Raw genomic sequence first — 56,930 nt, 5'->3', positions numbered from 1 at the left:
GCCTTGGACCACAGGCTTTCGCCCGCGACATAGGCGCGCACGGCCGAGAGCGTATAAAGGCTGAGGCTGCCCAACGCCACCTGAAGGACCACGACGGCGATGAAAGGCCATGTGATGCCGAGCAACTTTGGCGCTTCGAGTGTGCGATTTCCCTTCATGGAGTCCCTGTCACAGAGCAGATAAGGCGTAAATCGACCCAGACAAGCACAGCGTAGGCCATTTGCCATCGCTGTGGCGGGGATTTTTATGACAAGGAATCGGGGATTTTTACAGCGTACGCGCTGGCCATTGTAGGAGCGGGTTTACCCGCGAAGAAGACACCGCGGTGGATGGCACGGGCTTCGCCCGTGTTCGCGGGCAAGCCCGCTCCCACAGGGTCGCACCAGCTTTTAGAAATTGAGCAAGACTGTTGCTCCCAAAAGCCCGGTGAAGGCAGCCAGATAATCAGCTCTGCTGCAGATGCCCATACAGCTTGGCGTATAACCCACCCTCGGCAATCAGCTGCTGATGGTCGCCGTCTTCGGCCACGTGCCCGCCATCGAACACCAGCACCCGGTCGGCCTGTTTCACCGCCGACAAGCGATGGGCGATGATCAGCGTGGTGCGGCCGCTGAGGAAGCACGCCAAGGCCTGATGCAGGTTGTACTCGGTGGCGGCATCCAGGGCTGAGGTGGCCTCGTCGAGGATCACCACCTTGGGCTCAGCCAGTACCATGCGGGCAATGGCCAGACGCTGGCGCTGGCCACCGGACAAGCGCACGCCTGAACGCCCTACCACACTGTCCAGGCCTTGCGGCAAGGCGGCGATGGTGGCATCCAACTGGGCGATGCGCAGCGCCTGCCAGCAGGCATCATCGCTACAGTCGCGACCCATGGTCAGGTTGGCACGCACGCTGTCGTTGAACAGCGACGGGTGCTGCAACACCACCGCGACGTTCTCGCGCAGGGTTTCCAAACCGATTTCCTGCAGGCTGGCCCCGCCAAAGCGGATGGTCCCGGCCTGCGCGCTGTAAAGGCCCAGCAGTAGCTGCACCAGCGTGCTCTTGCCGCCGCCGCTGGCACCGACAATCGCCACCTTCTCACCCGCAGCGATGGACAGGTCGAGGTGCTCGAGCACCGGCTCGTCGGCATAGGCAAAGCGCAGGTCGCGCACTTCAATGCCCACCGTTTCGCGCCCGGCGAACGGGTCGCTGGCGGCCGGGTATTGCGGCTCGTCGGCACGCGCCAGCAGCTCGTTGAGGCGGCTCAGCGCACCGCCTGCGGCGTAGTACGCATATTGCAGATTAAGCAGTTGCTCCACCGGACCGATCATGAACCACAGGTAGCTGAACACCGCCAGCATCTGGCCGATCGACAGGTCGGAAAACAGCACGGTCAGCATGGCCGCCGCGCGGAAGATGTCGATGCCGAACTGGAACAGCAGACCACTGGCACGGCCACTGGCATCGCTTTTCCATTGCGAGTCCACGGCGTAATCGCGCACCTCGCGGGCACGCAAACCCAGGCGGCCAAGGAAGTAGCCCTGGCGGTTGCCGGCGCGGATTTCCTGGATGGCATCCAGGGTTTCCGCCAGCGCCTGGGTAAAGCGCGCGGTGCTGTCGTTCTCGAGTTTTTTCAGGTGTTTGACCCGCTTGCCCAACTGCACGGTGAAGTAGATCACCAGCGGGTTGAACAGCAAGATCAGCAAGGCCAGCTGCCAATGCATCCAGATCAGGATGGCCGCCGTGCCGGTCAGTGTCAGCATGGCCACCAGGAAGCGGCTGAGGGTTTCGCCAACGAACTTGTCGAGGGTGTCCAGGTCGGTGACCAGGTGGGTGGTCACCGTGCCGCTGCCCAGGCTTTCGTACTCTTTCAGCGAAATACGCTTGAGGCGCTCGATCAGGCGGATGCGCAGGCGGTAGACGATGTCCTTGGCCAGCCCGGCGAACAGCTTGGACTGGATCACGTTGAAGGCCAGCGAAGCCAGGCGCAGGCATAGGGTGAGCGCCAGCATCAGGCCGATGTAGCCGGCTGCTACCTGCCAGTTGGACGGCAGCAGGTGGTTCATCCACTTCAGCGCGGCATCGCCATGGCCGAGCAGTACTTCGTCCACCAACAGCGGCAGCAGCAGCGGAATGGGCACACTGCAACACGCCGCCAATAACGCAACGAGGTTGGCGGACCAGAGGTTTTTCTTGTGATGCAGGGCCAGGCGGCGGATTTCCGCCCAGCTCAGTCGATCGCCCGCAGTGTATGGCTTGCCCGGTACCGGGTCGGGTGACCCTGGTACATCAAGCACAGGCGGCCTGCTGCAGCCAGCGGCCGAGCAAGGATTGCAGGCGCTCCAGCGGCTGGTAGCCGTTGGTCAGCAAGGCCAGTTGGCCATTGCGCTCGGCCAGCAAGGTCGGGAAACCGGCAATACCCAGATCCTGGGCCCAGGCGAAGTCGGCCGCGGTGGCGGCGCGGGTATCGGCACGGGCGAAGGTTTCGGCAAACGCGGCACGGTCGAAGCCACACTGGGAGGCCAGCTCGACCAGCTGCGGCGCGGTGGTTACATCGATGCCCTGTTCGTAGAACGAACGCTGGATCAACGCCAGCAGCGGCCAGACACGCTCGGCATCCAGCTCGCGGGCCGCGACCAGGGCGCGGCAGGCCGGCTCGGTGTCGTAGACGAAGCCGTCAGGCATGGCCCCCTCGAAGCGGAACGGCTGGCCGGTAGCATCAGCCACCGCCTGCCAGTGTTCCAGGATGTACTTGCGAGTGGAGCTGTCCAGGGCGCTGCCGCCAGTGCGCAGCCCGCCCGGTACCAAGTGGGCAGGCACGCCTGCCTCACGCGCCTGGGCGATCAGGGCCGCGGCCACTGGCGCAAAACCCCAGCACCAGGAGCACATCGGGTCCATCACATAGATCAGGCGTGCAGACATGCTTCAAGCCTCGGCTTTGTAGTTGTAACCGATCGGATGCGGCAGGTTGCGGGCCTTGGCCAGCTCGATCTGCTTCTGCCGGTCGATGGCACTGCGCCGGGTCTTCTCGCTCAGGCTGTCCCAGCAATGCGGGCAGCTGACACCTGGCGAATAGTGCTCGGACGCGCGCTCCTCTGCATTGATCGGATGGCGGCAGGCGTGGCACTGGTCGTACTCGCCCTCGCTCAGGTCATGACGCACCGTAACCCGGTTGTCGAAGACGAAGCAGTCGCCGTCCCACAGGCTTTCTTCCTGAGGCACTTCCTCGAAGTATTTCAGGATGCCGCCCTTAAGATGATAGACCGACTCGAAGCCTTCACCGAGCATGTAGCTGGAGGCTTTTTCACAACGGATGCCGCCGGTGCAGAACATCGCGACCTTCTTGTGCTTGCTCGGGTCGAAATTGGCCTTGATGTACTCCGGGAACTCACGGAAGGTTTCGGTCTTCGGATCGATGGCGCCCTTGAACGTACCGATGGCCACTTCGTAGTCGTTGCGGGTGTCGATCAGCAGCACTTCAGGGTCGCTGATCAGGGCGTTCCAGTCCTTGGGCTCGACATAGGTGCCAACGGCCTGGTTGGGGTCTACGCCCGGCACGCCGAGGGTGACGATCTCTTTCTTGAGCTTGACCTTGGTGCGGTAGAACGGCTGTTCGTCGCAGTACGACTCTTTATGGTCGATGTCGACCAGACGCGAGTCGCTGCGCAACCATGCCAGCAGGCCATCAATGCCTTCCCGGGTGCCCGAAACGGTGCCGTTGATGCCCTCGTGGGCCAGCAGCAGGGTGCCTTTGACGTTGTTGTCGAGCATGGTCTTGAGCAGCGGCTCGCGCAGCTCGACGTAATCTTCCAGGGTGACGAACTTGTACAGCGCCGCGACGACGATGGCTTGAGACATGTAACGGAATCTCCAGGTGGTTGCCCTCGTAAGGGGCGGACCGGGTTTGACAGGTATAGAAAAAGCATGGGGGCGCTTTGCGCCCCTTTCGCGACACAAGGCCGCTCCCACAGGGACCGCGTAACCCGATGGCTAGTGCGGTTCCTGTGGGAGCGGCCTTGTGTCGCGAAAGGGCCGCAAAGCGGCCCCCGGATCTTGCAGGATTCTACCAGAACAACAAAAAGGTTTCAGTGCCCGCCGCCTGCACACACGGGCGAGGCCGGTGCAACGCCGACCTTGGCCCACTCTTCGGCGGTGTAGGTGTGGATGGCCAGGGCATGGATCTCGCCCATCAGCTCACCCATGGTGGCGTAGACCTTCTGGTGGCGCTTGACGCTGTTCAACCCGGCAAACTGCTCGCTGACGATCACCGCCTTGTAGTGGGTCTCCTGACCACGACTGTGCATGTGACTTTCGTTGAGCACTTCCAGATGTTGCGGCGCCAGCGCGGCCAGTTGCTGTTCGATACGTTGTTGCATGGTCATTGCGGCGTACTCACTTCTTCGCTGGGGCGGCGGCCTTGCCTGCGTTCGGGTCCAGCTCTTTGGTCATGTCTTCCAGCAGCTTGTTCACCACCGGTACTGCTGGTTCCAGGCTCTGCTGGGTCAGCTGTGCCGACTGCTGAGTGACCTTGGGCATTTCACGCAGCACTTTCTTGCCCAGCGGCGATTCGTAGAACTTGACCAGGTCCTTCAGCTCCTGCTCGGTGAAGGTGCGGGTGTACAGGTCGACCATCTTCGGCTTCAGCTTGTTCCAGCCGATGGCGTTGTCCAGCGCGGCATTGGCCTTGGCCTGGTAGCTTTCCAGTACGGGCTGCTTGGCGGCCGGGGCCTTGGTCTGGCCGAAACGCTGGGCGAACATCTGCTGCACTTGCATGTACACCGGGGTGCCCAGCTTGTCGGCGTTGGCCAGGGTCAGGAATTTCTCGGCAGCAGCGTTGTGGCTGGCGGTGGCAGCGAGTACCTGGCCGCTGGCGCAAACCAGGGCAACGGCGGCACAAAGGACACGGAGACGGGTCATTGCATTTCCTTCAAAGAGAGGGAGGCGGGCACCTCAGAGTAGAGCATTCTGCGCCGTGGTGGCGATGTGCTCAAGTGGCACGACGAGCGACGGAACCGCTCGGTCGAATCAGGGCCTAAACTGCGATTTCGAACTACACAGGAGTGAGTACAGAATGAGCCGTATCGAGACAGACAGCCTGGGCCCGGTCGAAGTTCCGGAGGACGCCTACTGGGGTGCGCAGACCCAGCGTTCGCTGATCAACTTCGCCATTGGCAAGGAACGCATGCCCCTCGCGGTGCTGCACGCCCTGGCACTGATCAAGAAGGCCGCGGCGCGCGTCAACGACCGCAATGGCGACCTGCCGGCCGACATCGCCCGGCTGATCGAACAGGCCGCCGATGAAGTACTGGATGGCCAGCACGACGATCAGTTCCCGCTCGTCGTCTGGCAGACGGGCAGTGGCACCCAGAGCAACATGAACGTCAACGAGGTGATCGCCGGACGCGCCAACGAACTGGCCGGCAAAGGCCGTGGCGGCAAGGCGCCAGTACACCCCAATGACCACGTCAACCGCTCGCAGAGCTCCAACGACTGCTTCCCCACCGCCATGCACATTGCGGCAGCCCAGGCGGTGCATGAAAAGCTGCTGCCGGCCGTCACCGAACTGTCTTCGGGGCTGGCCGAGCTGTCGATGCGTCACCACAAGCTGGTAAAAACCGGCCGCACGCACATGATGGACGCCACGCCGATTACCTTCGGCCAGGAAGTGTCGGCCTTCGTCGCCCAGCTCGATTACGCCCAGCGCGCCATCCGCGCCACCCTGCCGGCGGTGTGCGAACTGGCCCAGGGCGGCACTGCCGTGGGTACCGGGCTCAACGCCCCGCAGGGTTTTGCCGAGGCCATCGCGGCCGAGCTGGCGGCGCTGTCCGGCCTGCCGTTCATCACTGCACCCAACAAGTTCGCCGCCCTCGCCGGCCACGAGCCGCTGACCAGCCTGGCGGGGGCCCTGAAGACCCTGGCCGTGGCCCTGATGAAAATCGCCAACGACCTGCGCCTGCTGGGGTCCGGCCCTCGCGCCGGGCTTGCCGAGGTGCGCCTGCCAGCCAACGAGCCGGGCAGCTCGATCATGCCGGGCAAGGTCAACCCTACCCAGTGCGAAGCGCTGTCGATGCTGGCCTGCCAGGTACTGGGCAACGACGCGGCCATCGGCTTTGCCGCCAGCCAGGGGCATTTGCAGTTGAATGTGTTCAAGCCGGTGATCATCCATAACCTGCTGCAATCCATCGAATTGCTGGCCGATGGTTGCCGCAACTTCCAGCAGCATTGCGTGGCGGGTATCGAGCCGGATGCGGAGCAGATGGCCGCGCACCTGGAGCGCGGGTTGATGCTGGTGACGGCGCTGAACCCGCATATCGGCTATGACAAGGCGGCAGAAATTGCCAAGAAGGCTTACAGCGAGGGCACGACCTTGCGCGAGGCGGCCTTGGCGTTGAAGTACCTGACCAATGAGCAGTTCGACCAGTGGGTGCGGCCAGAGAACATGCTGGCGCCGGGCGGCAAGGGTTGACTGCTCTGTAGCCTGTACCGGCCCTTTCGCGGGTAAACCCGCTCCTACACCGAGATGATCCATTGTAGGAGCGGGTTTACCCGCGAAAGGGCCGGTACAGGCAATCGACAGACCTAGGCCAACCGCGCCCTGCGGGCCCGCCAACCCGCCATCAGCGAGGGCCCCAGCGCCACCAGCGCCGAACCGAACACTACCGTGACCGCCCCCACATAGCCCAGGGCGTTGATGTCCTCGGCATGCACATACTCAGGCCAAACCAACGCCGCCAGCGCCACCGCAACGAAGGTCACCAGCGGGGTCAGCGCCAGCGTGGCACTAACCCGCGACGCCTCCCAGTGCGCCAGTGCTTCGGCAAACGCGCCGTATGCCACCAGGGTATTCAGGCAACAGGCCAGCAGCAGCCAGCCTTGCACCGGGGTCAGTTGCAAGGCCTCCAGCGGGTGCACCCAAGGTGTCAGCAGCGCAGCGCAGCTGAGGTAGATCACCATCATCACCTGCTGCGAGTGCCACACGGTCAGCAACTGCTTTTGGCTCAGGGCGTAGAACACCCAGATGCTGGTCGCCAGCAAGATGGTCAACACGCCGGTGGTGTAGGTACCCAGTGAAGTCAGCAGCTCTTCCAGGCGCTGGTTGAAGAACAGGCCAAACCCTGCCAGCAGCACCAACAGGCCCATGCCCTGCCCCACACTGAAGCGCTCGCGGAACACGAACACGCTGGCCACCAGCAACAGCACCGGGCCGATCTGTACCACCAGTTGTGCGGTGCCGGGGCTAAGCAGTTTGAGACCGATCAGGTAGAGCACGTAGTTGCCCATCAGGCCGAGCACCGCAACCAGCACCAGGCCCTTGCCCCTGGGCGCCAGCTTGCGTATGGACGGCAAACGCCGCTGAGCCGCCAACCAGGCGAACAGCAGGCCGCCGGAGACCAGCAGGCGGTACCAGGTGACAGTGATCGGGTCGACCACTTGCAGTACCTGCTTGAGCTTGATCGGCAGGATGCCCCAGAGCAGCGCTGTCAGAAGTGCCAGGAACAGTCCATAGCCCCAGCGGCCAGAAGTGGTGTGCATAGAATCCTCGATCAAGCCCGTGGTGGGGGTTGTTGAATTCTACGGGGTTGGAGGACGGAGACGGTGGAGAGTGCCGAGAAAAGAATTCATCAGGTCATTCTTTTGGGGCATGGCTGGGGGGAGGTGTTGCCTGTACTGACCTCTTCGCGGGTAAACCCGCTCCTACAGGAGCGTGAGCTGCGCCCCGGTGTTGGATTTTTTGTCCAACATCCGAGGCGCAGTTCAGCGGCGATCCGTCGTAGGAGCGGGTTTACCCGCGAAAGGGCCAGAACAGGCAACATCACCTTCGGCTATTTCTTGTGCTTGGCAAACGCCGCCTCAAGCGCCTGATTGATGGTGCGCACCACCTTCACCCGCGCCCAGCGCTTGTCATTGGCCTCCACCAGCGTCCAAGGGGCAATCTCGCTGCTGGTGCGGTCGACCATGTCGCCCACCGCCTGGGAATATTCGTCCCACTTGTCACGGTTGCGCCAGTCATCCTCGGTGATCTTGTAGCGTTTGAACGGAATTTGCTCACGCTCTTCGAAGCGCTCCAGTTGGGTCTGCTGGTCGATCGCCAGCCAGAACTTGACCACCACCACGCCGGCATCCACCAACTGCTCTTCAAAGTCGTTGATCTCGCTGTAGGCACGCATCCAGTCAGCGGGGCTGCAGAAGCCTTCCACCCGCTCCACCAGCACCCGGCCATACCAGGAACGGTCGAAGATGGTGAACTTGCCCCGTGCCGGGATGTGCCGCCAGAACCGCCACAGGTACGGCTGGGCGCGCTCTTCTTCGGTAGGCGCGGCAATCGGCACGATACGGTACTGTCGCGGGTCCAGCGCCGCCGCCACGCGGCGGATGGCGCCCCCCTTGCCAGCGGCGTCGTTGCCTTCGAACACCGCCACCAGGGCGTGCCGGCGCATGCGCTTGTCACGCAGCAGGCCGGCCAGACGGGCCTGTTCGGTGATCAACTGTTCCTGATAGTCGACCTTGTCCAGGCGCAAGGTCATGTCCAGGGCGCCAAGCAGGCTGCGGTCGTCGATGCTGCGGCCCAATGGAGCCACGTTGCCCTGGTGCTTGCCCTTGGGGTTGTTGGCCAGCGCGGCTTGCAGGCTTTCCAGCAGAATGCGCCCCACCGCCAGGCTACGGTAATTCGGGTCTACTCCTTCGATGATGTGCCATGGCGCGTAGTCGCGGCTGGTGCGGCGCAGCACGCGCTCGCCAAAGCGCACGAAGCGGTCGTAGGTTTGCGACTGCTGCCAATCCAGCGGGCTGATCTTCCAGCTGTGCAGCGGATCGTCCTTGAGCGATTTCAGCCGGGCCTTCATCTGCTTCTTGGACAGGTGGAACCAGAACTTGATGATCAGCGCACCTTCATCGCAAAGCATCTCTTCCAGGCGTTCGGCACCGGTAATGGCCTGATCGAGCACGGCATCCTTGAACACCCCATGCACCCGCCCCTGCAGCATCTGGCTGTACCAGTTGCCAAAGAACACACCCATTCGCCCCTTGGGTGGCAAGGCCCGCCAATAGCGCCAGGCGGGTGGGCGGGCCAGCTCTTCGTCGGTCTGCTGGTCGAAGGTGAGCACATCGATCATGCGCGGGTCCATCCACTCGTTGAGCAGTTTTACCGTCTCACCCTTGCCGGCGCCTTCAATGCCGTTGATCAGCACGATCACCGGAAAACGCGCCTGCTGCTTGAGTTCGTACTGGGCTTCGAGCAGGGCCTCGCGTAAAGCGGGTACCTCGGCGTCGTAAGCCTCCTTGTCGATGCTGTGGCCGATTTCGGCAGATTCGAACATGCACTGGCTCCTTCAATGGATAAGCAAGACTAGCGGATTTCATTTCGGCCTGTATTGACCTCTTCACCAATGAACGCGCTCCCACAGCTCAGCCGGATGGCATAAAATCCCGCCATCCGCTGCAACCGAGCCAACCATGCCCACCCTCCTCCAGCACGCCCAGATCGACTGGGACGACCAGGGCCGCCCCCATTCGCGGCACTATGACGACGTCTATTTCGCAGTCAACGAAGGCATCGAAGAAACCAAGCACGTGTTCCTCGGCCAGACCCGCCTGGCCGAGCGTTTTGCCAACCTGGCGCCGCACGCCTGCACGGTGATCGGCGAAACCGGTTTTGGCACCGGCATGAATTTTTTCTGCGCCTGGCAGCTGTTCGACCAGCACGCACACAGCGACGCGCGCCTGCACTTCGTCAGCGTCGAGAAGTACCCCCTCGACCACGCCGACATGGCCCGCGCAGTGCGCCTGTGGCCTGAACTGGCCGCCTATACCGAGCCGCTGCTGGAGCAATACGTGGCGGTGCACCCGGGCTTTCAACAGTTCACCTTCGCCGGTGGCAGGGTCACCCTGACCCTGTTGATCGGCGATGTGCTGGAACAACTGCCGCAACTCGATGCACAGATCGATGTGTGGTTCCTCGACGGCTTCGCCCCCGCCAAGAACCCCGACATGTGGACCCCGGAGCTGTTTGCGCAACTGGCGCGGCTATCGCATCCGGGCACGGTGCTGGGTACCTTCACCACCACCGGCTGGGTACGCCGCAGCCTGGTCGAAGCCGGCTTCGCCATGAAGAAGGTGCCAGGCATCGGCAAGAAGTGGGAGGTGATGAGCGGCGCCTACGTCGGCCCCCTGCCCGGCCCATGCGCGCCTTGGTACGCGCGCCCCGCTGTTACACAGGGGCCGCGCGAGGCGCTGGTGATCGGTGCCGGACTTGCCGGCAGCAGCAGCGCCGCCAGCCTGGCCCGGCGCGGCTGGCAGGTAACCGTGCTGGAGCGCCACGAAGCCCCCGCCCAGGAGGCGTCGGGCAACCCGCAAGGGGTGCTGTACCTCAAGCTGTCTGCCCACGGCACCGCGCTGTCGCAGATGATCCTGTCCGGGTTCGGCTACACCCGGCGCCAGCTGCAGCGCTTGCAGCGTGGCCGGGACTGGGATGCCTGCGGGGTGCTACAACTGGCTTTCGACAGCAAGGAGGCCGAACGCCAGGGCAAGCTGGCTGCCGCCTTCGACCATGGCTTGCTGCACTGCCTGGCCCGCGCCGAGGCCGAAGCCATCGCCGGCGTGGCGTTGCCTGGCGGCGGGTTGTTCTACCCCGAAGGTGGCTGGGTGCACCCGCCGGCGCTGTGCCAACAGCAGTTGCAGCACCCTGGTATTCGCGTGGTGACCCACCAGGAAGTACTCGAACTGCGCAAAGTGGATGAACAGTGGCAAGCCTGGGCTGGCGACCAGCTGTTAGCCCGCGCTCCAGTGGTGGTCCTGGCCGGCGCGGCGGATGTGCTGCGCTTCGAACCTTGCGCGCAGTTACCACTCAAGCGCATCCGCGGGCAGATCACCCGCTTGCCGGCCACCGCCAGCAGCCAGGCACTGCGCACCGTAGTGTGCGCCGAAGGCTATGTGGCACCGCCGCGCGAGGGTGAACATACACTGGGGGCCAGTTTTGACTTTCATAGCGAAGACCTTGCGCCGACGGTGGCCGAGCACCAGGGCAACCTGGCGCTGCTGGACGAAATTTCCGTCGATCTGGCGCAACGGCTGGCTGTGGCTGAGCGGGACCCCGAGCAATTGCAGGGACGTGCTGCGTTCCGTTGCACCAGCCCGGATTACCTGCCGATCGTCGGGCCCATCGCCGACGCGCAGGCGTTTGCCGAAGCCTACGCAGTGCTGGGCCGGGATGCGCGGCAAGTACCGGATGTGCCCTGCCCTTGGCTGGGCGGGTTGTATGTGAACAGCGGGCATGGCTCACGCGGGTTGATAACAGCGCCGTTGAGTGGCGAGCTGGTGGCGGCCTGGGTATGTGGGGAACCGCTGCCATTGCCGCGGGCAGTGGCGGAGGCTTGCCATCCGAACCGGTTTGGATTGCGCCGGTTGATCCGGGGGAAATGATTGCAGCGGGTTGCCTGCCCGGCCACATATAACCAAACATTCTAAAACTCTCGAAAAGCACATAGGTCAGTTCCTTAAGGTGCCCTAATCCGGGGCATCACCTCCCCAACGGAAAAACCGGTAAGGACTTATGTGCGGATTAGCAGGAGAGTTACGTTTCACCCCCATCGACCAAGCCCCTCGCCCAGCCGACCTGGCTGCGGTAGAGCGCATTACCCATCACCTGGCCCCGCGAGGCCCGGATGCCTGGGGCTTCCATAGCCAGGGCCCGATCGCCCTGGGCCACCGTCGCCTGAAGATCATGGACCTGTCCGACGGCTCGGCGCAGCCGATGGTCGACAATACGCTGGGCCTGTCACTGGCCTTCAACGGTGCCATCTACAACTTCCCCGAACTGCGCGAGGAATTGCAGGCGCTGGGCTACAGCTTCTGGTCCGACGGCGACACCGAGGTGCTGCTCAAGGGCTACCACGCCTGGGGCGCGGCGCTGCTGCCCAAGCTCAACGGCATGTTTGCCCTGGCCATCTGGGAGCGCGACAACCAGCGCCTGTTCCTGGCCCGCGACCGCCTGGGCGTCAAACCCCTGTACCTATCGCGCAACGGCGAGCGCCTGCGCTTTGCTTCGACCCTGCCGGCACTGCTCAAGGGCGGTGACATCGACCCGATGCTCGACCCGGTGGCCCTCAACCACTACCTGAACTTCCACGCCGTGGTACCGGCACCGCGCACTCTGCTGGCCAACGTGCAGAAGCTGGAGCCTGGCACCTGGATGCGCATCGACCGGCATGGCGAAGTGGAACGCCAGGTCTGGTGGCAACTGCACTACGGCCCCCACCCCGACGAGCGTGAACTGGACCTGGAAGGCTGGACCACCCGCGTGCTCGACGCCACCCGCGACGCCGTAGCAATCCGCCAACGGGCAGCCGTCGATGTGGGTGTGTTGCTGTCCGGCGGCGTCGACTCCAGCCTGCTGGTCGGCTTGCTGCGCGAAGTGGGCGTTGACGACCTGTCGACCTTCTCCATTGGCTTTGAAGATGCCGGCGGCGAGCGCGGCGACGAGTTCCAGTATTCGGACCTGATCGCCAAACACTACGGCACCCGTCACCACCAGTTGCGCATCGCCGAACACGAAATTATCGACCAACTGCCGGCCGCCTTCCGCGCCATGAGCGAACCGATGGTCAGCCACGACTGCATCGCCTTCTACCTGCTGTCGCGGGAAGTGGCCAAGCACTGCAAAGGCGTACAGAGCGGCCAGGGTGCCGATGAGCTGTTCGCCGGTTACCACTGGTACCCGCAGGTGGACGGCGCCGACGATGCCTATGCGGCCTACCGTGACGCCTTCTTCGACCGCAGCCACGCCGAATACCGCGACACCGTACAGGCCCCCTGGCTGCTGGAAACCGACGCTGCCGGCGACTTCGTGCGCGAACACTTCGCGCGCCCCGGCGCACCGGCTGCCGTGGACAAGGCCCTGCGCCTGGACAGCACCGTGATGCTGGTCGATGACCCGGTCAAGCGAGTGGACAACATGACCATGGCCTGGGGCCTGGAGGCACGTACGCCTTTCCTCGACTACCGCCTGGTGGAGCTGTCGGCGCGCATCCCGGCGCGCTTCAAGCTGCCCGATGGCGGCAAGCAGGTGCTCAAGCAGGCAGCGCGACGGGTGATCCCGCATGAGGTGATCGACCGCAAGAAGGGTTACTTCCCGGTACCGGGCCTGAAGCATCTGGAAGGTGCCACGTTGGGCTGGGTACGCGAACTGTTGACCGACTCCAGCCAGGACCGAGGGTTGTTCAACCCGGCCATGCTCGACCGCCTGCTGAGCAACCCACACGGCCAGCTGACGCCATTGCGCGGTTCCAAGCTATGGCAACTGGCGGCGCTTAACCTGTGGCTGAGCGAACAAGGAATCTGACCGATGAAAGCCCATGAAATCGCTTATGGTCAGCGCCTGCTGCGCGGCCAGGCGCCGTCCTACGAGCGCCTGCAAGCGCGCCTGGCCGGCGACGGCAGCCAGCCTCACGACCAACCGCGTGCCGTGCACTGCGGCTGGGGCCGGCTGCTGATAGGCCACACCTACCCCGACCCGGCTTCCCTGGCCGAGGATCTGCTGGACGAGCACCCGGGCGAACGCGATATCGCCCTGTACGTGGCCGCACCGCAGCAGGTGCTGGCCCAGGCCCCCCAGCAGCTGTTCCTCGACCCGTCCGACACCCTGCGCCTGTGGTTCACCGACTACCGCCCGGCGCAGCGGGTATTTCGCGGCTTCCGCGTGCGCCGGGCACAGAACCCCGCCGACTGGCAGGCGATCAACACGCTGTACCAGGCGCGCGGGATGCTCCCCGTCGACGCCGAGCTGCTTACCCCCCGGCACCTGGGTGGCCCGGTGTACTGGCTGGCGGAAGACGAAGACAGCGGCGCGATTATCGGCAGCGTCATGGGCCTGAACCACACCAAGGCGTTCGATGACCCCGAGCATGGCAGCAGCCTGTGGTGCCTGGCGGTGGACCCGCACTGCACACGCCCCGGCGTGGGTGAAGTGCTGGTGCGCCACCTGATCGAACACTTCATGAGCCGTGGCCTGGCCTACCTGGACCTGTCAGTGCTGCACGACAACCGCCAGGCCAAGCGCCTGTACCAGAAACTGGGTTTTCGCAACCTGCCCACCTTCGCAGTCAAGCGCAAGAACGGTATCAACGAGCAACTGTTCCTCGGGCCTGGCCCGCAAGCCGACCTCAACCCCTACGCTCGCATCATCGTCGACGAGGCCCTGCGCCGGGGCATCGAAGTGCAGGTGGACGACGCCGCTGGCGGCCTGTTCACCCTGAGCCTGGGCGGGCGGCGCATTCGCTGCCGGGAATCGCTCAGCGACCTGACCAGTGCCGTGACCATGACCCTGTGCCAGGACAAACGCCTGACCCAGCACGCGCTGCACAACGCCGGACTGCAGGTGCCCGCGCAACAGCTGGCGGGCAATGCCGATGACAACCTGGCGTTTCTCGAAGAGCATGGCGCGGTGGTGGTCAAGCCGGTCGATGGCGAGCAAGGCCAGGGCGTGGCGGTGAACCTGACCTGCATCGACGACATCACCCGTGCCGTGGCGCATGCCCGCCAGTTCGACAGCCGCGTGCTGCTGGAAAGCTTTCATGCCGGGTTCGACCTGCGCATCGTGGTGATCGGCTACGAAGTGGTGGCCGCCGCCATTCGCCATCCGGCGCAGGTGCTGGGCGACGGTAAGCACAGCGTGCGCCAGTTGATCGAAGCCCAGAGCCGTCGCCGCCAGGCCGCCACCGGTGGCGAAAGCCGCATTCCGCTGGACGACGAAACCGAGCGCACCTTGCGCGCAGCGGGCGTTGGCTATGACGACGTGTTGCCGGCCGGCCAGCGCCTGGCCGTGCGGCGCACGGCCAACCTGCACACCGGCGGCACCTTGGAAGACGTCACCGAACGCCTGCACCCGGTGCTGGCCGATGCTGCCGTGCGGGCGGCACGGGCACTGGAAATTCCGGTGGTTGGGCTGGACTTCATGGTGCGCGATGCCGGGCAGCCGGAGTACGTGATCATCGAGGCCAACGAACGTGCTGGCCTGGCCAACCATGAACCGCAGCCCACGGCCGAGCGTTTTATTGACCTGCTGTTTCCCCATAGCCGGCCTTTGGCGTAAACCCGTGCCGGCCTCTTCGCGGGCAAGCCCGCTCCCACAGGGATATCACCGCCCTTGAAGGTTGCGTTGTACCTGTAGGAGCGGGTTCACCCGCGAAGGCAGCGCTGTACCTGTAGGAGCGGGTTCACCCGCGAAGAGGCCGGCACAGGATTAAAGGAGTCCCCAACCATGTCCGAGCAATACCCCGAACCCGATCTCGACTACCTCAAACGCGTGCTGCTGGAAATGCTCGCAATCCCCAGCCCCACCGGCTTCACCGACACCATCGTGCGCTACGTGGCCGAACGCCTTGACGAACTGGGCATCCCCTTCGAGCTGACCCGCCGCGGCACCATTCGCGCCACCCTCAAAGGCCGGCAGGCCACCCCCGACCGCGCCGTTTCTGCCCACCTGGATACCATCGGCGCCAGCGTGCGTCAGTTGCAGGACAATGGCCGCCTGGCCCTGGCGCCCGTCGGCTGCTGGTCCAGCCGTTTTGCCGAGGGCAGCCGGGTTAGCGTGTTTACCGATACCGGGGTATTCCGTGGCAGCGTGCTGCCGCTGATGGCCAGCGGGCATGCCTTCAACACGGCGATCGACCAGATGCCGATCAGCTGGGACCACGTGGAAGTGCGCCTGGATGCCTACTGTGCCACGCGCGCCGACTGTGAGGCACTGGGCGTGAGCATTGGTGATTTCGTGGCCTTCGACCCCTTGCCCGAGTTCACCGAAAGCGGCCACATCAGCGCCCGTCACCTGGACGACAAGGCTGGCGTAGCGGCATTGCTGGCGGCACTGAAGGCTGTGGTGGAAAGCGGTCGCCAGCCGCTGATCGACTGCCACCCGCTGTTCACCATCACCGAGGAGACCGGCTCGGGTGCAGCCGGCGCCCTGCCCTGGGACGTCAGCGAGTTCGTCGGCATCGACATCGCCCCGGTGGCGCCTGGGCAGGCTTCCAGCGAGCATGCGGTCAGTGTGGCCATGCAGGACTCGTCGGGGCCTTACGACTACCACCTGTCCCGGCACCTGCTGAAACTGGCCGGCGACCATGACCTGCCGGTGCGGCGCGACCTGTTCCGCTATTACTTCAGCGATGCCCATTCGGCGGTGACTGCCGGGCACGATATTCGTACCGCGCTGGTGGCCTTTGGTTGCGATGCCACCCATGGTTACGAGCGCACCCATATCGACAGCCTGGCAGCGCTGAGCAGGTTGTTGTCAGCCTACCTGCTGAGCCCGCCAGTGTTTGCCAGCGACTCGCAGCCGGCCAATGCATCGCTTGAGCGCTTCAGCCACCAGCTGGAGCATGATGCGCAGATGGAGAGCGACACGCGGGTACCGGCCGTGGACAGCCTGGTCGGAAACAAAGGCTAAACGCACTTGGGGCTGCAAAGCGGCCCCAACACCTCGAATGTTTCGCGTAGCATGCCCATACCTATTTCAGACACCGCCCGACCATGCTGATCCCCTACGACCAATTGCAAGCCGAAACCCTGACCCGCCTGATCGAGGACTTCGTCACCCGCGACGGCACTGACAACGGCGACGACACCCCGCTGGAAACCCGCGTGCTGCGGGTACGCCAGGCATTGGCCAAAGGCCAGGCTTTCATCCTGTTCGACCTGGAAAGCCAGCAATGCCAGTTACTGGCCAAGCATGATGTGCCCCGCGAGCTGCTCGAATAGCAGGTCAGGCCTCTTCAGGCCTTGCTCTGCTTGGACGCCTTGATGCGCTTGTGAACTTCGGCTCGATGCACCGGCACCTGACGCGGAGCATCCACACCAAAGCGCACCACGCCGTCCCGGGTCTCCACCACGACGATCCGGATGTCATCGCCAATCATGATGACTTCCCCAACTTCGCGCCCAATTACCAGCATGTTCCGATCCTCCTGCGAAAGGGAAAACCGGAGCCTGCCCCGTAGGTATTCAGCTACTCAATAGCTCCACTGTGATTCAGAAAGCCCTTACACTTTTGAGTAACTTCCCCTACAGACCAATCATCGCGACGGGGCTTTTGCCCGCATTTTCACCGCCATGTCGGCCATCTCGTCATACAGCCGCTCAGGGGCCTGGCGTTTCAGTTGCCAGGCCTGGCGCCCTGCCTCATGGGGCAGGATGAGGAACTCGCCTGCAGCGACCTGCTGATGGATATAGTCGGCAATGTCCGCCGCACTGATCGGCGAACCTTCGAGCAGCTTGCCCACCTGCGCCTTCATCGCCGGGTTCGGCCCGCGGAACGAGTCCAGCAGGTTGGTCTGGAAGAACGACGGGCACACCACGTGCACCGCCACCTCCACCTGGCGCAACTCCACCAGCAGGCTTTCCGACAAGGCCAGCACACCGGCCTTGGCCACGTTGTAGTTGCTCATGCCCGGGCCCTGCATCAGCGCGGCCATCGAGGCGACGTTGATAATGCGCCCCTTGCTGCGCTCCAGCAGCGGCAAGAAGGCCTTGCAGCCCTTGACCACGCCCATCAGGTTGACCGCGATCTGCCAGTCCCAGTCTTCCAGCGTCAGTTCGGCGAAGAACCCACCCGAAGCGACGCCGGCGTTGTTGACGATCACATCGACCCCTCCGAACTTCTCTTCGCAGGCCTGGGCAAGGGCCGTCAGCTGACTATAGTCGCGCACATCGCAGCGCTGGACGAAGCCGTCGCCACCGGCCTGGCGAACCTGCTCCAGCGTTTCGCGCAGGCCGGTTTCGTTGACATCGGCCAATGCCAGGCGCCAGCCCTCACGGGCCCAGCGCAGGGCGATCTCGCGGCCGAGGCCAGACCCGGCGCCGGTGATCATGATGCGTTTTTGCATGGTCGCAGGCCTTGTTTTGACAGGGAGTCCGGTGAGTCTAATCAAGGCGTCGCCATCCGGGAGGATTCATCAGGGCAGTGAATGGGCGGGCATGATTGGGTAGACGGCTGCACGGGGATGGAATCTTTACCAACCCGCACCGGTCCGAATTATCGAGAGGCCAGCATTCTCAGGCTCTTGCCCCCTAATCACGCAAGGACTTTGACATGACCACGATCCTTATCATCATCCTGATTCTGCTGCTGATCGGTGGCTTACCGGTCTTCCCCCACTCGCGCAGCTGGGGCTATGGCCCTTCCGGCATAATCGGCGTGGTGTTGGTGATTCTGTTGGTATTACTGTTGCTTGGGATGATATGACGCGCTGCGGATAGCCACTTAAAACAGTCACGTGAGGTGAATGGCAAGCGGGTCGCAACACCCGGTTGCCATTCTACAGGTTCGCGTCGAACACCATTGTCACGACGGCCTGATACTCGATACCAGGCAACATGTCCTGATCCCGGGTGTGGCCGCGAGGGTACACATGAAAATGCAACTGCCCTTGGCTGCCGGTCACACCCTCTGGCGGGACTTGAAGGCTCATGGCGTTCTCAACTCCGCCAAAGGACATTGCCTGACGATAGAGCGTACGGCCATTGTAGGAAACCCCAGGCAAGGTCATGGCCAGGTGCAGCGGTATGCCATGGCCTTTGGCCGACCGTAGATTGCACGTGCTATCCAGCCCGGTGCTGCACAGCGCCCAGACGTTGAATGGCCCACTGGCAGTCAGGCTGAAGCCCACGTCTTTTTCCAGTTTCTCTGCCACACCCCGCCCTCGGCTACCATGCCCGTGCGTTTGCTGCGGCACCAGTATCACCTGCTCGGAACCCGGCTCAAAACGCACCTCAAGGTCATGCACCACCTCCAGTTCGACGTTGATCGCCACTGAATCGGCCGTGAGCCCGGCGACCGTTCTGCTCGAACCCAGGCCAATATCCCTGTCGGGGCCTATCGAATAGACCACGCGCCCGCGGTACACGCCCGACTTCAAGCTCGCCGGCAAAGGCGTCTTCAGCCTGTAGCCCAGCGTAAGGTGACTCACATGGTAAGTGCTCGCATTTGCCGCGTTGAGGTTGGCCCAGCACCCGTTGCTGGCTGGCGACCACAGAAACAGGCGATGCGCCGCGCTCGCCAACGCAACCTGGCAACCACTCGAGTCCAGGCCCGTGCGCGCCGTAAGCGTAGGTGCCCCATCGTCCGAAGTTACCGCACCGCCCAGGTGGGTAATGGCAAAGTCCATGCTGACTTGCTCGCCGGTCTTGTCACGGACCATCATTAGCGCAGTTGGCTGGACAGGGGCCGAGAGGTAGAAGCCATCGGTGCCTTCGCCATCGACTGTTTTCGAGTATTCGACCCCCACATCCAGCAGATCCTGCAGCGGATCGCCACAAAGCTGCGGCAACTGAGTACAGACAGGTGACGACCGGGGTGTCAGGTTTTCAAATTGCCGGGTCTCGCCGCGGTAACGCAGCTTGAGCGTAATGTCGGCCGCTTGCGCCCACGACGAACCCAACACGCCCGACAGCAGTACCAGCATTGCACACTTGCGAAACATGCCTCTACCTCTCACTCTGCCTTGAAGTTCATGGCTTTGCGCGCATCGCCTTCCACCAGTTCGAAGCGATATTCAACACCGGGCTTCTCGACGAACTCGCGCGTACGCCCGGGGCGAAGATGGTGCTTGGCCGGAGGATCACACTCGTCCTCGACCAGCACACAGGCCTCGACGTTGTCGAGCAGCACCGTCGCATTGCCCTCGTTGCGCACGGTCCATTTCCCCCCGGCGCGCTCAATCGAGGTCTGGTACCGCGTGGCAGCAGGCTTGGTAATCAAAATGGTGCCGTAGCCGGCCAGAAACTGCACACCGGCACTGAGTTCTTTGCGGTAAGCATCAAGCTCCGTTTCATCCAGTGCAAAGCTGTCATCCTGTTCCGGCACCACCGGGACGAAGCGCAGCCGGTAGTAACGCTCCTGGTTCCGTTCACCGCGATACAGCAACCGCACGGCCTGCATGCCGCGTGCCGGGATGATCATCCGCGCCGGGCTGGCAACAACGCTGCGCTGGTCAAAGGGCAGCTCATCGACTTCCACCTCACGGGGTTCGGCCTGGCCGTCGTAGACCAGCTCCAGCACGCTGACCTTGACGAACGCAGTACTGTCCCCCCGGTTGTAGATGCGTTTGGCATAAGTGCCCTTGCCTGGCTCGAGGTAGTCATAGAGCGCGCCGACATCCAGCTGTGGCCCGGCCTGGGCAAACCACGGCAGCATCAGCGCAACGAACAACAAGGGTGACAAGTGAAATGTGAACCTGTGCATCTTCAACCTCTGTTTACTCAACATCCAATCCATCGACCCGGGTATCGGGCCCTCTACAGCGTCATGCCGAAAGCCGGCTCAGCCCACACTGGGCACACACCGCTGATCACCCACGATCAGCAGGTCATCCTCGCGATCAAAGTTGTCCGGCGTTAATGTCAGAAGGCAGTTGCCTGCCGTGCCATGGCGAATTTCCAGGGTGGGCCGTGACTCACTCATTTCCACGTTGAAATAGCCATCCGCCTCGACAACCGTGCGCCCGGCATCATTGACCACATGCGCGCCGTGCAGTGGCTGGCCTTGCCCGTCGAGCAGCCGGCCAAACACAGTCACCGTTCGCATGACCTTCACCGAGTGATACCCCACCCCACCGCGGTTGAGGTGATAGTCCACAGCGAGGGGTTGGATCTGTGCTGGCGGCACGTCCTTGGTGTCGAAGTCGAAGCGCACATGGCCAGACTTGAACGCCGTCACCGGCACGATATTGCGCCCGGGGTGCAGCACTGCACTCATGCCCTGGCCATCGTTGGCGCGTAGCTTCACACCGTGCAGATCGCTTTCGACATCGATGATCAAGCCGGCTTCGAGCGGCAGGTTGCTGCCTCCCATGGCCAGCTTCCCCGCGCCCAGCGCCAGGGTGCTTTCCAGGTTGAGGCCACCGCTGAGGTTATTGTTGAAGGAAGACGTCTGTGCATATGCATCGCCCTGCAGTTCCTGACTGTGGAACCGCCCATTGGCCGCCAGGCTGGTGCCATAGCCATCGAGCGTCGCGCTGCCCCCCAGGCTGTGCACAGGGCCCAGGTCGACGTTCTGCCGATACCACAGCGAAGCGTAGGGGTCATTACCGCCCTCACGCGAGGCACGGCTACCCACATCGACCCCAAGCTGCCTGCCATCGCGCTCAAGCTTCATGCTTACAGCGACGTTAACGCCGCGGCTCCGCACACCAGCGCTGCTGCGCGTTCCAGGCCTGTCGAAGAGTGAAAGGCGAACACTGCTCTGATGCCCCCGCAGTTTTCCGTAGAACGCCCAGCTCAGGTCGGCACCCAGGCCGCTTGCCGAGCCCGCACTGTGTTCCAGGCGCAGTGTCGCTGAACTGCGCGAGGTTACCCGCTGGTTGATCGAAAAGGCGGTGCGGCTGCGCACCTGGCGCTGTGAAGTATCGTCGCGACCGCTACTGCCAGGCTCCAGCCAGGTCTGGTTGTGGCTCAGCAACAACGAGCCCCAAGGGTGGGTATAGGTCAACTGCAGATCGCCGCCGTTGCCCAGGCCCTGGGTCTGATTGAGGCTGGCGTAAAGCTTGAACCGTTCATGCACGTCCCAGTCCAGCGAGGTACCCAACTGCAGGTCAGCATCGACCTGTTGCACTGACAACCCCAGCACCGCAGAAGGATGCATCAGGTAGTTGGAAAGGGCACCGAACACCGGGCTCTGTTCACGATTGCCATCCGAGTTGCTCAGCAGCTCGACCTGCTGGCCCAGGTACAGGTTGTAGCGCCAGCGGTTATCCATGTTCTGCCACCGGCTGGGCTTGTAGATGGACACTTCGCTGCGCGAGGTCTCCAGGCCGTCTTCGAGCAAACGCAGCTCCACATCGTAGATGCCGCCGGGCAATATCCGCGTGTCGATCGCCTGCAAACCCGGCTGTACCGGCTGACTGTTGATCAGCGAACCATTGCGATAGATTTCGACGATACCCGGGCGGTTCGGCGTGACGTAGACCGGGATGGCGCTGGCTTGGCCATTGTCGACCAGCAGGCTGTCACTGCTGCCCAGCATCAAGCCAAGCGTGCTATCAGGGCGACGCCCCAGCAGCGCTGGCTGGCGCACCAGGCCTTGTGTGTCAGTGGAGAAGTAACCCAGCCGAAAGAAATGCGCTTCATGCAGGCTCTGCGCGTAAAGCTGGTTCATGCGGTAACGCATATCGCCTTGCTCAGCTGGGGTGCGTTCCACGCGTGCATCGGCAAGCGTCGTCCAGTTATGCAGGTTGCCCTGACCGAGCAGGCCGATTCTGCCCGTGGTCTGATTACCATCATTGACCAGGTTGAGCTGGTTACGCAGCAGCAACCCAGCGTCGCTCTGCTCCGGGAGGCGGTGGAAGAGCGTGTCCTGCTCCAGCTTCTCGGCATTGGACGTCAGCAATGACAACTGGGAATTGGCCAGGCTGTAATGGATAGCCTGCAACCCGTCCGGGCAGTTTTGCAGGCAGTCGCCCAGCATGCGCCCGCCCTCCAGGCGCTGTTGCCATAACTGCCTGAGTGTGGCCGGCTCTGCGCTCTGCTCAGTGTCGGTAAACGCCAGCAACTGCACACGGTTATCACGGCTCAGCACCACCATGGCATCGCCGAGGTAGCGCTGATCCAGCTCCACTCGCACGGCAAGCGGCACATCGAAAAAGTGCGCCTCGAAGTCTTCTGGCAAACGCCCGAATGTCTTCAGGTCAATGGCACTGGACGCGCGCTCGGCCAACACTTCGAGGGGTAAAAGGCAGGCAGCACCCAGCAGCCAGACAGCGAGTGCACGGCCGGGTGCAGCAAACTGGAACATGATTCAATCCACTTCAACACCTGCCTCGACACTGGTAGACATCCAGTAAGTTGAGGCAGGCGACTCTGCTTCAATCAAAGGCTGGTGGAAGAAGTTTCAAACAACACGCTCACTGTCCCGGTATACTCACCCTTCAAATAACCATTGTCGGGCTTTATGGCACTAAACGTAATGGGAAGTTCATTGCCGCCTTTAGCATCTTCCGCGCTCATGACCTCCGTGGGCGTCAACTCCAACTTTTTACCCCCAACAGAGATGACAAGATCAATCCGCTGGTCGGTTTGTGGGTCTTGCAGCGCTGCTGTGTGCAGCAGGTGGGCCTGAATAGCACCGACATCACTCTGCGCCGAGAACTTTTCACTGACCGCCTTGAAGTCTTCGCGCTCCGGCTCATATTCAAGCGTCACGCCTTTCTCCAGCCAGTCCCCTACGGGTGCCACTGAAAAATCATTCCCGGGAATGACCGCCGTCACTGAAATATTCTGGCTGATCGGCTCAGGGGCGGACGCGACAGCGGCACCGGCAAACAATGCAAGGAACGGGACAGCCAATACATAGGATTTCACATCAAACTTCCTTTAACGGTTGCACATCAAATAGCGGACACCCTGGGGCACCCGAATGAAATTGCGAATCAGGGCGCCCCTGTTTCAAACATCAAGGTGGCTTGCGTAGTGTAAGTACCAGGCATGCGAGTCGACGACGATTCCGACATCGGATAGAACCTGAATTGAATGCTTTTTCCCTGAGCAGCTTCAGCAGCACTGACGATTTCAACCGGCGCCGTGCCCATTTTTTTGCGATTCAACATGATGTGGTATCGACGGGGCGCTACCGCACCGCCCACCCGCGTGAACCGATACTCCGAACGGTCTGTTTTCGCGTAAATCGGGCCGTAGGTGCTTTTTACAAACACTTCTTTTTCAATTTGCTTGAAGACGCCCCGGTCCGGGTCATATTCAGCCTGAAGTACGTCTTCCCACCAATTGCCAACGGATGCCACCTGAAATTCAGGTACCGACACGACAGCCTGGACACTGATATCCTGCGGTATTTCCTTCGCCCCGGCAGTGCCCGCCACGCCAAGGAGAGCGAAGGTGATTAAACAGCGTAACTTCATTGAACATTCCCCAAATGTGCCGGCATCTATAGAGCACTTACGACATGAGGGAACTGTACGAGCAGGACATCAATGCGTATGTAGGGGATTTCTGACTTACTGCATGCAATAAAAAACGCCCCGACAGGCGGGGCGTTTTTTATTGCAACGCGTAAACGTTAGTGCGAAACCGCCCCGCTGGCACCCAGGCCAGTCTGCGATCGCACGAACTGTGGGAAGAACAGCGCGCGCTCATCCTCAGCCGCCTTGGACTTGTCGGTGACCGAGAAGAACCAGATGCTGACGAAGGCAATGGCCATCGAGAACAGCGCCGGGTACTCGTACGGGTAGATGGGCTTCTCGTGGCCGAGAATCTGTACCCAGATGGTCGGGCCAAGGATCATCAGCGTCACCGCACTCACCAAGCCCAGCCAGCCGCCGATCATGGCGCCGCGGGTGGTCAGCTTCTTCCAGTACATCGAAAGCAGCAGTACCGGGAAGTTGCAGCTGGCCGCAATGGAGAACGCCAGGCCGACCATGAAGGCGATGTTCTGCTTCTCGAACAGAATCCCCAGGCCGATCGCAAGTACACCCAGGGCGACAGTGGTGATCTTCGATACGCGGATCTCGTCCTTGTCGTTGGCTTTGCCCTTGCGCCAAACGCTGGCGTACAGGTCGTGGGACACTGCCGAGGCACCAGCCAGGGTCAGGCCAGCCACCACTGCCAGGATGGTGGCAAAGGCCACCGCCGAGATGAAGCCGAGGAACACACTGCCACCCACCGCATTGGCCAGGTGCACCGCGGCCATGTTGTTACCGCCCAGCAGAGCGCCTGCGGCGTCCTTGAATTCCGGGTTGGTGCTGACCAGCAGGATCGCGCCAAAGCCAATGATGAAGGTGAGGATGTAGAAGTAGCCGATGAAGCCGGTGGCGTACAGCACGCTCTTGCGCGCTTCCTTGGCGTCACTGACGGTGAAGAAGCGCATCAGGATGTGCGGCAGGCCAGCAGTACCAAACATCAGTGCCAGGCCCAGGGAGAATGCCGAGATCGGGTCCTTGACCAGGCCGCCGGGGCTCATGATCGCCTCGCCCTTGGCGTGTACCTTGATGGCTTCGGAGAACAGCGTGTTGAAGTCAAAGCCCACGTGTTTCATGACCATCAGCGCCATGAAACTGGCACCGGACAGCAGCAGCACAGCCTTGATGATCTGTACCCAGGTGGTGGCCAGCATGCCGCCGAACAGCACGTACATGCACATCAGGATACCCACCAGGATCACCGCCACATGGTAGTCCAGGCCGAACAGCAACTCGATCAGCTTGCCGGCGCCGACCATCTGCGCGATCAGGTAGAACGCCACCACCACCAGCGAACCGGAGGCCGACAGGGTGCGGATTTCCTTTTGCCCGAGGCGGTACGAGGCCACGTCGGCGAAGGTGTACTTGCCCAGGTTGCGCAAGCGTTCGGCAATCAGGAAAAGAATGATCGGCCAGCCAACCAGGAAGCCGATCGAGTAGATCAGGCCGTCGTAACCCGAGGTGAACACCAGCGCGGAAATACCCAGGAACGAGGCGGCCGACATGTAGTCGCCAGCAATCGCGAGGCCGTTCTGGAAGCCGGTGATCTTGCCGCCGGCAGCGTAATAGTCCGATGCCGACTTGTTGCGTTTGGAGGCCCAGTAGGTGATGCCGAGGGTGAAGGCGACGAAGGCCACGAACATGGCGATGGCGGAAACGTTCAGCGGTTGTTTCTGCACCTCGCCGGTCAGGGCATCGGCGGCCCACACGGCGGGTGCGAAGGCTCCGCAGGCCAGTACGGCCAAGGCTTTGATTTGGCGAATCATTGTTGCGCCTCCTTCAGGATTTCCTTGTTCAGCTCATCGAATTCGCCGTTGGCGCGGCGCACGTAGATGGCGGTCAGGACGAATGCCGAAACGATCAGGCCGACGCCCAGGGGAATGCCCCAGGTAATCGATGACTCAGGACTGAGCTTGGCGCCCAGCACATGAGGACCGTAGGCGATCAGGAGGATGAAGGCGCAGTACAGGCCGAGCATGATCGCCGAGAGAATCCAGGCGAACCGTTCGCGTTTGGTCACCAGCTCCTTGAAACGGGGGCTGTTTTGTATCGAGAGGTAAATGCTGTCGTTCATTGTTTTTGTCCTAGCAGCACAGATACGGGATGGAACCCACACCCTTACTTTATGCTGCCGATGGACGCCAACCAGACGACCTTAGTCTTAGATGCAACGGTGTTTTACCGATTGCGTAACAAAGTAATGACCCGTTCGCGGGTAAACCCGCTCCTGTAGGAGCGGGTTTACCCGCGAAGAAACCCTATTGGCCCTGGAAGGTGATTACTTGCCAGTCCACTCCTTCACACGATCAGGGTGCTTGGCAACCCAGTCCTTGGCGGCCGCTTCAGGCTTGGCCCCTTCCTGGATCGCCAGCATCACCTCGCCAATCTCGTCCTTGGACTGCCAGTTGAACTTCTTCAGGAACTCCGCCACTTCCGGTGCCTTGGTGGCCAGTTCCTTGCTGCCGATGCTGTTCACGGTTTCTGCCGCGCCATATACGCCTTTCGGGTCTTCGAGGAACTTCAGCTTCCACTTGGCGAACATCCAGTGCGGAACCCAACCGGTCACCGCAATCGACTGCTGCTTGGCATAGGCACGGCCCAGTTCCGCAGTCATCGCCGCACCCGAGCTGGCCTGCAACTTGTAACTGGTCAGGCCATAGTCCTTGATTGCCTGGTCGGTCTTGAGCATCACACCGGAGCCTGCGTCAATGCCGACAATCCTGTCCTTGAAGCTGTTATCGGTCTTGAGGTCGGCGATGCTCACTGCCTTGACGTACTCGGGGACGATCAGGCCAATCTTGGCGTCCTTGAAGTTCGGGCCGTAGTCGACCACGTTGTCCTTGTTCTTGGCCCAGTACTCACCATGGGTCACCGGCAACCAGGCCGACAACATGGCATCGAGCTTGCCAGTTGCCACACCCTGCCACATGATCCCCGTGGCCACGGCCTGCAACTTCACGTCGTAGCCGAGTTTTTGCTTGATTACTTCGGCGGCCACGTTGGTGGTCGCCACGCTGTCGGCCCAACCATCCACGTAACCAATGCTTACTTCTTTGGCCATAGCCTGTGCAGTGCTCATGGCCATTACCAGGGCGGTGCCCACACCCAGGAAACGTCGCATTTTCTTCAAAGTTGCCATCAAAGCATCCCCTCGTCAGGTCTTGGAGATTGCATCATCTTCCTGCAACACAAGTCGACCTGATCCAGCTGCGACCTACACCCGCCCCATATGCGACAGCACTATGCCATTAGCGCCATCGGCCTACCTCGGCCTGCGCGATCCTTGCATGCCAAAGGTTTGGCGCCGGGCTACTATCTAACCTTTTGTGCCAGACGATGGACCGCCACATGCCCAGTTGTAGCCGCTTGTTATTGCCGTTGTACCTGCTTGCCTGCCTGCTGGCCCTGCTCGGGCTGGGGGCGCTCTGGTACGGGCTGGGCAAGCCTGTGCACCTGCCCGATGCGGCCAGCCCTGCACACAAGCTGCAATGCGCTTCGTACACGCCGTTTGACAAAGACCAGTCGCCTTACGACCAGCCGTTTCGCCTGCGCCCAGCGCGGATGGACGCCGACCTGGCGTTACTGGCCGAGCGGTTTCAGTGCATCCGTACCTATTCCATGAGCGGTCTTGAGGCAATCCCGGCGCTGGCACGCAAGCATGGGCTGAAGGTGATGCTGGGCGCCTGGGTGAACGCCCACCCGGCCGACACCGAGAAGGAAATCAACCTGCTGATCGCTGCTGCCAACGCCAACCCGGACGTGGTCAGCGCGGTGATCGTCGGCAATGAGACACTGTTGCGCAAGGAGGTGACGGGTGCCCACCTGGCCAAATTGATCGCGCGGGTGAAGCGCCAGGTCAAGGTGCCAGTGACCTACGCCGATGTCTGGGAGTTCTGGCTGCAGCACCCGCAGGTGGCCTCGGCAGTGGACTTCCTGACCATTCATCTGCTGCCCTACTGGGAGGACGATCCGCGTGGCATCGACGATGCCTTGGCCCACGTTGCCGATGTGCGCCGGGTGTTCGGCACACGCTTCGCGCCCAAGGACATACTGATTGGCGAAACCGGCTGGCCCAGCGAAGGCCGCCAACGCGAAACGGCGGTGCCCAGCCGGGTCAATGAGGCGCGCTTCATCCGTGGCTTCGTGGCCATGGCCGAGCGCAATGGCTGGCAATACAACCTGATCGAAGCCTTCGATCAGCCCTGGAAACGCGCCAATGAGGGCGCGGTGGGTGGTTACTGGGGGCTATACGACGCGGACCGGCAGGACAAGGGTGTGCTCGAAGGGCCAGTGAGCAACCTGCATGACTGGCCGCAGTGGTTGCTGGCCAGCGCCGTGCTGACGGTGATCATGCTGGTGCTGGCCGGGCGCCCCGCTACACCGATGGCCGCCTTGCTGCTGCCACTGCTGGCAGCGTTTGGCGCCGCTTGCCTGGGCCTGTGGGGCGAGTTGATGCGCACCCATGCGCGCTTCGCCGGGGAATGGTTGTGGGCACTGATGCTGGCCGGGCTTAACCTGCTGGTACTGGCCCATGCGTTGTTGGCGCTGGCGCGGCGGGCCGGCTGGCGTGAACGCTTGTTCGCCTGGCTGCAGGTGCGAGCCGGCTGGCTGTTGCTGGCGGCGGGCTTCGCTGCGGCGGTGAGCATGCTGACAATGGTGTTCGACCCGCGCTACCGCAACTTCCCCAGCGCGGCGCTGGCGTTGCCGGCGCTGGTGTATGTGCTGTGGCCGGTGCGGGCGCGGCGGGCGGAGGTGGCGTTGCTGGCGTTCATCGTGGGCGCCGGGGTGGCGCCGCAGTTGTTCGTGGAAGGGCTGGAGAACCAGCAGGCCTGGGGCTGGGCGGTGGTGAGTGTGCTGATGACAGCGGCGTTGTGGCGAAGCTTACGGATGCGACAGGCTTGATACTGCATATCCCTCGAGCCCGGCGCGTACCTTGTGGGAGCAAGACAGTTGCTCCCACAAGGTACGCGCAGCTGCTTACAATGGGGGTTGCCTGACCAGGCGCAACCCCGCCAGTACCAGCGCAAACACCGCAATGCTGGCGGTGTACAGCACCAGCGCCGGCACTGCGAACACCAGTGCCAACACTGCCAGCCACCAGCCGGCACGCGCGGAAACGAACTGGGCCAGTAGCGCAAGGCCCAATCCGCCCCAGGCCATGACCTGATGGTGAATGCCCAACCCCAGCAGCGAACGCACCTCGCACTGCCAATAGGCGGTCGGCACTGCGCACAGCCCTACCCACTGGCCATCCTCCATCAGACCATAACGCACGCCATAACTGGCCGCGAGCCAACCCCCCAGGAACAGCAGCAACAGCGCCGTCGGCAGCGAACGAGACATCCTGTTCTCCAATAGCGGTAATCGAAAGCATCCATGATCGCTTATGCCCGTTTCTAAGGCAAAATCACACCCCGGCAGCTATGTTGCAGATAGCGAGTACGCCAAATGCCACCGCAGCGGGCAACTTTGCCCGCCTGGCTGTGGTCCTAGCCTGCACACTGCTCGACCTTGCGTTCTTTTGGGGGATTACATGCTTCGATCTTTGCGCCTCGCTGCCCTGCTCGGCAGCTTGCTCATGGCTGTGGCCGCTTCAGCGCGGGATATCGACGCTGCCAGCTATGGCTACCCTCTTACCAACCCGTTCGAGGCCACCATCGCCACAACGCCGCCGGACAAGCGCCCTGAGCTGCCCAGCGACGATGAAATCAATCAGTCCGACTACAGCCTGAACTTGCGCCCGGAACGTGAGTTCACGTTGCCCGACAACTTCTGGGCAGTGAAGAAGCTCAAGTACCGCCTGGCCCGCCAGGATCGCGAAGCACCGCTGATCTTCATCATCGCCGGCACCGGTGCGCCCTACAGCAGCAGCATCAATGAATACCTGAAAAAGCTGTTCTACCAGGCCGGCTTCCACGTGGTGCAACTGTCATCGCCCACCAGCTATGACTTCATGAGTGCAGCCTCGCGCTTTGCTACCCCCGGCATCAGCCAGGAAGACGCCGAAGACATGTACCGGGTGATGCAGGCCGTGCGCGCCCAGCACCCACGCCTGCCGGTCAGTGATTTCTACCTCACCGGTTACAGCCTGGGTGCGCTCGACGCCGCCTTCGTCAGCCACCTGGACGAAACCCGCCGCAGCTTCAACTTCAAGCGTGTACTGCTGCTCAACCCACCGGTCAACCTCTACACCTCGATCAACAACCTCGACAAGCTGGTGCAGACCCAGGTCAAGGGCATCGACCGCAGCACCACGTTCTACGAGCTGATGCTGGAAAAACTCACCCGTTACTTCCAGGACAAGGGCTACATCGACCTGAACGACGCCCTGCTGTACGACTTCCAGCAGTCGCGCCAGCACCTGTCCAACGAACAGATGGCCATGCTGATCGGCACTTCGTTCCGCTTCTCGGCAGCCGACATCGCCTTCACGTCCGACCTGATCAACCGCCGTGGCCTGATCATTCCGCCGAGGTTCCCGATCACCGAAGGCAGTAGCCTCACGCCGTTCTTCAAGCGCGCCCTGCAGTGCGACTTCGACTGCTACATGACCGAACAGGTGATTCCGATGTGGCGCGCCCGCACCGACGGCAACAGCATCCTGCAGTTGGTCAACCAGGTCAGCCTGTATGCCCTGGAAGACTACCTGCGCAGCAGTGACAAGATCGCCGTGATGCACAACGCCGACGACGTCATTCTCGGCCCGGGCGACATTGGCTTCCTGCGCAAGGTATTCGGTGAACGGCTGACCCTCTACCCCCATGGCGGCCATTGCGGCAACCTCAACTACCGCGTCAACAGTGACGCCATGCTGGAGTTCTTCCGTGGTTAACAAACTCCTCTTCGCCACTGCCCTGCTTGCCGCTGGCCACACCCTGGCCGCCGAAACCGCACCCCGAGCCAGTGTGGTCGAGGCCGACCCGCAGGTGATCGGCACCGCGCCACTGGTGCCCGAAGCCGATGGCTTCCTCGACCCGCTGCGTGAGCTGAAATTCAACCCGGGGCTGGACCAGCGCGAGTTCGAGCGCTCAACCCTGCAGGCGCTGAACGTGTACGACCCGCTGGAATCGATCAACCGGCGCATCTACCACTTTAACTACCGATTGGACCAATGGGTGCTGCTGCCGCTGGTGAGTGGCTATCAGTATGTAACCCCAAAGTTCGTGCGCACGGGGGTGAGCAACTTCTTCAACAACCTTGGCGATGTGCCGAACCTGTTCAACAGCGTGTTGCAGCTCAAAGCCAAGCGCTCGGCAGAAATCACCGCGCGACTGATGTTCAACACGATCATCGGCGTGGGTGGGCTGTGGGACCCAGCGACCAGCATGGGCCTGCCGCGCCAGAGCGAGGACTTTGGCCAGACCCTGGGCTTCTATGGCGTGCCGGATGGGCCGTACCTGATGCTGCCGGTGCTAGGCCCATCGAACCTGCGCGATACCACCGGGCTGGTGGTGGACTATGCGGGAGAGCAGGCGGTCAACTACCTGAACGTGGCCGAAGCCAGCACCGATCATCCGGAAATCTTCGCCCTGCGTGTGGTGGACAAGCGCTACACCACCAACTTCCGTTACGGCCAGCTGAATTCGCCGTTCGAGTATGAAAAGGTGCGGTATGTGTATACCCAGGCGCGCAAGTTGCAGATAGCCGAATAAGCCTGCCGCGGCCCTTTCGCGCCTTCACAGGTTTTGCACAACCCCTTGTAGGAGCGGGTTCACCCGCGAAAGGGCCCGCACAGGCACCATCAAATCCCCAGGAATTCGCAAAGCTCGCGCTTCTTGGCAAGGGCATCGCGCCGCCCCAACTCGATCAGTTCACTGCAATAGCTGGCCTCGAACAGCAAATAGCTCAACACCCCCGCCCCGCTGGTGCGCGTCGCCCCAGGCCCCCGTAAGAACAGGCGTAACGCCGCCGGCAACTCGCGGCGGTGCCGAGCGGCAATCTCATCCAGCGGCTGGCTGGGCGCCACCACCAGCACGTCGATCGGTGCCAGCCCCAGGCGCCGGGCATCCAGGTGCGCCGGCAACAGCCCGCTCAAGTGGTTGAGGCGCTGCAGCAGTTCGATATCGTCTTCCAGGCTGTCAATGAACGTACTGTTGAGCATGTGCCCGCCGATCTGCGCCAGGCTCGGCTGCTGCCCGCTGAACACACGCTGGGGCGGTACAGGTGGCGCTGGCCGCTGCGGGTTTCCGCTCACCCCGACCACCAGCACCCGGCTGGCGCCCAGGTGCAAGGCCGGGCTGATCGGCGCCGACTGGCGCACTGCACCGTCGCCGTAATACTCGCCGCCCAGTTGCACCGGGGCGAACAGCAGCGGGATCGCCGCACTGGCCAGCAAGTGGTCGATGGTCAACGGTGCGGGTACGCCGATACGCCGGTGGCGCAGCCAGGCCTCGATGGTGCCGCGGCCCTGGTAGAAGGTCACTGCCTGGCCAGACTCGTAGCCAAAGGCGGTCACCGCCACGGCGCGCAGTTGCTCGGCGGCCAAGGCGTGGCCGATACCATCCAGGTTCAGGTGCGTTTGCAGCAGGCTGCGCAACGGGCTGCTGTCGAGCAACGCCACGGGGGCCTGGCCACCCAGCCCAAGCAGGTTGTGGCCGACGAAACGGCTGGCCTGGCGCACCACCCCGGGCCAGTCGCTGCGGATGACCAGATGGCTGCGGAAATTCTGCCAGAAGGCAGTGAGCCGCTGCACGGCGTCGCTGAAGTGCACCGCACCACTGGCCAGGGTGACAGCGTTGATGGCCCCGGCGGAGGTGCCGACGATGACCGGAAAAGGGTTGTGCGCGCCGGCGGGCAGCAACTCGGCGATGCCCGCCAGCACACCGACCTGGTAGGCGGCGCGGGCGCCGCCGCCAGACAGGATGAGACCGGTTACCGGGGGTGGTGCCATGGCGTCCTTCCTGGAGTTGATGTGTTTTCAGCGCTTCTTCTTGCCATACAGCCGCGGCGCCCCTTCGGGCCGCGACTTGAACCGCCGGTGCGCCCACAGGTATTGCTCGGGGCACTCGCGCAACACACGTTCAACCCACTGGTTGATGCGCAGGCAGTCGGCTTCCTCGCTCTCGCCGGGGAAATCCGCCAGCGGCGGGTGGATGACCAGCCGATAGCCGCTGCCATCCTCCAGGCGCTTCTGGGTGAACGGAATCACCTGCGCCTTGCCCAGCCGGGCAAACTTGGTGGTAGCGGTCACCGTCGCTGCGGGGATGCCAAACAACGGTACGAAGATGCTCTGCTTGGCGCCGTAGTCCTGGTCCGGTGCGTACCAGATCGCCCGGCCCGAACGCAGCAGTTTGAGCATGCCGCGCACGTCCTCGCGCTCCACCGCCAGCGAATCGAGGTTGTGACGCTCGCGGCCACTGCGCTGGATGAAGTCGAACAGTGCATTGCCGTGTTCGCGGTACATGCCGTCGATGGTGTGCTGCTGGCCGAGCAGCGCGGCGCCGATTTCCAGGGTAGTGAAGTGCACCGCCATGAGGATTGCGCCCTGCCCCGCCTGCTGGGCGGCCTGCAGGTGCTCAAGGCCCTCGATATGGGCCAGGCGCGCCAGCCTGGCCTTGGGCCACCACCAGCTCATGGCCATTTCGAAGAAGGCGATGCCGGTGGAGGCGAAGTTGGCCTTGAGCAAACGTTGCCGTTCGTCGACCGACAGCTCCGGGAAGCAAAGCTCCAGGTTGCGCGCGGCGATGCGCCGACGTTCACCGGCAAAGCGATACATGACGGCGCCCAGCGCGGCACCGATCTTCAGCAGCACCCGGTACGGCAACTGGACCACCAGCCACAATAGGCCCAGGCCCAGCCACAGGCCCCAGAACTTGGGGTGAAGGAAATAGGGACGAAAACGCGGGCGGTCCATTGATGCATCCGGAAAGACAAAGGCCGCGCATTCTACAACGGATCAGCGCATGTTGCGGGCAACCGGTGTTCTCGTTATAAGTCAGGGCACTTTTTTCGCAACAAGCCGTCTATGCAGACCATGAGCCCAAACCACACACCCGACACCGCCTCCGTGTTCCAGCTCAAGGGCAGCATGCTCGCCATTACGGTACTGGAACTGGCGCGCAATGACCTTGAAGCCCTCGACCGCCAGTTGGCGGCCAAAGTCGCCCAGGCCCCGAACTTCTTCAGCAATACACCGCTGGTACTGGCGCTGGACAAGCTGCCGGCCGACGAAGGGGCGATCGACCTGCCCGGCTTGATGCGGATCTGCCGACACCACGGCCTGCGTACCCTGGCCATCCGCGCCAACCGCATCGAGGACATCGCCGCCGCCATCGCCATCGACCTGCCGGTGCTGCCGCCCTCCGGGGCCCGCGAGCGGCCGCTGGAGCCCGAGCCCGAGGTGATCAAAAAGCCCGAACCGGCCCCGGCGCCACCACCGCCCCCCGAACCCGAAATACGCCCGACCCGCATCGTTACTTCACCAGTACGCGGTGGCCAACAGATCTATGCTCAGGGCGGTGATCTGGTTGTGACTGCTTCGGTCAGCCCAGGTGCGGAACTTCTGGCCGATGGCAACATCCATGTGTACGGTGCCATGCGCGGCCGCGCCCTGGCTGGCATCAAAGGCAACACCAAGGCGCGTATCTTCTGCCAGCAGATGACCGCCGAAATGGTCTCGATCGCCGGCCAGTACAAAGTCTGCGAAGACCTGCGCCGGGATCCACTGTGGGGGACCAGCGTGCAAGTCAGCCTGTCTGGTGACGTGTTGAACATCACCCGTCTTTAACGGATACTTGCCAGCATTTTTAGAGCAACTTTTTTACCGTTGCCTTTATTTAGCTATTTTCAGTTTTTTGCAGGGACAAGTGTCCCGACTATTTTTAGGGGTGAAACACCTTGGCCAAGATTCTCGTGGTTACTTCCGGCAAGGGGGGTGTGGGCAAGACCACTACCAGCGCCGCCATTGGTACCGGCCTCGCACTGCGCGGCCACAAGACCGTCATTGTCGACTTCGACGTGGGCCTGCGTAACCTCGACCTGATCATGGGCTGCGAACGCCGCGTGGTGTACGACTTCGTCAACGTTGTCAACGGCGAAGCCAACCTGCAACAGGCCCTGATCAAGGACAAGCGCCTCGAGAACCTGTACGTGCTGGCCGCCAGCCAGACCCGTGACAAGGACGCACTGACCCAGGAAGGCGTGGAAAAGGTACTGATGGACCTGAAGAAGGACTTCGAGTACGTCATCTGCGACTCGCCGGCCGGTATCGAAAAAGGTGCTCACCTGGCCATGTACTTCGCTGACGAAGCCATCGTGGTGACCAACCCGGAAGTTTCGTCGGTACGTGACTCCGACCGCATGCTGGGCATTCTGTCGAGCAAGTCGCGCCGCTCCGAAAACGGTGAAGAGCCGATCAAGGAGCATCTGCTGATCACCCGCTACCACCCGGAGCGCGTCGTCAAAGGCGAAATGCTGAGCGTGGCCGACGTGGAAGAAATCCTGTCGATCAAGCTCAAGGGTGTGATCCCGGAATCGCAGGCCGTCCTCAAGGCGTCCAACCAGGGTATCCCGGTCATTCTCGATGACCAGAGCGATGCCGGCCAGGCCTACAGTGATGCGGTCGACCGCCTGCTGGGCAAAGAGAAGCCGATGCGCTTCATCGATGTACAGAAGAAGGGATTCTTCGAGCGCATTTTCGGGAGCAAATAAAACATGAACCTTTTTGACTTCTTTCGTGGCAGACAGAAACAGACCAGCGCGTCGGTAGCGAAAGAGCGTCTACAGATCATCGTGGCGCACGAGCGCGGCCAACGCAGCGAACCGGACTACCTGCCCGCGCTGCAGAAAGAACTGCTGGAAGTAATCCGCAAATATGTGAACATCGGCAACGATGATGTGCATATCGAGCTGGAAAACCAGGGCAGCTGCTCGATTCTGGAGCTGAACATCACCCTGCCGGATCGCTGATCCGCGTAGTCGACAATTTGGGGCTGCCTTGCAGCCCTTCGCGGGCAAGCCCGCTCCTACAGGGGAACGCATATCCTTTGTAGGAGCGGGCTTGCCCGCGAAGGGCCGCGAAGCGGCCCCAGCGTTTACTGCTATTTTCGTGAGACCTGCAATGCCGCTGTCGAATGTCCAGATCCTCTTCGAAGACGCCGCCATCCTGGTGATCAACAAACCGACCCTGCTGCTGTCGGTACCTGGCCGTGCCGAGGACAACAAGGACTGCCTGATCACCCGCCTGCAGGAAAACGGCTACCCCGATGCGCTGATCGTGCACCGTCTGGACTGGGAAACCTCCGGCATCATCCTGCTGGCCCGCGATGCCGATAGCCACCGCGAGCTATCGCGCCAGTTCCACGACCGTGAAACCGAAAAAGCCTACACCGCACTGTGCTGGGGCCAGCCGGCGCTGGACAGCGGCAGCATCGACCTGCCACTGCGCTACGACCCACCGACCAAACCACGGCATGTGGTGGACCACGAGCAGGGTAAGCACGCCCTGACCTTCTGGCGTATCGTCGAGCGCTGCGGCGATCACTGTCGGGTGGAGCTGACGCCGATTACCGGGCGTTCGCACCAGCTGCGCGTGCACATGCTGTCGATCGGGCACCCGCTGCTGGGTGATCGCCTGTACGCCAACCCGCAAGCCCTCGCGGCCCATGAGCGGCTGTGCCTGCATGCCTCGATGCTGAGCTTTACCCACCCGGTGTCCGGGCAGCGGTTGAAGTTCGAGTGCCCGGCACCGTTCTGATTCCGCAGGGCCTGAACCGGCGTCTTCGCGGCTAAAGCCGCTCCTACAAGGTCCGCACTGCGCTCAGAGGCTGTGCAATACCTGTGGTAGCGGGGGTTAGCCGCGAAGATGCAGACACAAATTGTCGACATTCTGCGTTAAACTCGCGCCACTGCTGTCTGGAGTGAGCTATGCGCGACGCACTGAATACCGGCCTCATCGAATTTCTCAAGGCCTCCCCCACGCCCTTCCATGCCACCGCCAGCCTGGTCCAGCGCCTTGAGGCGGCCGGCTACAAGCGCCTGGACGAGCGCGACAGTTGGGACCCCGAGACTGGCGGCCGCTACTACGTCACCCGCAACGATTCTTCAATCATCGCCATCAAACTGGGCAAGCAGTCGCCGCTGCTCAATGGCATCCGCATGGTCGGCGCCCACACTGACAGCCCGTGCCTGCGGGTCAAGCCTCAGCCCGAGCTGCAGCGCCAGGGCTTCCTGCAACTGGGCGTGGAAGTGTATGGCGGCGCGTTGCTGGCCCCCTGGTTCGACCGCGACCTGTCGCTGGCCGGCCGCGTCACCTACCGCCGTGACGGCAAGGTCGAAAGCCAGCTGATCGACTTCAAGCTGCCAATCGCGATCATCCCCAACCTGGCGATCCACCTGAACCGCACCGCCAACGAAGGCTGGGCGATCAATCCGCAGAACGAACTACCCCCCATCCTCGCCCAAGTGGCCGGTGACGAACGCATCGACTTCCGCGCCCTGCTCACCGAGCAACTGGCCCGCGAGCACGAGTTGATCGCCGACGTGGTGCTGGACTACGAGCTGAGCTTCTATGACACGCAGGACGCCGCGCTGATCGGTCTGAATGGCGACTTCATCGCCGGCGCCCGCCTGGACAACCTGCTGTCGTGCTACGCCGGTTTGCAGGCCCTGCTGGCCGCCGACAGCGACGAAACCTGTGTGCTGGTGTGCAACGACCACGAAGAAGTCGGCAGTTGCTCGGCCTGTGGTGCCGATGGTCCGATGCTGGAGCAGACCCTGCAGCGCCTGCTGCCCGATGGCGACACCTATGTGCGCACCCTCCAGCGTTCGCTGATGGTATCGGCCGACAACGCCCACGGCGTGCACCCCAACTACGCCGACAAGCATGACGGCAACCACGGCCCGAAGCTCAACGCCGGGCCCGTGATCAAAGTGAACAACAACCAGCGTTACGCCACCAACAGCGAGACTGCCGGGTTCTTCCGCCACTTGTGCATGGCCGAGGAAGTACCGGTGCAGAGCTTTGTGGTGCGCAGCGACATGGGCTGTGGCTCGACCATCGGGCCGATCACCGCCAGCCACCTGGGTGTGCGCACGGTAGATATCGGTTTGCCGACATTTGCCATGCACTCCATTCGCGAGCTGTGCGGCAGCCATGACCTGGCGCACCTGGTGAAGGTACTGACCGCGTTCTACCGTAGCCGCGAACTGCCTTGATGTAAGCAGGCCCGGCCTATTCGCGGCGGTTCGACGCGAATAGGCCGGTCCCGCTTAAGCGTGCTCAAGGTCAATCACGCCTCGCTTGCCAAGCGCTATGCTTGTTACATGGCCCCACTGCAAAAGGATTGCTGTCCATGTCCCCGTTCCTGTCACTGTTCGTCCCGGTGTTCCTGTTCCTGATGCTGCTGACCATCGGCTTCAGCATGCGCGAACGCAACATCGGTGTACTGATGATGTGGGTCGGCACCTTGGGTATTTTCGGCCTCACCTGCTGGAAGATCCTCGAGAAACTGCCGACATAAACCTCTACACTCGGTCAATCGTTTGACCTGAGGTAGATTTTCCAGTGCCTGCCCTCCCGCGTTACCTGTTCCTGTTGCTCTTGCTTTTCATTGCCCCGGTACAAGCGGCGGGCTTGCCTGGCCTGCTGGGCGGCAGTGCGCCCGCGCAACCAGAGGCCACCGAGCCGCTGGGCAAGTCGCTGGACGAGGTGATCAAGAACCTCGAAAACGACCAGCAACGGGCCAAGCTGCTGGCCGACCTGAAAAAACTGCGCGACGCCACCCGGCAATCGCAACCCAGCGTTGAACAGGGCGTACTCGGCCTGATCGGCGGTGCCCTGCATGACTTTGAAAAGCAGTTCAGCGGCGATGCCAGTCCATTCCACCGCTGGGCCGCGGAAATCGAACAGGCCCAGGCCGAACTGGCGGAACTGGTGGTGCCCGTGCACCAGTGGCCGGCGATCCTGTTCGGTTTTGCTGCAGTGATTGCCGTGTGGAGTGTGCTGGCCTATGCCTTCAACTGGGTCGGCCATCGGGTCCGCCTGCGCTTTGGCCTGAGCGAGGAACTGCCACAGCACCCGCGGACCTGGGACCTGGTGCGCTTTGCCTTGCGCAAGCTCGGCCCCTGGCTGGTAGCGCTGGTGTTCACGGTGTACCTGAGTTTCGTGCTGCCGCCCTCACTGGGCAAATCCCTGGCCATGGTGCTGGCCTACGCACTGGTGGTCGGTACGTGCTTTTCGGCCATTTGCGTCATCGCCTTTTCCTTGCTGGACGGCCCACACCGCCACCGCGCCCTGCACATCCTGCGGCGCCAGGCGTTTCGCCCGTTGTGGCTGATTGGCAGCTTCGCCGCGTTTGGCGAGGCGATGAGCGATCCGCGCATGCTGGTTGCCCTCGGCACCCACCTGGCCCACGCCCTGGCAACCTTGGCCAATGTGATTGCGGCACTGTGTACCGGGCTGTTCATCCTGCGCTTCCGCCGGCCGATCGCCCACCTGATCCGCAACCAGCCACTGTCGCGACGCCTGACCCGACGTACCCTCAGCGATACCATCGAGATCCTCGGCAGCTTCTGGTTCATTCCGGCGCTGATACTGGTGGCCATTTCTCTGTTCGCCACCTTCGTCTCCGCCGGCGACACGAGCACCGCCCTGCGCCAGTCGCTGATGTGCACGGTGCTGGTGGTGGTGTGCATGGTGCTCAACGGCCTGGTGCGCCGCCATGCCGCCAACCCCAAGCGGGCCAGCAAGCGCCAGGCGGTGTACACCGAGCGCTTGCGCAACTTCGGCTACCTGCTGGTGCACCTGTTCATCTGGCTGGTGTTCATCGAGTTGGGCCTGCGCGTGTGGGGCGTGTCGATGATCAGCTTCGCCGAGGGCGACGGCCATGACATCAGCCTTCGCCTGCTGGGCCTGGCCGGCACGCTGATCGTGGCCTGGCTGGTGTGGATCCTTGCCGACACCGCCGTACACCATGCCCTGGTGCGCTCGCGCCGGGGGCTGGCCAACGCCCGTGCGCAAACCATGATGCCGTTGATCCGCAACGTGATGTTCGTGGTCATCTTCATCATCGCGGTCATCGTCGCCCTGGCCAACATGGGCATGAACGTCACCCCGCTGCTGGCCGGTGCCGGTGTGATCGGCCTGGCCATCGGTTTTGGCGCACAGTCGCTGGTGGCCGACCTGATCACCGGCCTGTTCATCATCATCGAAGATTCGCTGGCCATCGACGATTACGTGGATGTCGGCGGCCACCTGGGCACGGTGGAAGGGTTGACCATTCGTACCGTGCGCCTGCGCGACATCGACGGCATTGTGCATACCATCCCGTTCAGCGAAATCAAGAGCATCAAGAACTACTCGCGGGAGTTCGGCTACGCGATCTTCCGCGTGGCAATCCCGCACAGCATGAACATCGACCAGGCGATCTCGCTGGTTCGCGAAGTGGGGCAGAAGCTGCGCAATGACCCGCTGATGCGCCGCAATATCTGGTCGCCGCTGGAGCTACAGGGGGTGGAGAGCTTCGAGTCAGGGTCGGCGATCTTGCGGGCGCGGTTCAAGACCGCGCCGATCAAGCAGTGGGAGGTGTCGCGAGCGTTCAACCTGGCCTTGAAGCGGCAGCTGGATGAAGCCGGGCTGGACCTGGCGACGCCGCGGTTGTCGGTGCAGGTGGTGACAGCCGGTGGGGGTGGGATGACAGAGGCCGGCTCGTAGGAGCGGGTTTACCCGCGAAGAAGGCAACACCTCATCCAGCCTGGGCACGAATGCGGATCGCATCATGCCGCCAATACTCGAGGTCACAGTCGATCAAGTGCCCATGCTGGTCGCTGTTGACCCGGGTAATGTGCAACCCCGGGCTGCCCGCCGACACTTTCAAGGCGCTTGCCGCCTCCACCGGCAACGCTGTCGGCAGGATCTCGAAGCACACCTGCCCGTACTCGATGCCATACACCCGCCCATAAATCTCGGTCAGTGACTGCGCCAGGTCGTGTTCGAGAATGCCTGGAAAGTACCGGGGGTTGAGGTAATGCTCGGCATACAGCACCGCCCGCCCGTCAATCCGCCGTAACCGGCAGACGCGCACCACGCTGGACAACGCCGGCAGCTGCAAGCGTGCGCAGATGGCCGCCGAAGCCGGCTGCAGCCGCGCCGACAGCAGTTCGGTACTGGCCACCCGCCCCTGATCGCGCACCATGGCATGGAAATGGCTGCGCTCGATCAGGTCGTAGGTCAAGCGCTGCGGTGCAACGAACCAGCCTCGGCGCTCTTCACGGTAGATCAAGCCTTGGGCCTCCAGCTGCACCAACGCCTCACGCAGGGTAATGCGCGTGGTGTCGAACACCTCACTGAGCCGCCGCTCGGCCGGCAGCTTGCCGCCAGGCGCCAGCAGGCCATGCTCGATCTGCTCCTGCAGGGCATGGCAGATGGCTGTTACCGCACGCGGGGGCGTCGACTGCATCGAAAGGTTACCTATCTGGACTAGTCCAGCCCCATCACAGGGCAGTTTGAGAATAGTGCAAGCCTAGGCAGGGCTGATGAACATCCTGTGACAAAGCTTGGGCCAGGCACTGCCAGAAACGCGCCAAGCCAGCAGAACCGGGGCGATTACCTGGTCTACGCTGTAGCTTCAGGGCCCTTGCCGGCCCCTCCCTACATCAAACTGTCACGCAAGGGGCCTACCTTGGCTCAAGGTTTGCTGACCTAGACCAAAGGTGCCAGTCAAAGGCTTGCAACGGCTTTACCCAGAACAACGATCGCAAAGGCACCCACCCAAAGGAGCTTCGGATGAAAAAGTTCTTCATGGCGTCACTGCTTGGTTCGGCCATCGCGTTATGCACCACGGCCATGGCCGCCGGCACTGACCTCAAGGCCCTGGAAGACGCCGCCCGCAAGGAAGGCACTGTCAACAGCGTGGGCATGCCCGACGCCTGGGCCAACTGGAAAGGCACTTGGGAAGACCTGGCCAGCAAGTACGGCCTCAAACACAGCGACACCGACATGAGCTCGGCCCAGGAACTGGCCAAGTTCGAAGCCGAGAAGGACAACGCCAGCGCCGACATCGGTGACGTGGGTGCCGCCTTCGGCCCGATCGCGGTGACCAAGGGCGTCAGCCAGCCTTACAAGCCAAGCACCTGGGACCAGGTGCCGGAATGGGCCAAGGACAAGGATGGCCACTGGGCGCTGGCCTATACCGGCACCATCGCTTTCATCATCAACAAAGACCTGGTCAAGGAAGAGGAACGGCCGAAAACCTGGCATGACCTGGAAAAAGGCAAGTACAAGGTCGCCATCGGTGACGTCGGCACCGCCGCCCAGGCCGCCAACGGTGTGCTGGCTGCGGCCATCGCCTACAAGGGGGACGAAACCAACGTGGCGCCGGGCCTGCAGCTGTTCACCAAGCTGGCGCAGCAGAAGCGCCTGTCGCTGGCCAACCCGACCATCCAGACACTGGAGAAGGGCGAGGTGGAAGTCGGCGTGGTGTGGGACTTCAACGGCCTGAGCTACCGTGAACAGATCGACCCAAAACGTTTTGAAGTGCTGATCCCCTCGGATGGTTCGGTGATTTCCGGCTATACCACGGTCATCAACAAGTACGCCAAGCACCCCAACGCGGCCAAGCTGACGCGTGAATACATCTTCAGCGACGCCGGGCAGATCAACCTGGCCAAGGGCCATGCGCGGCCGATCCGGGCCGAGCACCTGAAGCTGCCGGCGGATGTGCAGGCCAAGCTGCTGCCCAACGACCAGTACGGTGCCGCCCAGCCGATCAAGAATGCCGAAGCCTGGGAAGCCACCTCGAAGAAACTGCCGCAGATGTGGCAGGAGCAGGTGATCATCGAGATGGAATAAGGGGCTGGGCTTTGTAGCGCCTGATCCGGCCCTTTCGCGGGTAAACCCGCTCCTACACAGGGATACGCGATACATGTAGGAGCGGGTTACCCGCGAAGATGCCAACGCGGTTCATGACTGGAGAAAACATGCAACACAACGTCATCCTGGTCCTGCTCGACGGCCTCAACTATCAGGTCGCTCACCATGCGATGGGCCACCTGCACGCCTACGTCGAGGCCGACCGTGCCGCTCTGTACCGCGTGGAATGCGAGCTGCCATCGCTGTCGCGGCCGCTGTACGAATGCATCCTCACCGGCGTGCCACCGATCGACAGCGGTATCGTGCACAACAACATCAACCGCCTGTCCAACCAACGCAGCGTGTTTCACTACGCCCGCGAGGCCAACCTGGGCACCGCGGCGGCGGCCTATCACTGGATGAGCGAGCTGTACAACCGCTCGCCCTTCGATCCGCAGCGCGACCGCCACACCCACGCGCCGAAGCTGCCGATACAGCACGGGCTGTTCTACTGGGACGACCGTTACCCCGATTCGCACCTTCTGGCCGATGGCGAGTACCTGCGCCGCCGCCACGCGCCCAACTTCCTGCTGGTGCATCCGATGAGCGTTGACGACGTGGGTCACCGCCACGGCCTGGACAGCAGCCAGTATCGCAACGCTGCGCGCAGCGTTGACATCCTGCTGGCCGACTACCTGCCTGGCTGGCTCGAAGAGGGATATCAGGTTTTGGTCACCGCCGACCACGGCATGAACAACGACCGCTCGCACAACGGCCTGCTGGCTGAAGAACGTGAAGTACCGCTGTTCGTCTTCGGCGACGCCTTCAGCCTGGACCCAGCCGCCAAACCGCTGCAAACCGAACTGTGCGGCACCATCTGCGAGCTGCTGGGCGCCGCGCACGACAAGACGGTTTGCCGGGAGCTGCTGAAGTGAATGGCGGCATACGTGGCCGCTACCTGGCCCTGCTCTGCCTGCTGCCGTTCGCCGTGTTCTTCGTCATCTTCCAGGTCGCCCCGCTGGCCTGGGTGGCGATCAACAGCCTGCAATCGGAGGCCGGCTGGGGCATCGACAACTTCAGCAAGGTGTTCGCCTCGAAGTTCTACCGACAGGCGTTGCAACGCAGCCTGGAAATCAGCTTCTGGTCGAGCGTATTCGGCATCGTCATCGCAACCCTCGGCGCCTATTCACTGCGCCAGGTGGACTCGAAGCTGCGCGACTTCGTCAGCGCCTTCGCCAACATGACCAGCAACTTCGCCGGCGTACCGCTGGCCTTTGCCTTTATCATCCTGCTTGGCTTCAACGGCGCGCTGACCCTGCTGCTGAAGCAGGTCGGCCTACTGGAAGACTTCAGTATCTATTCCAAAAGCGGCTTGATCCTGGTGTACACCTACTTCCAGATCCCGCTGGGTGTATTGCTACTGTACCCCGCCTTCGACGCCCTGCGCGAAGACTGGCGCGAGTCAGCCGCGCTGCTGGGCGCCAACCACTGGCAGTACTGGCGACACATCGGCCTGCCGGTGCTGGCCCCGGCACTGCTGGGCACCTTCGTCATCCTGCTGGCCAACGCCCTGGGCGCCTACGCCACCGTGTACGCACTGACCACCGGCAACTTCAACGTACTGCCGATCCGCATCGCCGGCCTGGTGGCGGGCGACATCAGCCTCGATCCGAACCTGGCCAGCGCCCTGGCGATGGTGCTGGTGGGGCTGATGACGCTGGTCACGGTGGTACATCAATGGCTGCTGAAAAGGAGCTACCATGCGCGCTGATATCCGTTCCGGCGGCTGGTACCACCGCCTCGTGGTCTACCTGCTGTTCCTGATCCTGCTGCTGCCCCTGGCCGGCACCCTCCTCTACTCGCTGGCCACCAGCTGGTCGGCGAGCCTGCTGCCCAGTGGCCTGACCCTGAAGTGGTATGCGGCGCTGTGGAGCGAGCCGCGCTTCCTCGCGGCCTTCGGCCAGTCGCTGCTGGTGTGCGTAGGCGCTCTGCTGCTGTCGGTGGTGCTGATCTTGCCACTGCTGTTCGTGGTGCATTACCACTTCCCGCGGCTCGACGCGCTGATGAACATCCTCATCCTGCTGCCTTTCGCGGTCCCGCCGGTGGTCTCGTCGGTCGGGCTGCTGCAGCTGTATGGCAGCGGGCCGATGGCCATGGTCGGCACACCGTGGATCCTGATCGGCTGCTACTTCACCATCGCCCTGCCGTTCATGTACCGGGCCATCACCAACAACCTGCAGGCCATCAACCTGCGCGACCTGATGGACGCCGCGCAGCTGCTCGGCGCCAGCACCTGGCAGGCCGCACTGCTGGTGGTGCTGCCGAACCTGCGCCAGGGCCTGATGGTGGCAGTGCTGCTGTCGTTCTCGTTCCTTTTCGGCGAATTCGTGTTTGCCAACCTGCTGGTGGGCACCCGCTACGAGACCCTGCAGGTGTACCTGAACAACATGCGCAACAGCAGCGGCCACTTCAACAGCGCGCTGGTCATCTCCTACTTCGCCTTCGTGCTGGTACTGACCTGGGTCGCCAACCGCCTGAACAAGGACAAGACCTGACATGAGCTTCGTCAGCGTACAGAAACTGCAGAAAAGCTACGCCGGCAGCCCGGTGTTCGAGCGCATCGACTGCCACATCGAACGCGGCGAATTCGTCACCCTGCTCGGCCCGTCCGGCTGCGGCAAGTCCACCCTGCTGCGCTGCATTGCCGGGCTGACCTCGGTGGACAGCGGGCAGATACTGCTCGACGGCCACGACATCGTGCCGTTAAGCCCGCAAAAGCGTGGCATCGGCATGGTGTTCCAGAGCTACGCGCTGTTCCCTAACATGACCGTGGAGCAGAATGTCGCCTTCGGCCTTCGCATGCAGAAGGTCAAGGCCGACGAAAGCCAGCTGCGGGTACGCGAGGTGCTGGAGCTGGTTGAGCTGGGCAAGTTCGCCGGGCGCTACCCGCACCAGCTTTCCGGTGGCCAGTGCCAGCGCGTGGCCCTGGCACGCTCACTGGTCACCCGCCCGCGCCTGCTGCTGCTCGACGAACCGTTGTCGGCGCTGGATGCGCGTATCCGCAAGCACCTGCGCGAGCAGATTCGCGCCATCCAGCGCGAACTGGGGCTGACCACCATCTTCGTCACTCACGATCAGGAGGAAGCGCTGACCATGTCCGACCGCATCTTCCTGATGAACCAGGGGCGCATCGTCCAGAGTGGCGATGCCGAAACCCTCTACACCGCCCCCGTGGACCTGTTTGCCGCCGGTTTCATCGGCAACTACAACCTGCTCGACGCCGACAGCGCCAGCCGCCTGCTGCAGCGCCCGGTGGCCAGCCGCCTGGCGATCCGCCCGGAGTCGATCACGCTTGGCGAGCACGGCGAGCTGGACGCCGAGGTGCGCAGCCACAGCCTGCTGGGCAACGTGATCCGCTACCGGGTTCGGGTGCGCGAAGTGGAGCTGGTGGTCGATGTGCTCAACCGCTCGCCGGCCGACTTGCATGCAGACGGAAAACGGGTAAGCGTGTCAATCGACCCCACTGCGCTGCGGGAAGTGGCTTAAGGAGACTCAACACAATGGCACTGGCAATTTTTGATCTGGATGAAACCCTGATCCACGGCGACTGCGCATCACTCTGGAGCGAGCAGATGGCCCGGCTGGGTTGGGTCGACGGCAAGGATTTCCTGCGCCGCGACCATGAACTGATGGAAGCCTATGGCAGGGGCCACCTGCAAATGGAGGACTACATGGCCTTCAGCCTGGAGCCGATTGCCGGGCGTACCCTGGAAGAAGTCGAGCACCTGGTGGCACCGTGGGTCGAAGAAGTGATCGAACCGATCATCTACGGTGACGCCTGCCGCTGCATTGCCGAGCACCGCAAGCGTGGAGATCGCATTTTGATCATTTCCGCTTCGGGTACGCACCTGGTCGGGCCGATTGCCGCGAGACTGGGCGTGGATGAGTACCTGGCCATCGAGCTGGAGGCAGTGAACGGGGTGTACACCGGCAAGACCCACGGGGTGCTGACCTATCGTGAGGGCAAGATCACCCGGTTGCTGGAATGGCTGGATCAGGAGCAGGAAAACCTGGAGGGCGCGAGTTTCTATTCCGATTCGAGGAATGACTTGCCGTTGTTGTTGAAAGTGGATCACCCGCATGTGGTGAACCCGGACGCTGTGTTGCGCGAGCATGCCGAGATCAATGGGTGGCCGATTCTGAGCTGGAGCTGAAGGTCTTTGTGGGTTGTGCCGGCTTCTTCGCGGGTAAACCCGCGAAGGGGCCAGGCCTGCTTACACCAGGCTAGGGTCGATCACCATCACCAGCTTGCCCGACACCTGGTTGGTCTCCAGCTCGGCATACGCCGCCTGGGCAAACTCCACCGGATAGGTGTCGACCAGCTGCGGTGACAACCGCCCCTCGGCGAACAGCGGCCATACTTGCTGCTGCAGTTCGCGCAGCAGCTCGGCCTTGAAGCCGTCATCACGGTTGCGCAGGGTGGAACCGGTAATTTCCAGACGCTTGCCCAGCACTTGGGCCAGGTCCAGCTCGAACTTGCGTCCGCCCATCAGGCCGATGATCACCCAGCGCCCGTCACGGGCCAGCAGCTTGAGGTTCAGCTCACCGTAGCTGGCGCCCACGGGGTCGAGAATCACATCGAACGGGCCGAAACCTTCCAGCTCGTCCAGGTTCTCGTTACGTACCACACCACCCGCAGCGCCCAGCGCCTGGCAGTAGGCCAGGCGGTCCTGCGAACCGACGCTGACCCATACCGGGCTGCCGAACGCCTTGCACAGCTGGATGGCGGCCGAGCCAACGCCACTGGCGCCGGCGTGCACCAGCACCTTCTCGCCAGCCTTCACTGCACCGAGCTGGAAGATGTTCAGCCAGGCGGTGGCATACACCTCCGGCAACGCTGCCGCTTCATGCAGGCCAAGGCCCTCGGGCACCGGCAGTACATGACGGGCGTCGACCACCACTTCCTCGGCCATGGCGCCGCTGGCCAGCAGGGCGCAAACGCGGTCACCCACGCGCCAGGCGGCACCAGCCCCCACTTCTTCAACCACCCCGGAACACTCCAGCCCCATGTATGGGCTGGCACCTGGTGGCGGCGGGTACAAACCTTTCATCTGCAGCAGGTCGGCGCGGTTCAACCCCGCAGCGGCCACGCGAATGCGCACTTGGCCCGCGTCACAGGTCGGGCGTTCGGCCTCGACCCACTCCACATGTCCGTCAACGCCTTGCAATGCCTTCACAGTGCCTCCATAGTTGAATCATGACTGGGCCTGAGGTCGCTTACCTCAGGCCTTTTGCAGTATTTGCCCGGCTCCATGGAACCGGCAACGGAAAAGACGGCCTACTATGCGTGATCAATTGCCTCCACGTCGAATCAGCATGAAGCATTTCCTTCCAAGCACCGCACTGGCTGTGATGATCGGCCTGGGCAGCCTCACGCTCGGCGGCAATGCGGCGGCCGCCAACAAGTGGGACAGCCTGCAGCCGGACCGCGACGAGATCGTCGCCAGCCTCAACGTGGTGGAATTGCTCAAGCGCCACCACTACAGCAAGCCCCCCCTGGACGATGCCCGTTCGGTCATTATCTACGACAGCTACATCAAGCTGCTGGACCCGGCGCGCAGCTACTTCACCGCTGCCGACATTGCCGAATTCGATAAATGGAAAACGCAATTCGACGATTTCCTCAAGAGCGGCAACCTGGACCCGGGCTTCACCATCTACAAGCGCTACCTCGACCGCGTCAAGCAACGCCTGGACTTCGCCCTGGCCGAGCTGAACAAGGGCGTGGACAAGATTGACTTCACCACCAAGGAAACCTTGCTGATCGATCGCAAGGATGCGCCGTGGATGAAGAACCAGGCCGAGCTCGACGACTTGTGGCGCAAACGCGTGAAAGACGAAGTGCTGCGCCAGAAGATCGCCGGCAAGGAACCCAAACAGATCCAGGAAACCCTGATCAAGCGCTACAAGAACCAGCTGGCGCGCCTGGACCAGACCCGTGCCGAGGACATCTTCCAGGCCTACATCAACACCTTTGCCCAGTCCTACGACCCACACACCAACTACCTGTCGCCGGACAACGCCGAAAACTTCGACATCAACATGAGCCTGTCGCTCGAAGGCATTGGCGCAGTGCTGCAAAGCGACAACGACCAGGTAAAGATCGTGCGCCTGGTGCCAGCAGGCCCGGCAGCCAAGACCAAGCAGGTGGCCCCGGCTGACAAGATCATCGGCGTAGCCCAGGGCAACAAGGAAATGGTCGACGTGGTGGGCTGGCGCCTGGACGAAGTGGTCAAGCTGATCCGCGGCCCGAAAGGTTCGGTGGTGCGCCTGGAAATCATCCCGGCCAGCAATGCGCCTAGCGACCAGACCAGCAAGATTGTGTCGATCACCCGTGAAGCGGTGAAGCTTGAAGAACAGGCGGCGAAGAAGTCGGTGCTCAAGCTCAAGCAGGACGGGCGTGACTACAAGCTGGGCATCATCGAGATCCCGGCCTTCTACCTGGACTTCAAGGCCTACCGCGCTGGCGACCCCGAGTACAAGAGCACCACGCGTGACGTGAAGAAGCTGCTCACCGAACTGCAGAAAGAGAAAGTCGACGGCGTGGTCATCGACCTGCGCAACAACGGCGGCGGCTCGCTGCAGGAAGCCACCGAGCTGACCAGCCTGTTCATCGAGAAAGGCCCGACCGTGCTGGTGCGTAACAGCGACGGCCGCGTCGACGTGCTGGAAGACGAAAACCCGGGGGCCTTCTACAAGGGCCCGCTGGCACTGCTGGTCAACCGCCTGTCGGCCTCGGCATCGGAGATCTTCGCCGGTGCCATGCAGGACTACCACCGCGCGCTGATCATCGGTGGCCAGACCTTCGGCAAAGGCACCGTGCAGACCATCCAGCCGCTCAACCATGGCGAGCTGAAGCTGACCCTGGCCAAGTTCTACCGGGTTTCCGGGCAGAGTACCCAGCATCAGGGGGTGCTGCCGGACATCGACTACCCCTCGATCATCGACACCAAGGAAATTGGCGAGAGCGCCCTGCCAGAGGCCATGCCGTGGGACACCATCCGCCCGGTGGTCAAGCCTGCGGCCGATCCGTTCAGGCCGTTCCTGGCGCAGCTCAAGGCGCAGCATGAGGCGCGCAGCGACAAGGATGCCGAGTTCACCTACATCCGCGACCGTCTGGCCCTGACCCAGAGGCTGATGAACGAGAAAACCGTCAGCCTAAACGAGCAGGAACGCCGCGCACGCCACGACAGCATCGAGAGCAAGCAACTGGCGCTGGAAAACACCCGCCGCAAGGCCAAGGGTGAAGAACCGCTGAAGGAGCTGAAGAAAGAGGACGAAGACGCTCTGCCGGTCGAGGATGAAAATACCAAGCCGGAAGACGACGCCTACCTCGCGGAAACCGGTCGCATCCTGATCGACTACCTCAGTGCCAGCACCAAGGTGGCCAAGAAGTAAGGCACCTCAACAATGATGGCAGAATAATGCGACCTGTCATTAAACAGTCATCGTGCTGTCGTGAAATATAAGGGCCGGGCATGCAGATGCCCGGCCCTTATTTTTCAGGAATCCATCATGACCGTTGCCGAACAGCTCAGTGCCTTGAGTGCCATCCTGGCTCAGCGCAGTATTCACAGCCTGTTCCAGCCAATCATGTGCCTGAGCGAACATAGGGTGTTCGGCCATGAGGCGCTGAGCCGTGGCCCGTCCAACAGCCCGCTGCATGCGCCGCTCAACCTGTTTACCATCGCCCGCCAGGCCGGCCGCCTGACCGAGCTGGAAGCGGCTTGCCGAGAAAGCGCCTGCCAACGCTTCAGCGAGCAGCAACTGCAGGGCAAACTGTTTCTCAACATCTCACCCGAATCGCTGCTGGAGCCGCACTACCCCTCCGGCCTGACCCTGAAACTGCTCGAACAGGTTGGCCTGCCGCCCAGCCGGGTGGTGATCGAGTTGACCGAGCACACGCCCACCGACGACTTCCAGCTGCTGTCCAATGCCGTGCACCACTATCGCGACATGGGCTTCTCGATTGCCATCGACGACCTGGGCGCGGGCTATTCCAGCCTGCGCCTGTGGTCGGAGCTGCGCCCCGAATACGTGAAGATCGACCGGCACTTCATTGACGGCATCCACCGTGACCCGCTCAAGCGCGAGTTTGTTGGCTCTATCTTGCAGATCGCCCGGGCATCGAAGGCACAGGTGATTGCCGAGGGCATCGAGCTGGCGGAAGAGCTGGAGGTGCTGGTGGAGATGGGCGTGGACCTGGTGCAGGGTTACTTGCTAGGGCGGCCACAGGAGCGGGGGGTACGCGACAGCGGGCTGTTACCTGCACTGACGCAGGTGCCACCGACCGAACAACCGACAGTGCGCTTGAATGCCACGATCGGGCAGCTGCTGGAGCTGTTTGGTCGATACCAACACCTGGAGGCATTGGAAGTGGTGGATGCCGATGGCAGAGGGTGCGGCTTGATTCACAGGGATGCGCTGCCTGTGCCGGCCTATTCGCGGGTGAACCCGCTCCTACGGGGGCCTGTGCCCAACCACCAATCAGGCGTAGGAGCGGGTTTACCCGCGAATACGGTAGCGGCGGCAACACTGAACGGCGGGTGGTAAATGGCCAGCAGGCCCGGCCCTTTCGCGGGTAAACCCGCTCCTACACGGCGGCCTGTGCCCAACCACAGACATGTGTCCACCTTCGATCAGGCGTAGGAGCGGGTTTACCCGCGAATACGGTAGCGGCGACAACGGTGACCGACGGGTGGAGATTGGCCAGCAGGCCCGGCCCTTTCGCTCAAGGTCACCACCTATAACGAATAGGCTGGAATGGGTAACGCTTCAGGCCGTTTCGGGATAGCTGTACTCGAACACCCGAACCACCTCAGAAGCATGCCACGAGGCGGCCTCCATGCCATCGACCGGCCCGGTAAACCGCCCCAGGCGCTCGACACACTCAAAGAAGCCAGTACGCGGCAAACGGCTGGCGCCTTGGCTGATCACCAGCGAACTGCGCAATGGCTGTTCGGCACGGGCATCCAGCACCGCCAGGTATTCCAGCGCGGCAGTCAGCGTCTGCATGGCCGGGCTGGGTAGCTGCAAGCGCTCGATCAGCGCTCGGTATGTCAGCAAGTGACGTTGACGACGGGCCAGGTCAAGCTCGCCCAGCAGGTTATCCCAGTGCTGACGGCTGATCCTGACCTGGCTCATGATGGCTCGCTCCAGCCAGCCACCCCCAGATGCCAGGCCAGGGCGCGGCGGATGGCAGCATCTGGCTGGCGTTCACCCGATTCGATCATGGCCAGATACGCCGGGCTCACCCCGACATTGCGCGCCAGTTGCTCCGGGGCAATGCCCTTGGCCTGGCGAATCTGGGCGACTTCGCTGAAGGCTGGCAGAGGGGCACTGGCAGCAACGCCCTGCGCCTCACTGGAAACCGCCTCGGCTGGTGCCTGCCCTGCAGCGCTGAGCAACGCCTGGTATTGCTCCCAGGGAACGACGGCGTACTCGGGTTGACCGTCCCGGCTGATGACCTGAATACCCATTACAAACCCCTTTAAAAAGGATTACAGCATGTAATCCGTAGGCATAACCCTTATGCCAATTATATTACCAACTCCGAGGTCTGTGCAGTTGAGGTGAGATCCAGGCCGGTTTCATTACTTGTTGCGCTCCAGCCGCAGCGCTTCCGGGGTAGCCGGCAGGCGCTCGACCACGCGCAGCCGTTCGGGTGCCTGGCTATCGCGCCAGGCCTTGAAGCGTGCCAACTCGTCGGCCACGGTTTTCAGCACCCAGCCCAGCACCGCGATGTCATCGAGGAAACCCACCCCCAGCAACCAGTCCGGGATGGCATCGATGGGGCTGACGAAATACAGCAGGCCCGCCACGACAGTGACCAGTGCCTTGGGGCTGATGGCACGGTACTCACCCCTCCACCAGGCCAGGCACAGCGACTGCAGCAGCTTCACATCTTCACGCAGTTGGCCGAGGCGCGGGCCTTTGCGCGCCACCGCGAACAACAAAGCCGGCAAACGACCGCGGCTGAGCAGGCGCTCGGCCAATGGCAGGAAACGGGCAAAATTCCAGGGTGCGCTCATGGAGCCTCCGAGAGGAAAAGGTTATCCACATTTATTGTGGATAACCTTGTGAACAGGGCGACGTTTCCGACCCCAGGTGCCTGCCAGGCAAGGGGCCCGGTCAGATCGGGCGTTTTTTACACAGTCGTTTCACGCCATGACTACCTGCGCCGCAAACGATTTGCGTCAGAAACATCCTACTTCTTCACGCTGCATTTCCTCGGACAGTATCAGCTGTTGCAGGTTCGTCCAATCGGCACAAACGAAAACGCCCCAACAATGTGGGGCGTTTCCGACAACCAGCCAATGTTACTTGGCAGGTGCTTCTTCAGGGGCTTCGGCCTGCGGCTCGGCACCTTGCAACTGGGCCGGATCCTTGATGGCGATCAGTTCCAGGTCGAACACCAGTACCGAGTTGGCCGGGATCAGCGGGCTAGGGCTTTGTGCGCCATAGGCCAGTTCAGCCGGGATGAACAACTTGTACTTCTCGCCGACGTGCATCAGCTGCAAACCTTCGACCCAACCTGGGATCACACCGCTGACCGGCAGGTCGATCGGGCTGCCACGCTCGACGGAGCTGTCGAATACCTTGCCATCGATCAGCTTGCCTTCATAGTGGACAGTGACCACGTCAGTCGGTTTGGGCTGCGGGCCGTCGGCCTTCTTGACCACTTCGTACTGCAGGCCCGAGGCAGTGGTAACCACGCCTGGCTTCTTGGCGTTTTCTTCGAGGAATTTCTTGCCGGCGGAAGCGGCTTCTTCGCTGGCCTTGGCCAGGCGCTCCTCGGCGCGTTTCTGCAATGCGGTGAACGCTTCTACCAGCTCTTCGTCCTTGATGCGTTGTTCTTTCTTGCTAACGGCGTCTTCGATGCCGAGGGCGACTGCTTTCGAATCAAGGTCTTCCATGCCTTCCTGAGCCAGGCTCTTGCCCATGTTCAGGCCGATACCGTAGGAGGCTTTCTGCGCCGGAGTCTTCAGCTCGGGGCTGCTGGCTTGTTGATCGCAGCCAGCCAGTACCAGGCCTACCAGGGCAACCGCAGCCGCCAAACGATGCTGTTTCATGCTATTTCCTTGTTCATGCGCCATGAGGGCAATCAGGGTAAAGCCGCGAGCTTATCAGGCGGCCATGACCAATGGCTACCGGCATAGGAGCGGGTTTTCGTAAGGAAGTTCAGTCATTAAAAGCTTCTTCATCGAAGCTTTACAGCCATTGGCCAGTATTGACCCTTTGTGTCGGGTTTGCCGGGCTTTGGTGGCTTTTTATTTCTGCGGGTTCTGAGGTCGGAAACATCAGGCCAGGCACCCCCGAAAAACTCAAGGATACCGACCCTCTCGATATTCCCCTGCCACCTCCCGCAGCACCTCACCCACCCACTGCCCCGGCAAACTCAACGGCAAGGCGGCATTGCGGCAAATCCCCACCGACCCTCCCGGCTCACGCACACCCAGGTCAAGCTCGACCAGTTCGCCACGGCGCAGGTCGAGCAGCACGGCATCACGCGGCGCCACCCACAGGCCATCGCTGCCCAGCAGGTAACGCCGGCTCAGGGCCAGCGACAGGGTTTCCAGGCGCTGGGCCGGCATCTGGATGCCGCATTGCACAAACAGGCTGTCGGCATGCTGGCGGATGGTGGTACCGGCCGGTGGCAGCACCAGCGGGTAACGCCCCACCTGCCCCCGCTCCACGGGCGTGCTGGCCAGCAGCGGGTGACCCGGGCGCACCACCAGGCTCATCGACTCGCTGTACAGGTGCTCGAACGACAACCCCTGGATTTGTGGACTGTCGGTCATGCGCCCCACCACCAGTTCCAGCTCCCCCAGGTGAAGTTGGCCAAGCAACTGCGCGCTGACCCCGGTGACCACGCTGATCACCAGCGCTTCATGGCGCTGATGCAGGCGGCACAGCACCTCAGGCATGAGCAGGCCTTCGACCGTGGACAGCACGCCAATGCGCACCTGCGACGGCGCCCGCGCTTCACCGCGCAGGCTGCTGACGCCATCGCGCAGCGCCTGCACACTGGGCCCGGCGTAACGCATGAAGCGGGTGCCGGCCAGGGTCAGCTCGACACCCTGGCGGCTGCGCTCGAACAGGCGCGCCTCGAGCAGGTCCTCAAGCTCCTTGAGGGTCTTGGAAATCGCCGGCTGGCTGATCGACAGGATATCGGCCGCCCTGGCCAGGCTGCCCTGCCGGGCAATCTCCAGGAAGCACAGCAAGTGACGGTATTTGATGCGGGTGTCGAGGTTCATGGCAGCAAGCTTACCGCATCGCTACCTGCGGCGTATCCGGGTCGCGTTGCTGGCGGCGGAACTGGCCAGGTGGCAGGCCGTGGATCTGGCGGAAACGTCGAGAGAAGTAGGCCTCGTCCGCAAAGCCACAAAGCCGCGCCACCTCGCCCACCGGGCGGCTGCCGTTGAGCAGGTAGTTGCGTGCGGCGTGCATGCGCCGCTCCAGCACCAGCTCGCTGAAGGTCTTGCCAATTTCCTTGCGCAACCAGTGGGTCAGGTAGGTCGGCGACAGGTAGGTGGCGGCGGCGACTTTCTGCAGGTTCAGATCGGGGTCGTCGATATGCCGGCGCAGGTAGTCGCTCATGCGGGCCAGCGCGGCGCGGCGGCTGAGCTGGGCCGCGTTGCTGTCGGCCAGTTCGCGCAGCGGCTCGGCGTACAGGCCGCAGACCTGGCCGATCAGCTGCAGCAACAGGCCCTTGAGCATTTCGCGGGTGCCGAAGCGGCGGTTGGCATCCAGTTCACGCAAGCGATCGAGGATTTGCCGCGCCTGGGCAAAGTCGGCTTCACCCAGGCAAAAGTCGAGATGCTCCTGAAAGCGGAACGGTGACAACTCCGGCGCCTGCAGGATCGACACTTCTTCCAGGTCCATCGGGTCGCAGGCCAGGTGCGGCAGCAGGAACGTCTGGGAGAAATTGATCACCACGAAGTCGCTGTCCGCCGGATGCGGGATCACGTGCACCCGGTGCGGCAGGATGAAAGCCAGGGTGTTGCGCCTGAACGGACGCTGCACGCTACCGATGTGTTGCACCGTGTCGCCGCCTAAATTGACCTGGATCTGAAAATACTCGTGACGGTGCGGCGCGGTCTCGGCGGGGCGCCCGCGCTGGTCGCGGATGTAAAAATCCATCAGCTCGCTGCGCTGCTGCATGACGTAGGTCGGAACCTCGCGCTTGGGAGGCATTGGGTTGGCTCCAGTCTTCAAGGATGGCGCTGTCTGGCCCCTTCACGGGCAAGGCCGCGAAGAGACCAGAGCAGGCACAACAAGTTGTACGATGTCTAAAGTCATCAAATTAAACCTGTCTGCAAAAAGTCGCGCAACCCTAAACGCCCACAACCCGCTGAGAATGCGACATACAGCTGAAAATACGCGCAAAACCCCACCTTCGGATTTTCTTGGACAGCACAGCCATCCCCCGCCTCGAGCAAAAAAAACGGTCTAAAACCACCGTTGCATTCAATGCGTCGTACGACCACTGTAGAAAAGGGACTGCAGCCCAACCTCTACCAACAACAACAAACGAGGTCGACTCATGTCGAGCACGCCTACCCCCCGCGCCGCGTCGTCGTACACGCTGGACGCGGCCCCTGCCCAGCGCCTGCCTACCCGCCGCCGCTGGTTCATGCTGTCGCTGCTGCTGGTGGCGACCATCATCAACTACGTCGACCGGGTGAACATTTCCATCGCAGCGCCGTTCATGGCCAAAGACCTGGGCCTGGACAAGGTCGAGATGGGCCTGATTTTCTCCGCCTTCGCCTGGACCTACGCGTTGGCCCTGGTACCGGCTGGCTTCATTGCCGACCGCTTCGGCTCGCGCCTGACCTATGGCGTGTCGCTGATCAGCTGGTCGGCGGTCACCGTGGCCCAGGGCCTGGCCAGTGGCTTCGCCTCGCTGTTCGGCCTGCGCCTGGCGGTCGGCGCCATGGAGGCCCCGGCCTTCCCGGCCAACAGCCGTGCGGTCACGGTGTGGTTCCCCGCCCGCGAGCGCGGCATGGCCAGCAGCATCTACGTATGTGGCCAGTACCTGGGCACCGCGCTGTTCACCGGCGCGCTGCTGTGGCTGGCGACCACCTATGACTGGCGCCACGTGTTTTACAGCACCGGTCTGGTCGGCATCGTGTTCGGCGTCGTGTGG

Annotated in this window: 55 protein-coding genes (2 of these 55 running past the window's edge); 26 read left to right on the top strand and 29 right to left on the bottom strand. The window is 62.6% G+C overall.

Features of this window, described 5'->3' with window-relative positions; all coding sequences use genetic code 11:
• From FQ668_RS08010 to FQ668_RS07985, 6 genes are all read right to left on the bottom strand, one after another.
• On the bottom strand, positions 1–158 hold the beginning of the coding sequence (locus FQ668_RS08010) for an EAL domain-containing protein (RefSeq protein WP_019437299.1). It extends 2,299 nt beyond the left edge of the window; only the first 158 of its 2,457 coding nucleotides appear in the window; the start codon lies at positions 156–158; the stop codon falls past the left edge of the window.
• Positions 159–444: 286 nt separating this feature from the next.
• Positions 445–2,277, bottom strand: a complete 1,833-nt coding sequence (locus tag FQ668_RS08005; RefSeq protein WP_019437300.1) for an ABC transporter ATP-binding protein — start codon at positions 2,275–2,277, stop codon at positions 445–447.
• Positions 2,270–2,902, bottom strand: a complete 633-nt coding sequence (locus tag FQ668_RS08000; protein WP_014592031.1) for a DsbA family protein — start codon at positions 2,900–2,902, stop codon at positions 2,270–2,272. Before FQ668_RS08000 ends, FQ668_RS08005 begins: the two co-directional genes overlap by 8 nt.
• A 3-nt stretch (positions 2,903–2,905) precedes the next feature.
• Entirely contained in the window at positions 2,906–3,838 is a 933-nt protein-coding gene (locus tag FQ668_RS07995; protein WP_014592032.1) for a rhodanese-related sulfurtransferase, read from the bottom strand.
• A gap of 227 nt (positions 3,839–4,065) precedes the next feature.
• Positions 4,066–4,362, bottom strand: a complete 297-nt coding sequence (locus FQ668_RS07990; protein WP_010952797.1) for a BolA family transcriptional regulator — start codon at positions 4,360–4,362, stop codon at positions 4,066–4,068.
• Positions 4,363–4,372: 10 nt separating this feature from the next.
• Positions 4,373–4,897, bottom strand: coding sequence for a DUF2059 domain-containing protein (locus FQ668_RS07985; protein WP_014592033.1), 525 nt, complete (start codon positions 4,895–4,897; stop codon positions 4,373–4,375).
• Between the two features lie 154 nt (positions 4,898–5,051).
• Here FQ668_RS07985 and FQ668_RS07980 point away from each other — a divergent pair, with 154 nt between their 5' ends.
• Positions 5,052–6,446, top strand: coding sequence for a class II fumarate hydratase (locus FQ668_RS07980; protein ID WP_010952795.1), 1,395 nt, complete (start codon positions 5,052–5,054; stop codon positions 6,444–6,446).
• A gap of 113 nt (positions 6,447–6,559) precedes the next feature.
• On the opposite strand, the gene FQ668_RS07975 is transcribed toward FQ668_RS07980, so the two are convergent.
• Both FQ668_RS07975 and pap read right to left on the bottom strand, forming a co-directional pair.
• Positions 6,560–7,513, bottom strand: coding sequence for a DMT family transporter (locus tag FQ668_RS07975; RefSeq protein WP_019437325.1), 954 nt, complete (start codon positions 7,511–7,513; stop codon positions 6,560–6,562).
• Between the two features lie 290 nt (positions 7,514–7,803).
• Positions 7,804–9,297 (bottom strand): polyphosphate:AMP phosphotransferase, encoded by a 1,494-nt coding sequence (pap, locus tag FQ668_RS07970; protein ID WP_014592035.1) that lies wholly within the window; start codon positions 9,295–9,297, stop codon positions 7,804–7,806.
• Between the two features lie 136 nt (positions 9,298–9,433).
• Between pap and mnmC the strand changes: the two genes are divergently transcribed.
• From mnmC to FQ668_RS07945, 5 genes are all read left to right on the top strand, one after another.
• Positions 9,434–11,398: a bifunctional tRNA (5-methylaminomethyl-2-thiouridine)(34)-methyltransferase MnmD/FAD-dependent 5-carboxymethylaminomethyl-2-thiouridine(34) oxidoreductase MnmC gene (gene mnmC, locus FQ668_RS07965; protein ID WP_019437324.1), complete on the top strand. Its 1,965-nt coding sequence runs from the start codon at positions 9,434–9,436 to the stop codon at positions 11,396–11,398.
• 130 nt (positions 11,399–11,528) lie between these two features.
• Positions 11,529–13,316: an N-acetylglutaminylglutamine amidotransferase gene (locus tag FQ668_RS07960; RefSeq protein ID WP_019437323.1), complete on the top strand. Its 1,788-nt coding sequence runs from the start codon at positions 11,529–11,531 to the stop codon at positions 13,314–13,316.
• A gap of 3 nt (positions 13,317–13,319) precedes the next feature.
• A complete protein-coding gene (ngg, locus tag FQ668_RS07955; RefSeq protein ID WP_003252632.1) occupies positions 13,320–15,065 on the top strand; it encodes an N-acetylglutaminylglutamine synthetase in 1,746 nt (581 codons plus the stop codon).
• Between the two features lie 168 nt (positions 15,066–15,233).
• Complete coding sequence (locus FQ668_RS07950) at positions 15,234–16,418, top strand: osmoprotectant NAGGN system M42 family peptidase (RefSeq protein WP_019437322.1); 1,185 nt, start codon at positions 15,234–15,236, stop codon at positions 16,416–16,418.
• 83 nt (positions 16,419–16,501) lie between these two features.
• Complete coding sequence (locus FQ668_RS07945) at positions 16,502–16,729, top strand: YheU family protein (protein ID WP_004575803.1); 228 nt, start codon at positions 16,502–16,504, stop codon at positions 16,727–16,729.
• Between the two features lie 14 nt (positions 16,730–16,743).
• Here FQ668_RS07945 and csrA read toward each other — a convergent pair whose 3' ends face one another.
• A complete protein-coding gene (gene csrA / locus FQ668_RS07940; protein ID WP_014592040.1) occupies positions 16,744–16,923 on the bottom strand; it encodes a carbon storage regulator CsrA in 180 nt (59 codons plus the stop codon).
• 120 nt (positions 16,924–17,043) lie between these two features.
• Complete coding sequence (locus FQ668_RS07935) at positions 17,044–17,853, bottom strand: SDR family oxidoreductase (RefSeq protein WP_014592041.1); 810 nt, start codon at positions 17,851–17,853, stop codon at positions 17,044–17,046.
• A gap of 206 nt (positions 17,854–18,059) precedes the next feature.
• Between FQ668_RS07935 and FQ668_RS07930 the strand changes: the two genes are divergently transcribed.
• Positions 18,060–18,212 (top strand): DUF3309 family protein, encoded by a 153-nt coding sequence (locus FQ668_RS07930; protein ID WP_003252624.1) that lies wholly within the window; start codon positions 18,060–18,062, stop codon positions 18,210–18,212.
• A gap of 73 nt (positions 18,213–18,285) precedes the next feature.
• Here the strand turns inward: FQ668_RS07930 and FQ668_RS07925 are convergent, their stop codons facing one another.
• From FQ668_RS07925 to FQ668_RS07890, 8 genes are all read right to left on the bottom strand, one after another.
• Positions 18,286–19,449 carry a hypothetical protein gene (locus tag FQ668_RS07925; RefSeq protein ID WP_070384220.1) on the bottom strand — a complete coding sequence of 388 codons (1,164 nt, stop codon included), beginning with the start codon at positions 19,447–19,449 and terminating at the stop codon, positions 18,286–18,288.
• Positions 19,450–19,460: 11 nt separating this feature from the next.
• Entirely contained in the window at positions 19,461–20,234 is a 774-nt protein-coding gene (locus FQ668_RS07920) for a hypothetical protein (RefSeq protein WP_014592043.1), read from the bottom strand.
• Positions 20,235–20,288: 54 nt separating this feature from the next.
• Complete coding sequence (locus FQ668_RS07915; RefSeq protein WP_144179964.1) at positions 20,289–22,757, bottom strand: CS1-pili formation C-terminal domain-containing protein; 2,469 nt, start codon at positions 22,755–22,757, stop codon at positions 20,289–20,291.
• 74 nt (positions 22,758–22,831) lie between these two features.
• Complete coding sequence (locus FQ668_RS07910) at positions 22,832–23,323, bottom strand: CS1 type fimbrial major subunit (RefSeq protein WP_019437318.1); 492 nt, start codon at positions 23,321–23,323, stop codon at positions 22,832–22,834.
• A 68-nt stretch (positions 23,324–23,391) separates the two neighbouring features.
• Positions 23,392–23,877 (bottom strand): hypothetical protein, encoded by a 486-nt coding sequence (locus FQ668_RS07905; protein WP_019437317.1) that lies wholly within the window; start codon positions 23,875–23,877, stop codon positions 23,392–23,394.
• 158 nt (positions 23,878–24,035) lie between these two features.
• A complete protein-coding gene (locus tag FQ668_RS07900) occupies positions 24,036–25,700 on the bottom strand; it encodes a cation acetate symporter (protein ID WP_144179960.1) in 1,665 nt (554 codons plus the stop codon).
• Complete coding sequence (locus FQ668_RS07895) at positions 25,697–26,008, bottom strand: DUF485 domain-containing protein (RefSeq protein ID WP_010952786.1); 312 nt, start codon at positions 26,006–26,008, stop codon at positions 25,697–25,699. Before FQ668_RS07895 ends, FQ668_RS07900 begins: the two co-directional genes overlap by 4 nt.
• 204 nt (positions 26,009–26,212) lie before the next feature.
• Positions 26,213–27,073, bottom strand: a complete 861-nt coding sequence (locus FQ668_RS07890) for a glycine betaine ABC transporter substrate-binding protein (protein WP_014592048.1) — start codon at positions 27,071–27,073, stop codon at positions 26,213–26,215.
• A gap of 197 nt (positions 27,074–27,270) precedes the next feature.
• Between FQ668_RS07890 and FQ668_RS07885 the strand changes: the two genes are divergently transcribed.
• The gene (locus FQ668_RS07885; RefSeq protein WP_019437026.1) at positions 27,271–28,836 is read left to right on the top strand and encodes a beta-1,6-glucan synthase; all 1,566 of its coding nucleotides are present in this window, start codon (positions 27,271–27,273) and stop codon (positions 28,834–28,836) included.
• 75 nt (positions 28,837–28,911) lie between these two features.
• Here the strand turns inward: FQ668_RS07885 and FQ668_RS07880 are convergent, their stop codons facing one another.
• Complete coding sequence (locus FQ668_RS07880) at positions 28,912–29,277, bottom strand: hypothetical protein (protein ID WP_014592050.1); 366 nt, start codon at positions 29,275–29,277, stop codon at positions 28,912–28,914.
• Positions 29,278–29,467: 190 nt separating this feature from the next.
• On the opposite strand from FQ668_RS07880, the gene FQ668_RS07875 reads away from it, so the two are divergent.
• Both FQ668_RS07875 and FQ668_RS07870 read left to right on the top strand, forming a co-directional pair.
• Positions 29,468–30,766 (top strand): serine protein kinase PrkA, encoded by a 1,299-nt coding sequence (locus tag FQ668_RS07875; protein WP_014592051.1) that lies wholly within the window; start codon positions 29,468–29,470, stop codon positions 30,764–30,766.
• Positions 30,759–31,586 (top strand): VacJ family lipoprotein, encoded by an 828-nt coding sequence (locus tag FQ668_RS07870; protein WP_014592052.1) that lies wholly within the window; start codon positions 30,759–30,761, stop codon positions 31,584–31,586. Before FQ668_RS07875 ends, FQ668_RS07870 begins: the two co-directional genes overlap by 8 nt.
• Positions 31,587–31,675: 89 nt before the next feature.
• Here FQ668_RS07870 and FQ668_RS07865 read toward each other — a convergent pair whose 3' ends face one another.
• Both FQ668_RS07865 and FQ668_RS07860 read right to left on the bottom strand, forming a co-directional pair.
• Positions 31,676–32,824: a patatin-like phospholipase family protein gene (locus tag FQ668_RS07865; RefSeq protein ID WP_014592053.1), complete on the bottom strand. Its 1,149-nt coding sequence runs from the start codon at positions 32,822–32,824 to the stop codon at positions 31,676–31,678.
• Between the two features lie 27 nt (positions 32,825–32,851).
• Positions 32,852–33,787 (bottom strand): lipid A biosynthesis lauroyl acyltransferase, encoded by a 936-nt coding sequence (locus tag FQ668_RS07860; protein WP_119713367.1) that lies wholly within the window; start codon positions 33,785–33,787, stop codon positions 32,852–32,854.
• Between the two features lie 111 nt (positions 33,788–33,898).
• On the opposite strand from FQ668_RS07860, the gene minC reads away from it, so the two are divergent.
• From minC to FQ668_RS07830, 7 genes are all read left to right on the top strand, one after another.
• Positions 33,899–34,660 (top strand): septum site-determining protein MinC, encoded by a 762-nt coding sequence (gene minC / locus FQ668_RS07855; protein WP_144179957.1) that lies wholly within the window; start codon positions 33,899–33,901, stop codon positions 34,658–34,660.
• 110 nt (positions 34,661–34,770) lie between these two features.
• Entirely contained in the window at positions 34,771–35,583 is an 813-nt protein-coding gene (gene minD, locus FQ668_RS07850) for a septum site-determining protein MinD (RefSeq protein WP_003252574.1), read from the top strand.
• Between the two features lie 3 nt (positions 35,584–35,586).
• Complete coding sequence (gene minE, locus FQ668_RS07845) at positions 35,587–35,841, top strand: cell division topological specificity factor MinE (protein ID WP_003252572.1); 255 nt, start codon at positions 35,587–35,589, stop codon at positions 35,839–35,841.
• Positions 35,842–35,992: 151 nt separating this feature from the next.
• Positions 35,993–36,628 (top strand): RluA family pseudouridine synthase, encoded by a 636-nt coding sequence (locus tag FQ668_RS07840; protein WP_019436776.1) that lies wholly within the window; start codon positions 35,993–35,995, stop codon positions 36,626–36,628.
• A 170-nt stretch (positions 36,629–36,798) separates the two neighbouring features.
• Positions 36,799–38,088, top strand: a complete 1,290-nt coding sequence (locus FQ668_RS07835) for a M18 family aminopeptidase (protein WP_012053413.1) — start codon at positions 36,799–36,801, stop codon at positions 38,086–38,088.
• Between the two features lie 137 nt (positions 38,089–38,225).
• On the top strand, positions 38,226–38,393 hold the full coding sequence (locus tag FQ668_RS28505) for a hypothetical protein (protein ID WP_003252566.1): 168 nt from the start codon (positions 38,226–38,228) through the stop codon (positions 38,391–38,393).
• Between the two features lie 44 nt (positions 38,394–38,437).
• Positions 38,438–40,585, top strand: coding sequence for a mechanosensitive ion channel domain-containing protein (locus FQ668_RS07830; RefSeq protein WP_110159852.1), 2,148 nt, complete (start codon positions 38,438–38,440; stop codon positions 40,583–40,585).
• Between the two features lie 31 nt (positions 40,586–40,616).
• Here the strand turns inward: FQ668_RS07830 and FQ668_RS07825 are convergent, their stop codons facing one another.
• Positions 40,617–41,330: a UTRA domain-containing protein gene (locus FQ668_RS07825; protein WP_003252562.1), complete on the bottom strand. Its 714-nt coding sequence runs from the start codon at positions 41,328–41,330 to the stop codon at positions 40,617–40,619.
• Between the two features lie 326 nt (positions 41,331–41,656).
• Between FQ668_RS07825 and FQ668_RS07820 the strand changes: the two genes are divergently transcribed.
• The 6 genes from FQ668_RS07820 to FQ668_RS07795 all read left to right on the top strand — a co-directional run bounded on the left by FQ668_RS07820 (position 41,657) and on the right by FQ668_RS07795 (position 46,935).
• A complete protein-coding gene (locus FQ668_RS07820) occupies positions 41,657–42,721 on the top strand; it encodes an ABC transporter substrate-binding protein (RefSeq protein WP_014592058.1) in 1,065 nt (354 codons plus the stop codon).
• Positions 42,722–42,849: 128 nt separating this feature from the next.
• A complete protein-coding gene (locus FQ668_RS07815; RefSeq protein ID WP_003252558.1) occupies positions 42,850–43,656 on the top strand; it encodes an alkaline phosphatase family protein in 807 nt (268 codons plus the stop codon).
• A complete protein-coding gene (locus FQ668_RS07810) occupies positions 43,653–44,492 on the top strand; it encodes an ABC transporter permease subunit (RefSeq protein WP_014592059.1) in 840 nt (279 codons plus the stop codon). The genes FQ668_RS07815 and FQ668_RS07810 overlap by 4 nt, the downstream gene beginning before the upstream one ends.
• Positions 44,482–45,276 (top strand): ABC transporter permease, encoded by a 795-nt coding sequence (locus FQ668_RS07805; protein ID WP_003252553.1) that lies wholly within the window; start codon positions 44,482–44,484, stop codon positions 45,274–45,276. The genes FQ668_RS07810 and FQ668_RS07805 overlap by 11 nt, the downstream gene beginning before the upstream one ends.
• 1 nt (position 45,277) lies before the next feature.
• Positions 45,278–46,267, top strand: a complete 990-nt coding sequence (locus FQ668_RS07800; protein WP_010952771.1) for an ABC transporter ATP-binding protein — start codon at positions 45,278–45,280, stop codon at positions 46,265–46,267.
• 14 nt (positions 46,268–46,281) lie between these two features.
• The gene (locus tag FQ668_RS07795; RefSeq protein ID WP_019436775.1) at positions 46,282–46,935 is read left to right on the top strand and encodes an HAD family phosphatase; all 654 of its coding nucleotides are present in this window, start codon (positions 46,282–46,284) and stop codon (positions 46,933–46,935) included.
• 60 nt (positions 46,936–46,995) lie between these two features.
• Here the strand turns inward: FQ668_RS07795 and FQ668_RS07790 are convergent, their stop codons facing one another.
• On the bottom strand, positions 46,996–47,958 hold the full coding sequence (locus tag FQ668_RS07790) for an NAD(P)H-quinone oxidoreductase (protein ID WP_014592061.1): 963 nt from the start codon (positions 47,956–47,958) through the stop codon (positions 46,996–46,998).
• Between the two features lie 139 nt (positions 47,959–48,097).
• Here FQ668_RS07790 and FQ668_RS07785 point away from each other — a divergent pair, with 139 nt between their 5' ends.
• Entirely contained in the window at positions 48,098–50,179 is a 2,082-nt protein-coding gene (locus FQ668_RS07785; RefSeq protein ID WP_019436774.1) for a carboxy terminal-processing peptidase, read from the top strand.
• Positions 50,180–50,296: 117 nt separating this feature from the next.
• Positions 50,297–51,334, top strand: coding sequence for an EAL domain-containing protein (locus FQ668_RS07780; protein WP_019436773.1), 1,038 nt, complete (start codon positions 50,297–50,299; stop codon positions 51,332–51,334).
• A 222-nt stretch (positions 51,335–51,556) separates the two neighbouring features.
• Here FQ668_RS07780 and FQ668_RS07775 read toward each other — a convergent pair whose 3' ends face one another.
• From FQ668_RS07775 to FQ668_RS07750, 6 genes are all read right to left on the bottom strand, one after another.
• Positions 51,557–51,925 carry a hypothetical protein gene (locus FQ668_RS07775; protein WP_003252539.1) on the bottom strand — a complete coding sequence of 123 codons (369 nt, stop codon included), beginning with the start codon at positions 51,923–51,925 and terminating at the stop codon, positions 51,557–51,559.
• Positions 51,922–52,260, bottom strand: coding sequence for a helix-turn-helix transcriptional regulator (locus FQ668_RS07770; protein WP_004577645.1), 339 nt, complete (start codon positions 52,258–52,260; stop codon positions 51,922–51,924). Before FQ668_RS07770 ends, FQ668_RS07775 begins: the two co-directional genes overlap by 4 nt.
• 114 nt (positions 52,261–52,374) lie before the next feature.
• Positions 52,375–52,812 (bottom strand): YkvA family protein, encoded by a 438-nt coding sequence (locus FQ668_RS07765; RefSeq protein WP_010952766.1) that lies wholly within the window; start codon positions 52,810–52,812, stop codon positions 52,375–52,377.
• A gap of 288 nt (positions 52,813–53,100) precedes the next feature.
• Positions 53,101–53,853 carry an FKBP-type peptidyl-prolyl cis-trans isomerase gene (locus tag FQ668_RS07760; protein WP_010952765.1) on the bottom strand — a complete coding sequence of 251 codons (753 nt, stop codon included), beginning with the start codon at positions 53,851–53,853 and terminating at the stop codon, positions 53,101–53,103.
• A gap of 252 nt (positions 53,854–54,105) precedes the next feature.
• On the bottom strand, positions 54,106–55,038 hold the full coding sequence (pcaQ, locus tag FQ668_RS07755; protein WP_014592064.1) for a pca operon transcription factor PcaQ: 933 nt from the start codon (positions 55,036–55,038) through the stop codon (positions 54,106–54,108).
• 10 nt (positions 55,039–55,048) lie between these two features.
• The gene (locus FQ668_RS07750) at positions 55,049–55,978 is read right to left on the bottom strand and encodes an AraC family transcriptional regulator (RefSeq protein WP_014592065.1); all 930 of its coding nucleotides are present in this window, start codon (positions 55,976–55,978) and stop codon (positions 55,049–55,051) included.
• Positions 55,979–56,327: 349 nt separating this feature from the next.
• Here FQ668_RS07750 and FQ668_RS07745 point away from each other — a divergent pair, with 349 nt between their 5' ends.
• Positions 56,328–56,930 carry the beginning of an MFS transporter gene (locus tag FQ668_RS07745; RefSeq protein ID WP_014592066.1) on the top strand. It continues 738 nt past the right edge of the window, so only the first 603 of its 1,341 coding nucleotides appear in the window; it begins with the start codon at positions 56,328–56,330; its stop codon lies off the right edge, out of view.

The sequence above is a fragment of the Pseudomonas sp. Kh14 genome (assembly GCF_900291005.1).
Classification (GTDB): Bacteria; Pseudomonadota; Gammaproteobacteria; order Pseudomonadales; family Pseudomonadaceae; genus Aquipseudomonas; species Aquipseudomonas alloputida.
The sequence above is the reverse complement of the archived record's forward strand: the minus strand, read 5'-3'. Positions and strand labels throughout refer to the sequence as shown.

Coding starts and splice junctions, on each gene's coding strand:
- FQ668_RS07805 (WP_003252553.1), top strand. CDS start 44,482: ATGCGCGCTGATATCCGTTCCGGCGGCTGGTACCACCGCCTCGTGGTC.
- minE (WP_003252572.1), top strand. CDS start 35,587: ATGAACCTTTTTGACTTCTTTCGTGGCAGACAGAAACAGACCAGCGCG.
- csrA (WP_014592040.1), bottom strand. CDS start 16,923: ATGCTGGTAATTGGGCGCGAAGTTGGGGAAGTCATCATGATTGGCGAT.
- FQ668_RS07925 (WP_070384220.1), bottom strand. CDS start 19,449: ATGTTTCGCAAGTGTGCAATGCTGGTACTGCTGTCGGGCGTGTTGGGT.
- FQ668_RS07950 (WP_019437322.1), top strand. CDS start 15,234: ATGTCCGAGCAATACCCCGAACCCGATCTCGACTACCTCAAACGCGTG.
- FQ668_RS07915 (WP_144179964.1), bottom strand. CDS start 22,757: ATGTTCCAGTTTGCTGCACCCGGCCGTGCACTCGCTGTCTGGCTGCTG.
- FQ668_RS07875 (WP_014592051.1), top strand. CDS start 29,468: ATGCTTCGATCTTTGCGCCTCGCTGCCCTGCTCGGCAGCTTGCTCATG.
- FQ668_RS07900 (WP_144179960.1), bottom strand. CDS start 25,700: ATGATTCGCCAAATCAAAGCCTTGGCCGTACTGGCCTGCGGAGCCTTC.
- FQ668_RS07750 (WP_014592065.1), bottom strand. CDS start 55,978: ATGCCTCCCAAGCGCGAGGTTCCGACCTACGTCATGCAGCAGCGCAGC.
- FQ668_RS08000 (WP_014592031.1), bottom strand. CDS start 2,902: ATGTCTGCACGCCTGATCTATGTGATGGACCCGATGTGCTCCTGGTGC.
- FQ668_RS07975 (WP_019437325.1), bottom strand. CDS start 7,513: ATGCACACCACTTCTGGCCGCTGGGGCTATGGACTGTTCCTGGCACTT.
- FQ668_RS07865 (WP_014592053.1), bottom strand. CDS start 32,824: ATGGCACCACCCCCGGTAACCGGTCTCATCCTGTCTGGCGGCGGCGCC.
- FQ668_RS07825 (WP_003252562.1), bottom strand. CDS start 41,330: ATGCAGTCGACGCCCCCGCGTGCGGTAACAGCCATCTGCCATGCCCTG.
- FQ668_RS07800 (WP_010952771.1), top strand. CDS start 45,278: ATGAGCTTCGTCAGCGTACAGAAACTGCAGAAAAGCTACGCCGGCAGC.
- FQ668_RS07985 (WP_014592033.1), bottom strand. CDS start 4,897: ATGACCCGTCTCCGTGTCCTTTGTGCCGCCGTTGCCCTGGTTTGCGCC.
- FQ668_RS07905 (WP_019437317.1), bottom strand. CDS start 23,877: ATGAAGTTACGCTGTTTAATCACCTTCGCTCTCCTTGGCGTGGCGGGC.
- FQ668_RS07785 (WP_019436774.1), top strand. CDS start 48,098: ATGAAGCATTTCCTTCCAAGCACCGCACTGGCTGTGATGATCGGCCTG.
- FQ668_RS07770 (WP_004577645.1), bottom strand. CDS start 52,260: ATGGGTATTCAGGTCATCAGCCGGGACGGTCAACCCGAGTACGCCGTC.
- FQ668_RS07795 (WP_019436775.1), top strand. CDS start 46,282: ATGGCACTGGCAATTTTTGATCTGGATGAAACCCTGATCCACGGCGAC.
- FQ668_RS07935 (WP_014592041.1), bottom strand. CDS start 17,853: ATGCAAAAACGCATCATGATCACCGGCGCCGGGTCTGGCCTCGGCCGC.
- FQ668_RS07930 (WP_003252624.1), top strand. CDS start 18,060: ATGACCACGATCCTTATCATCATCCTGATTCTGCTGCTGATCGGTGGC.
- pcaQ (WP_014592064.1), bottom strand. CDS start 55,038: ATGAACCTCGACACCCGCATCAAATACCGTCACTTGCTGTGCTTCCTG.
- FQ668_RS07820 (WP_014592058.1), top strand. CDS start 41,657: ATGAAAAAGTTCTTCATGGCGTCACTGCTTGGTTCGGCCATCGCGTTA.
- FQ668_RS28505 (WP_003252566.1), top strand. CDS start 38,226: ATGTCCCCGTTCCTGTCACTGTTCGTCCCGGTGTTCCTGTTCCTGATG.
- ngg (WP_003252632.1), top strand. CDS start 13,320: ATGAAAGCCCATGAAATCGCTTATGGTCAGCGCCTGCTGCGCGGCCAG.
- FQ668_RS07980 (WP_010952795.1), top strand. CDS start 5,052: ATGAGCCGTATCGAGACAGACAGCCTGGGCCCGGTCGAAGTTCCGGAG.
- FQ668_RS07990 (WP_010952797.1), bottom strand. CDS start 4,362: ATGACCATGCAACAACGTATCGAACAGCAACTGGCCGCGCTGGCGCCG.
- FQ668_RS07920 (WP_014592043.1), bottom strand. CDS start 20,234: ATGTTGAGTAAACAGAGGTTGAAGATGCACAGGTTCACATTTCACTTG.
- FQ668_RS07945 (WP_004575803.1), top strand. CDS start 16,502: ATGCTGATCCCCTACGACCAATTGCAAGCCGAAACCCTGACCCGCCTG.
- FQ668_RS07995 (WP_014592032.1), bottom strand. CDS start 3,838: ATGTCTCAAGCCATCGTCGTCGCGGCGCTGTACAAGTTCGTCACCCTG.
- FQ668_RS07860 (WP_119713367.1), bottom strand. CDS start 33,787: ATGGACCGCCCGCGTTTTCGTCCCTATTTCCTTCACCCCAAGTTCTGG.
- FQ668_RS07880 (WP_014592050.1), bottom strand. CDS start 29,277: ATGTCTCGTTCGCTGCCGACGGCGCTGTTGCTGCTGTTCCTGGGGGGT.
- FQ668_RS07895 (WP_010952786.1), bottom strand. CDS start 26,008: ATGAACGACAGCATTTACCTCTCGATACAAAACAGCCCCCGTTTCAAG.
- FQ668_RS07780 (WP_019436773.1), top strand. CDS start 50,297: ATGACCGTTGCCGAACAGCTCAGTGCCTTGAGTGCCATCCTGGCTCAG.
- FQ668_RS07815 (WP_003252558.1), top strand. CDS start 42,850: ATGCAACACAACGTCATCCTGGTCCTGCTCGACGGCCTCAACTATCAG.
- minC (WP_144179957.1), top strand. CDS start 33,899: ATGCAGACCATGAGCCCAAACCACACACCCGACACCGCCTCCGTGTTC.
- FQ668_RS07765 (WP_010952766.1), bottom strand. CDS start 52,812: ATGAGCGCACCCTGGAATTTTGCCCGTTTCCTGCCATTGGCCGAGCGC.
- pap (WP_014592035.1), bottom strand. CDS start 9,297: ATGTTCGAATCTGCCGAAATCGGCCACAGCATCGACAAGGAGGCTTAC.
- FQ668_RS07960 (WP_019437323.1), top strand. CDS start 11,529: ATGTGCGGATTAGCAGGAGAGTTACGTTTCACCCCCATCGACCAAGCC.
- FQ668_RS07835 (WP_012053413.1), top strand. CDS start 36,799: ATGCGCGACGCACTGAATACCGGCCTCATCGAATTTCTCAAGGCCTCC.
- FQ668_RS07885 (WP_019437026.1), top strand. CDS start 27,271: ATGGACCGCCACATGCCCAGTTGTAGCCGCTTGTTATTGCCGTTGTAC.
- FQ668_RS07775 (WP_003252539.1), bottom strand. CDS start 51,925: ATGAGCCAGGTCAGGATCAGCCGTCAGCACTGGGATAACCTGCTGGGC.
- FQ668_RS07760 (WP_010952765.1), bottom strand. CDS start 53,853: ATGAAACAGCATCGTTTGGCGGCTGCGGTTGCCCTGGTAGGCCTGGTA.
- FQ668_RS07840 (WP_019436776.1), top strand. CDS start 35,993: ATGCCGCTGTCGAATGTCCAGATCCTCTTCGAAGACGCCGCCATCCTG.
- FQ668_RS07890 (WP_014592048.1), bottom strand. CDS start 27,073: ATGGCAACTTTGAAGAAAATGCGACGTTTCCTGGGTGTGGGCACCGCC.
- mnmC (WP_019437324.1), top strand. CDS start 9,434: ATGCCCACCCTCCTCCAGCACGCCCAGATCGACTGGGACGACCAGGGC.